We start from the raw sequence: 54,581 nt of genomic DNA, 5'->3' as shown, positions 1-54,581 counted from the left end.
ACGACGACCCGAGCATCACCGCGCCCGAGCACTCGCGCTACGACGCCTGCGTGGAAGTGCCCGACGATTTCGTGCCCGATGGCGGCTTCCAGAAGACGGTGCTGCCGGGCGGACGCTATGCCGCGCTGCGGTTCCAGGGCCTGCCCGAAGAGATCAACGACGCATGGACGCGCCTCATGCGCGACTGGCTGCCCGCGAGCGGCTTCCAGTTCGACAGCCGGCCCGCGTTCGAGTACTACGCGCCCGACATGGCCTTCGACGAGAAGACAAGCGCGTTCGAATGCGACATCTGCATTCCGATCGCGCCGCTCTGAATGAAAGGCGCGGGCCGGCAACTGGCCAGCGCGGCGCGATCAGCCCTTCGCGGGCCGGGCGCCTTCCCGCGCATAGGCTTCGATCAGCGCCGGAAAGGCGTCCATCGCAGGCAAGGTGCCGAAGCTGTGCTTCGCGGGCGTCGTGGCCCACGGCAACTTCTCGTCGGTCCAGGTTTCCGCAAAGGGCGCGACCCATTCGTGCCGGTCGAGCATGGTGGCGCGCAGGTTGACGAAATAGTCCATGCCCTCGGTGCGCGTGAACATCCAGCTCTTGCAGTGCGGGCAGAAGAAGTGGTGCGACTCCTCGCCGTGCAGTCCGCCGACGACGGGCTCGCCCGACACCACTTCGAAGCCCGGCGCGGGGATGGCCAACGACAGCGAGAACGCACTGGCGCTCATGCGCTGGCAGCCGGTGCAGTGGCAGGCCATGGCCAGCAGCGGCGGTGCGGTGATGCGCAGGCGCACCTGGCCGCAGCGGCAGCCGCCGGTCCAGGGGAGTTGCCAGTCGTTGGCGGTGTCTTGAGGGGTGTGGTTCTGGGTGCTCATTGAATGTGAATGCTTTCAGGCTGGGTCTTCAGGATGATCGCTCAAGCCGGGCCCTGCCCCACCGAAACCCGCGTCCGAAAACGGCGAGCCCGCATCCCGCCACCGCGCGACACTGCCCGCATGAGTTCTTCCGTCGCCGCCCGCATCCACGCCCTCGACTGGCCCCGCATCGATGCCGACCTCGCCGCGCGCGGCTGTGCCGTCACCGGAGCGTTGTTCACGCCCGCGGAATGCGCCGCGCTCACGGCCATGTACGACGAGGGCGCGCGCTTTCGTAGCCGCGTGGTCATGCAGCGCCACGGCTTCGGCCAGGGCGAGTACCAGTACTTCGCGAACCCGCTGCCGTCCAGGCTCGTGGCGTTTCGCGGCGCGCTGTACGAACGCCTCGCGCCGCTGGCCAATGCCTGGGCTGCGGCCATGGGCCAGCCGGCCGACTACCCGCCGGACCACGCGGCCTACCTCGCGCGCTGCCACGCGGCGGGCCAGTTGCGCCCCACCCCGCTGCTGCTGCGTTACGGCGAGGGCGACTACAACTGCCTGCACCAGGACCTGTATGGCGACCTGCAATTTCCGCTGCAGCTCACGGTGCTGCTGAGCCGGCCCGGTGAAGACTTCACGGGCGGCGAGTTCGTGCTGACCGAGCAGCGCCCGCGCATGCAGTCGCGCGCCGAGGTGGTGTCGCTCGCGCAGGGTGAGGCCGTGATCTTCGCGGTGAACCAGCGGCCCGTGGCGGGCACACGCGGCAGCTACCGCGTGACGATGCGCCACGGCGTGAGCCGCGTGCGCAGCGGACAGCGCCACACGCTGGGCCTGATCTTTCACGACGCGCGCTGAATAGAACGAACGTCCGTTCGCAATCAAGCCCTCGGGCGCAGCAACATCGCACCAAGCGTGCAAAGTTGCACACATGTACCAAATACAGGCGAAAATCCCGCGCGCATCCGGGGGATTGCCAGGATGGCCGGCGTACACGATCGGCCCCGCAACCCCCTCCGGACGCCGGACCACGACCTCGTGAGGAGGAGCCGGGGTCCGTTCCGAGTTGTCGTCAGGGAGCTGTATGTACAAGGAATCGTCCGGGCCTCCGGATGGGACGGGTCGCCCGTCTTTCGCGCACGTCACCACGCCGGTGCCACCATCCCCGTCCCCTTCCACCGCCGAGAGTCCCCCGCCCAGACGCCCGCGTCGCTTCCGGGTCGATGTCGGCTCCATCGTCAGTGCCGTGGCGCTCGCGCAGTCGCTGCTGCTGGTCACGCTGGGCTACTGGGGCTCGCAGCGGCTGGTGACGACGATCGGCACCTCGGCGCACAAGTCGAACCACGACCGCACTGAAGACAAGGTGCTGGCCTTCCTGGCCAAGGCCGAGTCGGCGGTCGGCGCGATCGGCAGCTCGCCCAGCCTCACGCCCGCGGGCGAGAACGTGGACCGCACGGCCGAGCTCCTGTGGACGCTGCTGCAGCAGTCGCCCGAACTCGACAGCGTCTACGTGGCGAACGTCGAGGGCAAGATGCTGATGGCGCTGCGCTACCCCGTGCCGGCGATCCGGCACATCGCGCGCGGCGACGGCTTCACCACCGAGACCTGGCAGTACAAGCTGCCGCTGGGCTCCGAGGCCGACGTGCAGCAGCGCTTTGCCACGCAGCGCGTGGAGGCCTACCGCAGCAACTACAACCCGACGCAGCGCAGCTGGTTCGTGCAGGCGCGCAAGACGCAGGGGCCGGTCTGGACCGTCCCCTATGTGTTCGCCGCCGCGCAGGAGCTGGGCGTGACCTACGCGCTGCCCAGCCAGCGCCGCCAGGCCGAGGGCAGCCCGCAGGCGATGGTGGTGGCGGGCGACGTGTCGCTGGGCCGGCTGTCGGAGTTCGTGCGCCTGTTCAGCCGCAACGGCAACGGCAACAGCGCGCTGCTGAGTGCCGACCACAAGGTGCTCGCGCGCAGCGACATGCCGGGCGTGCTGCACACGCTGGAAGCGCCCACGGGCGCGCTCGGCGCACTGAACGCACAGATGGTGGCCGACGGCATCGCCGGCAGCGGCAGCGACAAGGCCTTCGCTTTCAGCCACGAAGGCCGGCGCTACCTGGTGCAGGCCTCGCGCATTCCCGCCACCGGCTGGCAGCTGGTCAGCTGGGTGCCCGAAGACGTGCTGCTGGGTGGCCTGCGCCGCGCGGTGGCGTGGTCGCTGCTGCTGGCGCTGGTGTTCCTGGGGCTGGCGCTGTACATGTCGCTCAAGCTGTCGAAGCTGGTGACGGCACCGGTCGAGAACCTGTCGCGCATCGCGCACCGCATCGGCCGCCTCGAGCTCGACAACCTGCCGCGCGAGCCCAGCCGCGTGCTCGAGATCCAGCACCTGGACCAGGCGCTCGACGACTCGGCGCGCAGCCTCAAGGCCTTCAGCAAGTTCGTGCCGGTGGACGTGATCAACCAGCTGGTGGCACAGGGCCACGCGCTCGCACCCAACGGCTCGCCGCGCCAGGTGACGGTGATGTTCACCGATGTGGAAGGCTTCACGTCGATCTCCGAATCGATCGCGGCCGATGTGCTGGTGCGCCAGCTGACCGAGTACTTCAACCTCGCGGCCGCGGTGTTCGCGCGCCACGGCGGCGTGATCGACAAGTTCATCGGCGACGGCATCATGGTGCTGTGGGGCGCGCCGGCCGACCTGGAAGACGCCGAGTACAAGGCCTGCTGCGCCGCGCTCGAGCTGCACGTCGAGATGCACCAGCTCAACCGGCAGTGGGCCGAACAGGGCCTGCCCGAGTTCCGCACGCACATCGGCATTCACACGGGCGTGGTGGTGGCGGGGGTGCTGGGCTCGAACGACCGGCTGTCGTACACGGCGTTCGGCGACGTGGTGAACGTGGCCAGCCGCATCGAAGGCGCGAACCGCCAGCTGGGCACGCGCATGCTGATCTCGGAAGTCACCTACGCGGCCCTGAACGGCCGGCTGGCCACGCGGCGCATCGAAGAGCTGGTGGAGCTGCGCGGCCGGCAGACGCGCATGGTGCTCCACGAATTGCTGACCTGATCTGATCCGCGCGAGCCTGTCGCGCGGGTCGGTCGATCAGCGCGAGGGACGCGGCGGCGGCGGTGGCGTGGCCACGCGCACCAGCATCAGGTTGGCGGTGGTGCCGTTGCCCTGCGTGAGCACCGAATACTGCGTGTCGTTGATGAACAGCAGCTGCTCGCCGCGCGTGATGCGTGCCGCCACGGCGTAGCGCATGCGCGGGTCGATGCGCGCGGCATCGACGCTGAGCTCGAAGGCGAAGGGCGGCTGCTTGCCGTTGGCGGGAATGCGCTGCTCGGCGAGCACGACCGAGGGCGCGTCCATGCGCGACACGTCGAGCAGTTGCACGCGCACTTCGGCCGCGGGGTCGAGTGCGATGCGCTCGCGGTAGGCCACGGTGCCCGTCACCCGCAGCGGTGCGGCGGCGGGTTGGGCCGGCGTGCCGGGCGAGCCGCCCGCGCAAGCGCTCAGGACGGAGGCGCCGGCAACGGCGGAGAGCATGAGGAGGCTGGTGCGTCTTTTCATCGCCCCATTATGCGGAGGCCCGCTGCGCGGCGAAAGCCACATACCAGTCCAGGCTGCCGGGGTTTGCCATCGCCTCGCGGTTCACGACCTTCTCGATCGGTTGGCCCAGCAGCAGCTTCTTGATCGGCAGCTCCTGCTTCTTGCCCGACAGCGTGCGCGGAATCTCGGCCACCTGGAAGATGTCGTTGGGCACGAAGCGCGGCGACAGCGAGGTCTTGATCGCATTGTTGATGCGCGTGCGCATCGCGTCGTCTAGCGCCACGCCGGGGCGCAGCACCACGAACAGCGGCATGTAGCTGTCGCGGCCCAGGTACTCGAGGTCGACCACCATCGAGTCGAGCACCTCGGGCAGGCCTTCGACCGCGCTGTAGATTTCGCTGGTGCCCATGCGCAGGCCCTGGCGGTTGATGGTGGCGTCGCTGCGGCCGTAGATGATGCAGCCGCCGTCGCTGCCGATCTTGATCCAGTCGCCGTGGCGCCACACGCCCGGGTAGGTGTCGAAGTAGCTCGACACATAGCGCGCATTGCCTTCGTCGCCCCAGAAGTACAGCGGCATCGACGGAATGGGCTGCGTGCACACCAGCTCGCCGACCTCGCCGATGACCGGCTGGCCCTGCTCGTTCCAGGCCTCGACCGCGTGGCCGAGTTCGCGGCACTGCATCTGGCCCGGCACTTCGGGCAGCTCGCGGTTGCCGCCGACGAAGGCGCCGCAGAAGTCGGTGCCGCCCGAGATGTTGCACCACCACACCTCTTTGGAGCCCGCGTCGAGGATCTGCTGCGAGCCCCAGCGCTGCACCTCGTCGGGCAGCGGCGAGCCGGTGCTGCCGAGCGCGCGCACGCGCGACAGGTCGCCGCAGTCTTTCGCGACGAGCCCCGCCTTCATGCAGTTGGTGAAGTAGGCCGCGCCCGCGCCGAAGAAGGTGACGCGGTGCTTCGCCACGAAGCGCCACAGCACGCCCCAGTCGGGCTTGTCCTTGCTGCCCGCCGGGTTGCCGTCGTAGATGCAGATGGTGGCGCCGAAGGCCAGGCCCGAGAGCTGCGAGTTCCACATCACCCAGCCCGTGGAGCTGTACCAGTGGTAGCGCTCGCCGAAGTTGTTGGCACCGTAGCTCGCGCCCACGTCGTTGTGCAGGCCGCAGGCGTGCATGGTCAGCAGGATGCCGCCCTGCCCGTGCACGATGGGCTTGGGAAGGCCGGTGGTGCCGCTCGAATAGACGATCCAGATCGGGTGGTCGAAGGGCAGCCACTCGGGCTCGAAGGCTGCGACTTCGGCATCGTCGCGCGCGATGGCCTGCTGCCATTCGACGTCGTGCGCCACCGCGTTCGCGGCAAAGGGCGACTGCACGAGCAGCAGCTTCTGCACGCTCGGCAGCTGGCCGCGCAACTCCTGCAGCACGGTGCTGCGGTCCAGCGGCTTGCCGCCGTAGTGCACGCCGTCGACCGCGATCAGCAGCGTGGGTTCGATCTGGCGGAAGCGGTCGGCCACGGCGGCCGTGCCCATGTCGGGCGCGCACACGCTCCATACCGCGCCGATGCTGGAGCACGCGAGGAACGCCACCATGGTCTCGGGCACGTTCGGCATGTAGGCGGCCACGCGGTCGCCGCGGCGCACGCCGAGCGACTTCAGCGTGAGCGCCACCGCGGCCACCTGCCGGCGCAGTTCGGGCCACGACAGCTCGCGCACCTCGCCGCGTTCGTTGTCGCTCACGATGGCGGGCAGGCCGGCCGCATGGGCCGCGTCGGCGTGGCGCAGCACCTCGCGCGTGTAGTTGACCTGCGCACCGGGAAACCAGCGCGCACCGGGCATGCGGCGTTCGGCGAGCACCGCTGTGTGCGGCGTGGGCGAGCGCAGGCCGGCGTAGTCCCAGATGCTCTGCCAGAAGGCGTCCAGGTCGGTGACGGACCAGCGCCACAGCGCGTCGTAGCTGTCGAAGGCCAGGCCGCGCGTGTCGCGCAGCCAGTTCTGATAAAGGCGGATCTGGGGGATGTTGGGAGCGGGCATGCCACGAGCGTAGCGCCGCGAACGGCCGTGCTCAATGAGGGTTGACCTCAGGGTTTGTACGTGTGTTCAACATTTTTGTACAGCCGTTCAATACGCCCCCATGAACGCTCGCACACCGCCGGCCCGAAAACGCAGCGCCTCGCCTGCATCACGCGCCTCGACCGTCGCGCCCGAGGCCGCCCGGCCCGACCGCCGCCAGGCGATCCTGCTGGCGGCCGAGAAGCTCTTCGCACAGCACGGCTACCACGCCGTGACGATCCGCCAGATCGCCGAAGAAGCCGGCGTGCCGCTCGCGCTGGTGGGCTACTACTTCGGCCCGAAGCACGAGCTGTTCCACGCGATCTTCGAGCACTGGAGCCACAGCATCGACGAGCGGCTGGCGCGCCTCGCGGCCGTGACCATCGACCCCGACGACGCGCGCACGCTGCCGCGCATCATCGAGGCCTTCACCGCGCCCGTGCTGGCGCTGCGCGCGAGCACCGAGGGCGAGTACTACGCGCTGCTGGTGGCGCGCGAGCTGTACCACGCCACCGAGGAAGCCGACCGCGTGCTGCGCGGCTACTTCGACCCGCTGGCCGAAGCCTACATCGACGCACTGCACGTGGCGCTGCCGCACGCCACGCGCAGCCAGGTCGCATGGGGCTACCAGTTCGCGCTGGGCGCGCTGCTGCACCACCTGACCGACAGCCGCATCGAACGGCTCTCGCGCGGCGAGAACACGCGCGCCGACCCGGCCGTGGCGCCGATGCTCGTGAACTTCATCGCCGGCGGCCTGCGCGCCGCGCTGCCGAAACCGAAAGCGGCCGCCAAGGCCGCCGCCGCCAAGCCCTCACGCACGAAAAAGACCATCCCCAGGAGACCCCAGCCATGATGAAAAGACGCACCCTGCTGTCGGCGCTCGCGGCCGCATCGGCCACCGCCTCGTTGCCTGCGCGCGCCCAGCAGGCCCACCCGAAGATCGTGTTCGGCTACACGGCGGTGACCGACTTCGCCTCGGTCTTCGTGGCGGCCGAAGAGGGCTACTTCAAGAAGCGCAGCCTCGACGTGGAGCTGAAGTTCATTCCGCTGAACTCCACCATCCCGGCTGCGCTGCAGTCCGACTCGCTGCAGATCGGCGGGCCCACGCCTTCGGTGTTCTTGCAGGCCGTGGATGGCGGGCTCGACCTCGTGCTGGTGGCCGGCGGCGGCCTCACCTCGAAGACGATCACGGGCTTCGGCCTCGTGGCGCGCGCGGGCTCGGGCATCAAGAACGCGCAGGACTGCGTGGGCAAGAAGATCGGCGTGCCGGGGCTCGGCGCCTTCCTGCACGTGACCTTCCGCGCGTGGCTGAAGGACAGCGGCGTCGACTACCGCAAGGTCAACTTCATCGAGGCCGCGTTCCCGCAGCATGCCGACCTGCTGCGCGGCGGCTCGGTCGATGCGGTGGTGTCGGCCGACCCGTTCATGAGCCGCATCACCGAGAGCGGCGCGGGCTACGTGGCCTCGTACTACTCGACCTTCCTGCCCGAGAACAACCAGACCATCGTGCATGCGGCCAAGCGCGAGTGGGTGGCAAAGAACCCCGCCACCGCGCGCGCCTTCCGCGAGGCGCTGGTCGAGGCCGGCGCCTTCATCCAGCAGCCGAAGAACGACGCCAAGGTGCGCACAGCGATCGGCAAGTACATCAAGCTGCCGCCCGAGGTGCTGGCCAAGGTGCAGGTCTCGCCGCCCGGCCCGGTCGTCACCGACAAGCAGCTGGGCTACTGGACCGGGCTCATGAAGGAGCAGGACATGCTCAAGACGAACATCGACGTTGCGAAGCTGATCGCCAAGTGAGCGCGGCCGCCGATTCCTTCCTGCGCTTCGACGGCGTCACCATCCGCCTCGGCGGGCGCGAGATCCTGTCGCCCACCTCGTTCGACGTGGCGCGCGGCGAGTTCGTGTGCATCGTCGGCCCGAGCGGCTGTGGCAAGACCACGCTGCTGCGCGCAGCCAGCGGCCTCGTCACCGCCAGTGCCGGCGAGGTGCGGCGCAAGGGCGTGCCGATGACGGCGCCCTCACGCGAAGTGGCCTTCGTGTTCCAGGACTACGGCCGCGCGCTGCTGCCGTGGCGCACGGTCGAAGGCAACGTGAGCCTCGCACTTGAAGCGGCCGGCGTGCCCGCGGCCGAGCGCGCGCCGCGCATTGCCGACGTGCTCGGCAAGGTCGGGCTCGCCAAGCACGCGCACAAGTTTCCGGTGCAGCTGTCGGGCGGCATGCAGCAGCGCGCGCAGATTGCCCGCTGCCTCGCGCAGAAACCCGAGCTGATGATGATGGACGAGCCCTTCGGCGCGCTCGATGCACTCACGCGCCAGAGCCTGCAGGACGAGCTCGCGCGGCTGGTGCGCGACGACGGGCTCACGGTGCTGTTCGTCACGCACGACCTCGAAGAAGCCATCTACCTCGGCGACCGCGTGATCGCGCTGCAGGCCAACCCCGGGCCGGGGCGGCCGAGTCTGGCGCGGATGATCGACGTGAAGATCCCGCGCCCGCGCGACCAGCTGACGACCAAGGAGCATCCGGAGTACCTGCAGTTGCGGCGTGAGCTGTTCGCCTTCATCGAGCAAGGCCATGACTGAAGGCCGCCTCTTGCGCTGGTTGCGGCCGTGGGTGTTTCCCGCGCTGCTGGTCGGCGCCTTCGAGTGGTACGCGCGGCGCGCGGCGGCGTTGGGCAGCGATGCGCTGGCGCCGCCGAGCGCAGCGGCCAAGGCCTTCGTCGGCGCGGCCATGGACGGCTCGCTCTGGCAGGCCACGGGCTTCACGCTGGGCACGGCGGCGCTGGGCCTGCTGCTGGGTGCGGTGCTCGGCATTGCACTCGGGCTGGTGCTCGGGCTCTCGCGCCGTGCGGCGCAGCTGGGCGCCGTGTCCATCGAGGTGCTGCGCCCCGTGCCGTCGGTCGCGCTGATCCCGCTTGCGATGCTGGGCTTCGGTTTCGGCGTGCGCATGGAGGTGGCCATCGTCGCCTTCGCCACCTTCTGGCCGCTGCTGGTGCTGGTGCAGTCGGCGGTGCAGCAGATCGAGCCCCGGCTGCTCGAGGTGAGCCGCGTGCTCGGGCTGTCGGCGCGCGAACGTGCCTTCAAGATCGTGCTGCCGGCCATCGTGCCTCGCCTGTTCGTCGCGCTGCGCCTGGGCGTGGCGGTGGCGCTGGTGGTGGCGGTGACGGTCGAGATCGCCGCGAATCCGCACGGCATGGGCTACGCGATGATGATTGCGCAGCAGAGCTTCGACCCCGCGCTGATGCTCGCGTGGCTGGGCTGGATCGGCGTGGTGGGCTTCGCGGTCAACGCGGGCATGGTGCGCCTGCAGGCCTGGGTCGCGCGACGCATGGGGGTGCAGCCATGAACAACAACCGCAACGACCGACTGGATCTGGGGTGGCTGGGCTCCGTGGCCGTGCTGCTCGCGCTGGTCGCGCTGTGGTGGGTGGCGAGCAACGCGGGCTGGGTCAGCCGCGTGTTTTTGCCGACGCCGCAGGCCACCTTCGCGAGCCTGCTCGAAGGGCTCAATCTCTCTTCGGGCAACGATGGCAACGGCGAACTGCTCGCCTTCACGCAGGCCACGGTCGGCCGCATGGTCGAAGGCTGGCTGCTGGCGTCGCTCTTCGGCGTGCTGCTGGGCGCGGCCATCGGCGTGTCGCCCGCGGTGCGCGCGTGGGTGCAGCCGACGCTGGAGTTCATCCGCCCGCTGCCTGCGTCGGCGCTGCTGCCGCTGGCCATTTCGATCTTCGGGCTGAACCCCGGGATGGTGCTGTTCGTGGTCGCCTTCGGCGCGATGTGGCCGGTGCTGCTGGCCACGGTGCACGGCTTCGCGGCCGTGGAGCCGCGCCTGTCGGAAGTGGCGCGCTGCCTGCAGATGTCGCGCACCGCGTACATCTGGAAGATGGGCCTGCCCAACGCCATGCCCGACATCCTGGCCGGCATGCGGCTGGCGCTGACCATCGCGCTCATCGTCGCGGTGGTGGGCGAAATGATCGCCTCGCAAAGCGGCCTGGGCCAGGCCATCCTGCTGGCGGCGCGCGCCTTCCGCGCCAGCGATCTGTTCGCCGGCATCGTGCTGCTCGGGCTCATCGGCTTCGTGAGCAACGCGCTGCTGGCCTTGGCCGAAAAGCGCCTGCTGCGCTGGCAGCAGCCCTGACCGATTCGATCGATTCCTTCAAAACCTACACCCCACAAGGAGCCTCGCCATGCCACGCAAGTTCGTCGACCTGTCGATCTTTCTCGAAAACGACGTGCTGTCCGATCCGCCGGCCTTCGCGCCGAAGATCCAGTACTTCACGCACGACAACACCTTCGAGCAGATCGAGCCCTTCTTTCCGGGCCTGAAGAAAGAAGACCTGCCCGACGGCGAAGGCTGGGCCGTGGAGCTGGTGCAGCTGTCCACGCACAACGGCACGCACCTCGATGCGCCGTATCACTTCCACTCGACCATGGACAAGGCACTGGGCGAGAAGAAGCCCGCCATCGCCATCCACGACGTGCCGCTCGAATGGTGCTTCCAGCCCGGCGTGAAGCTCGACTTTCGCCACTTCGCCGACGGCTACGTGGTCACGGCGGCCGACGTCGAAGCGGAGCTGAAGCGCATCAATCACACGCTGAACCCGCTGGAGATCGTGGTGGTCAATACGCGCGCCGGTTCGCGCTACGGCAACCCCGACTACGTGTCGGCCGGCGCGGGCATGGGCTACGAAGCCACCATGTACCTGCTGGAACGCGGCGTGCGCCTCACGGGCACCGACGCGTGGAGCTGGGACGCGCCCTTCGTGCACACCGCCAAGAAGTACGGCGAGACGCACGACGCCTCGCTGATCTGGGAAGGCCACAAGGCCGGGCGCGACATCGGCTACTGCCACATCGAGAAGCTGCACAACCTCGAGGTGCTGCCGCCCACGGGCTTTTTCATCAGCTGCTTCCCGCACAAGATCCGCGGCGCCTCGGCGGGCTGGACGCGCGCGGTGGCGATCTTCGACGACGCGCTGATGGCGTCGGTCTGAACATGATCGAACTCAACCACACGCACGACGTTGGCGCCCGCAGCTGGGTCGCATCGGCCAACGTCGCGGGCAGCGACTTTCCGATCCAGAACCTGCCGTATGCGATGTTCCGTCGCACAGGCCGCCCCGAGCCGTTTCGCGGTGGCGTGGCGATCGGCGATCAGGTGCTCGACCTCGCGGCGCTGGCCGCCGGATCGCATGTCGACGGCCTCGCGCTCGATGCGGCGCGCGCCGCTGCTTTGCCCGCGTTCAACGACTTCTTCGCGCTCGGCCCCTCCGCCTGGCAGGCGCTGCGCCATGCGGTTTTCGCGTTGCTGCACAGCGATGCAACGGCCGCAACGGCGGACGACCTGCGCGGCTGCCTCGTGCCACAGGCCGAGGTCGAATACACCGTGCCCGCGCGCATCGGCGACTACACCGACTTCTACACCTCGATCGACCACGCGCTGAACATCAGCCGCCTGATGAACCCCGACGGCGACGTCACGCCCAACTTCCGCTGGGTGCCGACCGCGTACCACGGGCGCGTGTCGACCATCGGCGTGAGCGGCCAGCGCTTTCACCGGCCGATGGGCCAGGCCATGGCGCCCGGCGCGAAAGCGCCGACGTACCAGGCTTGCGCGCGGCTCGACTACGAGCTGGAGCTGGGCGTGTGGATCGGCCAGGGCAATGCGCAGGGCGAGGCGATTCCGCTCGAACGCGCGGAGGAACACATCTTCGGCCTCTGCCTGCTCAACGACTGGTCGGCGCGCGACATCCAGTTCTGGGAGATGGCGCCGCTCGGGCCCTTCCTCGCGAAGAACTTCGCCACCACGATCTCGCCGTGGATCGTGACGATGGAAGCGCTGGCGCCCTACCGTCAGGCGTGGACGCGGCCCGCGAACGACCCGCAACCGCTGCCGTACCTGGAAGGCACCGCGAACCGCGGAGGCGGCGCGCTCGACATCCGGCTCGAGGTGTGGCTCGAAAGCGAAAAGGCGCGCCAGCAGAAGACCGGGCCGTCGCGCCTGTCGGGAACGAGCTTCCGGCATCAGTACTGGAGCATTGCGCAGATGGTGGCGCACCACACGGTGGGCGGCTGCAGCCTGAACCCGGGCGACCTGTTCGGCAGCGGCACCATCTCGGGCCCCGGCGAAGGCGAGGCCGGCGCGATCATCGAGCTGACCCGCGCGGCGCAAAGCCCGGTGACGCTGGCCAACGGCGAAACGCGCGGATTCCTGGAAGACGGGGATGCGGTGCTGCTGCGCGGCTGGTGCGAGAAGCCCGGCCATGCGCGCATCGGTTTCGGCGAGAGCCGGGGGACCGTGCTGCCGGCGCGAGGTTGAAAGCGACGCGCCAATGAAAAAGGCCACCTGGTGAGGTGGCCTTTTTCATGCGATTTGGAGCGGGAAAAGAGTCTCGAACTCTCGACCTCAACCTTGGCAAGGTTGCGCTCTACCAACTGAGCTATTCCCGCGTGAGCCTCAGATTATAGGGTGGTTTGAGGCGGTTTGCCATCTTCCCCCGAAAAAATTTGAAATCAGGCGCCGAACACCAGCGCGCGGTGCATCGACACCCCGGCGAACAGCCCGTCGGCCGAGGCCAGCGTGGCGTTGGAAAAAGCCATCGCCACATCGCCCGCCGCGTACACACCGGGCACCGTGGTCGTCTTCATCGCATCGACGCGCAGCACCGGGCCCGTGGGGCCGTCGTCGAACGCGCAGCCCAGCTGCTCGGCCAGCGGACTGGCCGGCCGCGTGTGCGGCGCCACGAACAACGCCTCGATCGGCACGCGCCGGCCGTCGTCCAGGCGCACGGCCGCCAGATCCGTCCCCTGCCCTTCGAGGCCGGCGATGCACCCGGGCTCCACGGCCACGCCGCGTGATTGCAGCCGGGCGCGTGCCTCGGCATCTGGCCCTTCCTCACCATTCAGGAAGAGCGTGGTCGGGCCCCACTCGGCGATCAGCAGCGCGTGATCCGGCGGATGCGCACTGTGAAAGAGCACGCCCAGCGGACGGTCGCCGAACTCGTAGCCGTGGCAATAGGGACAGTGCAGCACGCTTTGGCCCCAGCGCTCGCCGAGGCCCGCGATGTCCGGCAGGCCGTCCTGCACGCCGAAGGCCAGCAGCAGCTTGCGCGTCGAGAGCTGTTCCCCGCTGTTCAATGAAACCGTGAAGCCCTCCGCGCCATCGGCCATTGCCGCAGTCACCGTGCCTTCGACGAAGGTGACGGACGGATAGGCGAGCAGCTTCTCGCGCGCGTCGGCAATCATCTGCAGCGGCGGCATGCCGTCCTGCCCGAAGAAGCCGTGCGAGGCCGCGGCGAAGCGGTTGCGCGGGGCGCCCGCGTCGACCACGCAGACCTTCCTGCGTGCGCGCGCCAGTTGCATGGCGGCGGAGAGGCCGGCAAAGCTGCCGCCCACGATGAGTGCGTCATGACGCATGTGCGATGTCCTTCGCGGTGAAGCCGCCACCCGTCATGCGGCGATGAAAGTCTCTGGAAAGATCGGCCAGCGTGATCCCGTTGAGCCGCCGCAGCAGCAGCGCCTCGGCCTCCTGGCAGGCGCCGTCGAGCGCCGCGTTCACTGCCTGCTCGACGATGCAGCCCGGGCTCTCGGTGCGGTTGCCCATGGCCAGCAGCGCAGGCGCGCCGACGGCGTTGTGGATGTCGCCCAGCGTCACCGAGCCCAGCGAACACGACAGCACCCAGCCGCCGCCATGCCCCTTGGCCGAGCTGACGAAGCCGGCCTGCCGCAGCCCCGCCATGAGCCTTCGCACGACCACGGGGTTCGTCTGCATCGCCGCGGCGAGCGCCTCGGAGGTGATGGGGGCGTCCAGCTCGGCCATGTGCAGCAGCACGTGGAGCACGCCGGAAAGCTTGCTGTCTCGTTTCATGCAACATTATGAGTTGCATGTTTTCGATGACGTGGCGCATCGCTCCAAGAAACCCCGGATCGGGCGGGGATTTGCAAACGCCGCCCTAACGCACGGGCCCCCGATTCCGCCGACGGCCGATTCCCACAGCGTCGAGCGAACGCGCCGCACATGGCGACAACCTGCCGGCCCGTCATGGTTGCCCCCGAATCGATCGAACCCCGGTCGGTTCTGCAAACCGTGACTCAGCAACGAAAGGAACTGTCACTCATGACTACACATGCAACCAACCGCATCTTCATCGGCGCCATGCTGGCGGGCCTGCTGGCCCTCGGCGGGACGGCCCAGGCGCAAGGCGTCGGGGTCGGCGTGGGGGTCAACGCCGATGTGAAGGCCTCGGGCAGCACCGGCGCGACGCCACAAGGCGGCGCAGCAGGTGCACGCGCGCAGACCGGTGCGTCGGCCGATGCCAACGCGGACACCTCCACCTCCGGCGCGACCGGCGGCGTGGGCAATGCCGTCGGTGGCGTGCTCGGCACGGCCACGGGTGCGGTCGGCGGTGCCACCGGCGCCGTGGGCGGCGCGACGCAAGCCGTCGGCGGTGTGACCAACACCGTGGGCAGCACCGTGAACAGCGCGACCGGTGCCGCGGGCGCCGTGGGCGGCGCCGTGAAACCGGCCACGGCCGGCGCCAAGGCGAGCGGCAAGGCCCAGGGCTCGGGCGCGGTCGACCTGCACAAGAAGTAAGCAGGTCCAAGCTGCAGCGGCCGGACGCGGCTGTTGCAGCGCATCGCTCCGCAAGTAATCAAGCCCGCAGCGCTAAAGCGTTGCGGGCTTGTGTCGTTCAGAGGTCGAGGGCAGGCAGCTTGAAGAGGCTGGTGACTTCGGTGTCGAGCACCACCAGCGCGCGCTGGTTGAACAGCCGCCAGCGCCAACGCAGGATACCAAGCGTGGGGCGCTTTTCAGAACGGCGCACCTCGATCACATCGGCCACGAGCCGCAGCGCATCGCCGGGTCGCACGGGGTTCGGCCAGCGCACGTGCTCGAGCCCGGGCGACGCGAACGATTCGGAACCGGCCAGCGCCGCCTCGACCACCAGCCGCATCGCGATCGAGCAGGTGTGCCAGCCGCTCGCGATGAGCCCGCCGAACGGGCTGCCGGCGGCGGCCTCGGCGTCGGTGTGGAACCACTGCGGGTCGTAGGCCCGCGCGAACTGCACGAGTTCGGCTTCGGTGAGCACATAGGGCCCGGCCTCGATGACCTGGCCTGCGTGGAAGTCGGCGAACTGCATCCGCCGCAGCTTAGTACGTTTCGAGGTGCAGACGACCTTCGCGCTTGAGTTGCGCGCCGACGGTGTCCCAGTCGAGCCCCGCTTCCTTCGCCACGTCGCGCAGTGCGAGCACCACGCCCTCTTCCATGCTCTTGAGGCCGCACACATAGAAGTGGCTAGCGCCGTCCTTGAGCAGCGCGGCCAGGTCGGCGGCGCGTTCGCGCATCAGGTCCTGCACGTAGCGCTTGGGCTGGCCCGGCGTGCGCGAGAACGCGAAGTTGATGTCGATGAAGTCTTTCGGCAGCGATTGCAGCGGGCCAAAGTACGGCAGCTCCTGCTGCGTGCGCGCGCCGAAGAACAGCATGAGCTTGCCGCCTTCGAACTTGCCGCTCTTGCGCAGGCGCCGGCGCCATTCGGTCATGGCGCGCATGGGCGCGCTGCCGGTGCCGGTGCAGATCATCACGATGTGCGACTTGGGGTGGTTCGGCATCAGGAACGATGCGCCGAAGGGCCCCACCACCTGCACCGTGTCGCCCACCTTGAGGTCGCACACGTAGTTGGAGCACACGCCGCGCACCGGGTCGCCTTCGTGGTCCTCTGTGACGCGCTTCACGGTGAGCGAGACGTTGTTGTAGCCGGGCCGCTCGCCGTTGCGCGGGCTGGCCACCGAGTACTGGCGCGCATGGTGGCGCTTGCCGATGGCGTCGACGCCCGGCGGCACGATGCCGATCGACTGGCCTTCGAGCACGGGGAACGGCACCACGCCGAAGTCGAGCACGATGTGGTGCGTCTCGCTGTCGAAGCCGGCCTCGGTGCAGTTGAAGTTGCCCACCACCGTGGCGGTGGTCGGCGTCTTCGGCGGAAAGAGGTTGGTGTAGGCGTGCGCGGCCGACCAGGGCGGCACGCTGGCGCCGTACTGCGCGGAGTTGAAGGCGGGCTCGGTGCCCTGCACGGCGGCCTGGGCCTGCGTCTGGGCGGGCACTTCCGCGGCCTCGGCCGCAGCGCCGGACACGCCCGCGGCTTCGAGTTCTTCGGGCGACAGCTCGGCGGGGAGTTCTTCCCACGTGAGCTGCTCTTCGATGGTGTACGCGCGCACCAGCGGCATGGTGCGCCAGTTGTCGATCGAGCCCGTGGGGCACGGCGAGATGCAGGCCATGCAGCCATTGCAGACGTCCGCACGCACGACGTAGTTGTTGTCGTCGTGCGTGATCGCGTTCACGGGGCAGGTCGCCTCGCAGGTGTTGCAGCGGATGCAGATCTCGGGGTCGATCAGGTGCTGCTTGATGACCCCGGCTTCAACGACCATGTCCATGTTGTTCTCCATGCCCTCGCCGTGGGGACGAGGGCTTCATATCCAGACGCTCAGCCGAAACGCACGTATTCAAAGTCCACCGGCTGGCGGTTGATGCCCATCACCGGCGGCGAGATCCAGCCTGCGAACTTGCCCGGCTCGATCACGCGGCCCATCAACGATGCCACGAAAGCGAAGTCTTCGGAACTCGGCAGCCATTCGTCGCGCTTGGCGGCCCATTCGATGTCGTTCACCACACGGCCCTCGGGCGACATCTTGATGCCGGCGAGTGCGCCGATCTGGCGGTTGAAGGCCTTGTGCGGCACGACCAGGCGGGTGGGAATGCCGGCCTTCTCGAGCACCTTGTTCCAGCGGCCGACGCCGGCCACCGAGTCCTTGATGAAGTCGTCGCGCAGCACTTCGTTCAGGGCGTTGAGCATCGGCACGTCCTTCTCGACGAGCTGGCCGTCCTTCACCTCGAGCACCTTGTAGGTCTGGCCCTTGAGCACGTGGTCGTCGTCGCGCTTGCCTTCTTCGTAGCGGCCCTTCAGGCCCGAGCTGTAGAAGATGGCGGCGTTGCTCGACTGGTCGGCACCGAACAGGTCGATGGTCACCGAGTAGTGGAAGTTCAGGTAGCGCTGGATGGTGCCCAGGTCGATGCAGCCGGCGGCGCGGATCTTCTGCGCGTCGTCGGTCTTGAGCTCGTTCATCACCTGCGCGGTGCGCGCGATGACGCGCGACACGCCGCTCTCGCCCACGAACATGTGGTGGGCCTCTTCGGTCAGCATGAACTTCGTGGTGCGCGCCAGCGGGTCGAACGCGCTCTCGGCCAGCGCGGCCAGCTGGAACTTGCCGTCGCGGTCGGTGAAGTAGGTGAACATGAAGAACGCGAGCCAGTCGGGCGTCTTCTCGTTGAAGGCGCCCAGGATGCGCGGGTTGTTGGCGTCGCCCGAGGTGCGCTGCAGCAGCGCGTCGGCCTCTTCGCGGCCGTCGCGGCCGAAGTGCTTCTGCAGCAGGTAGACCATGGCCCACAGGTGGCGGCCTTCTTCGACGTTGATCTGGAACAGGTTGCGCAGGTCGTACATCGACGGCGCGGTGAGGCCCAGGTGGCGCTGCTGCTCGACCGACGCGGGCTCGGTGTCGCCCTGCGTGACGATGATGCGGCGCAGGTTGGCGCGGTGTTCGCCGGGCACGTCCTGCCAGACCTTCTCGCCCTTGTGGTCGCCGAAGTGCACTTCGCGGTTGGCGTCGCCCGGGTTCAGGAAGATGCCCCAGCGGTAGTCGCGCATCTTTACGTGGCCGAACTGCGCCCAGCCCTGCGGGTCGACGCTCACGGCGGTGCGCAGGTACACCTCGTGGTTGGTCGAGCCCTCGGGGCCCACGTCGTCCCACCAGTTAATGAAGTTGGGCTGCCAGCCTTCGAGCGCGCGCTGCAGCGTGCGGTCTTCGCCGAGGTTGACGTTGTTGGGGATCTTCTCGCTGTAGTTGATCGTGCTCATCGTTGTTCCTTGGGTTGTGCGGACTGCTCTGTGCTCAAACGCGGTTCAGGTCGAAGCCGGCTTTTTGACCGGTGCCGTAGACCTTCAAGGCGCCCTTCTCGCCGACGGCGTTGGGGCGGTTGAAGATCCAGTTCTGCCAGGCCGTGAGGCGGCCGAAGATGCGGGTGGCCATGTTCTCCTTGCTGGCGAAGCGCAGGTTGGCTTCGAGGCCGGTGAGTGCGTCGGGCGACATGGCGGCGCGCTCTTCGATGGCAATGCGGATCTCGTCGTCCCAGTCGATGTCGTCGGGTGCGGCGGTGACGAGGCCGAGCTTCACGGCTTCGTCGGCGTCGAGCGCCTGGCCGGCGGCGGCGCGCGCGGCTTCGAGCGGTGCGGCCTCTTCGTAGAAGCGGCGCTGCAGGCGGCTCTGGTCGTTCACCATCGGGAAGAAGCCGAAGTTGAATTCGTTGAGCGTGAGCTTCGGCGCGCGCGCGGCGTCGTCGGGCAGCGCGAGCATGTAGGTGCGGTCGGCCGCAAAGGCCAGCTCGGCCAGCGTGCCGGCGAAGCATGAGCCGGCCTCGACCAGCGCGAACAGGCTGCGCGACGACACATCCAGACGCGCCAGCGTGCGGCGCAGCGCGCCGATGGTTTCGCGCACCAGCCAGTGGTCCTTGTTCGCGAACATCACGGCATCCGATGCGAGCACGGCGGCAGCGTCGCCCTCGGTCTTGAGCAGCCAGGTGCCGACGTCGAGTTCGTTGGTGCGCAGGTTGAGGATGGCGTCGTCGAGCTCGCGGCACACGGCCAGCGGCCACCAGGCGGCGCCCGCGGCTTCGATGGCGGCGATGTCGGCCGGCTGCGCGCCGGTGGGCGCCTTCACGGTGATCGTCGCGGTGCGCTTGCTGCGATCGATCTGCACATTGACGTTGGCATACGCGATGCCATCGGCGCTGTCGGTGCGCTCGACGCGGGTCAGGGCCACGCCCTTGGCACCGGCGGGGCGGTCGCTGCCGGCGGCGAGTTGGGTGGCGCGTTCCTGCACGGCGGCGGGGAACTGTGCGGGCTTGGCCACGGCATCGACCAGGCGCCAGTCGACCGCGCGCTGGCCACGCACGCCTTCGACGCTGGTGCAGAAGATGTCGGCGAGGTCGTGGCGCACGTGGCGCTTGTCGGTCACGCGGGTCAGGCCGCCGGTGCCGGGCAGCACGCCGAGCAGCGGCACTTCGGGCAGCGAGACGGAAGAAGATCGGTCGTCGACCAGCAGGATCTCGTCGCAGGCCAGCGCCAGCTCGTAGCCGCCGCCGGCGCAGGCGCCGTTCACGGCCGCGAGGAACTTCAGGCCCGAGTGCCTGGAGGTGTCTTCCACGCCGTTGCGCGTCTCGTTGGTGAACTTGCAGAAGTTCACCTTCCAGGCGTGGCTGGAAACGCCGAGCATGAAGATGTTGGCGCCGGAGCAGAAGATGCGGTCCTTGCCGCTGGTGACGATCACGCTGCGCACTTCGGGGTGCTCGAAGCGGATGCGGTTGAGCGCGTCGTTCAGCTCGATGTCCACGCCCAGGTCGTAGCTGTTGAGCTTGAGCTTGTAGCCGGGGCGAATGCCGCCGTCTTCCGCGATGTCGAGCGTGAGGCGCGCAATGGCGCCGTCGAAGCTCAGCGACCAGTGGCGGTACTGGGCGGGTTCGATGCGGTAGTCGACGCGCTGGGGCGCCTGGAGCGTGGTGTCGGTCATGCGGAAGTCTCCTGTGGGGCTGTGTTCAGAAAACCGTGAACAGGAATAATAATGCACTTCCTTGTTCCGATGACATGCATCATGCTGCATGCAAACAGGCAAGTCAATGCCTGTTGTGCTTTTTTTCAGATTTCAGTGATGGGCGGGTCGCACGACGGTCAGGGGGTGTGCGCAGGACACCGGGTACTTCCCTCCGCGAATGTCCCCCGGGCTTCGCCCTCCTCCTTGATTTCGCTGCGGGAAGCACCCAGTGCCCTGCGCACGGGGCACGCGGTCGGGCCACGGCCGATCAACCACCGCTCTGAAAACGCTCACGCCGATGGGGTGCCTTGCGCAGCGAAATCAAGGAGGAGGGGCGAAGCCCCGGGGGACATTCGCGGAGCAAGGTACCCCGTCGGCGGGAGCGTCGCCCTGAACAGCGAACGCCCCAACGCCAGCAAGCGAAAACTCAGGCCAACCCCATCGACTGCCGGGCAACCGCGCGCAGCGCCTGAAAGCTCTGCGGCAACGTCTTCCCACTGGTATCGACCGACAGATCGGCCTTCGAATAGAAGGCGGCGCGCCCATTCAGGATGCGGCGCAGGTCTTCCATGGCTTCCTTGCTGGCGGCCATCGGGCGGGTGTCGCCCTGCGCGGCCACGCGGCCCATGTGCTCCTCGGGCGCGGCCTGCAGCCACACGGTGGTGCAGTGGGCGAGCAGCTCGTTGAACGTGGCCGGGTCGGACACGATGCCGCCGGGCGTGGCAATGACCACCTCGCTGTAGATCTGCACCGCCTCTTCCAGCGCGCGGCGCTCGTAGCGGCGGTAGGCGTTGGTGCCGTACAGGTCGTGGATTTCGCGCACGCTGCAACCCGCCAGCTTCTCGATCTCGCGGCTCAGTTCGATGAACGGAATCTCCAGGTCTTCGGCCAGCATCTGCCCCAGCGTCGACTTGCCCGCGCCGCGCAGCCCCACGAGCGCGATGCGCCGGTGCCGCGCCGGGTCGACCGAGGCCGTGCCCAGCATCTCGCCGAGCGCCACGCGCACGCGGCGCAGGTCGGCCTCGCTGCGGTGCTCCAGCAGTTCGCGGATCAGCAGCCACTCGGGCGAACTGGTCGTCACGTCGCCCACCAGCTCGGCCAGCGAGCAGTGCAGCGCCCCGGCCACCTGCTGCAGCACCAGGATCGATGCGTTGCCGATGCCGTATTCCAGGTTCGCCAGGTGGCGCTCCGACACGTCGGCCGACAGGGCCACCGCCTTGCGCGTGAGGCCGCGCTGCGCGCGCAGGTTGCGCACGCGGTCGCCCAGTGCCACCAGCAGTGGGTTCTTGGCCTCCCCGGCCACGGCGGCGCCGTGGTTGTTGCCGGTGCCGCCCTCGGGCGCGGTGGCCAGCACCGCGTCTACATGCTCGTTCATGCCATTCCTCGTTCTTCGCCGGGATTGTGCGCGCTCAGGGTAAACACCATGGATGCACTATATTGCTTGACACCTGTTGTCTCGCTGCTTATTGTTCGATCACACGCAAGATACTGCACACGCAGACTTCCTGCAAGAAGACGATAGTTCATCCGTTCGAGGCCCACGATGTCCGACACCCCCACGCCCGCCACCGGCAAGGCGGCATTTCACCAGCTGATCGCCGACCTGACCGCCGAGATCGCCGGCCAGCCGCTGGACGCCACGCTCGACCAGTGGCTCAACGCCACCCACGGCGCCGGCAGCGCCCGTTTTGCACAACTGCGCCAGGCCTGCATCGGCGGCGTCGCCGAAGGCTGGCTGTGCGATCGCGAAGGCGGCGGCATCAAGTACGGCCGCGTCTTCAAGGCCGAGGACGCGCTGCACCGCTTCTCGGTCGACGTGGTCGACATGCAGGACCTCGCCGGCCCGCACCACACGCACCCCAACGGCGAGATCGACCTGATCATGCCGCTGGACGACACCCCCGCCGCCACCTTCGACGGCCGGCCCGCGGGCTGGTGCGTCTACGGGCCCGGCACCGCACACCGCCCGACCGTGGCCCAGGGCCGCGCGCTCGTCCTGTACCTCCTGCCCGAAGGGCAGATCAAGTTCACTTCATGACCGACCTTCTCGCCAACCACGTCGCCGGCCGCTGGCAAAGCGGCACGGGCGCCGGCACGCCCCTGTTCGACCCGGTGCTCGGCACCGAACTCGCGCGCGTCGACGCCACCGGCCTCGACCTGCCCGAAGCCTTCGCCTTTGCGCGTGAGCAAGGCGGCCGCGCGCTGCGCGCCCTCACCTACCGCCAGCGCGCCGGCCTGCTCGCCGCGCTCGTGAAGGTGCTGCAGGCCAACCGCGACGCGTACTACGAGATCGCCACCGCGAACTGCGGCACGGTGAAGAACGACTCGGCCGTCGACATCGACGGCGCGATCTTCACGCTCGGCCAGTACGCGAAGTGGGGCGATGCGCTCGGCGACGTGCGCGCGCTGCGCGACGGCGAGGCCGTGAAGCTCGGCAAGGAGCCCGTGTTCCAGTCGCAGCACCTGCAGGTGCCGACGCACGGCGTGGCGCTGTTCATCAACGCCTTCAACTTCCCCTCGTGGGGCCTGTGGGAAAAGGCCGCGCCCGCGCTGCTGTCGGGCGTGCCCGTGATCGTGAAGCCCGCCACGGCCACCGCCTGGCTCACGCAGCGCATGGTGAAAGACGTGGTCGATGCGGGCGTGCTGCCGGCCGGCGCGCTGTCGGTCATCTGCGGCAGCTCGGCCGGCCTGATGGACCAGCTCCAGCCCTTCGACGTGGTCTCGTTCACCGGCTCGGCCGAGACGGCCGCCGTGATCCGTTCGCACCCGGCCGTGGCCGAGCGCTCGGTGCGCGTGAACATCGAGGCCGACAGCCTCAACAGCGCCCTGCTGCTGCCCGGCGCCGCGCCCGGCAGCGAGGCCTTCAACCTGCTCGTGCGCGAAGTGGTGCGCGAGATGACGGTCAAGTCGGGCCAGAAGTGCACCGCCATCCGCCGCATCCTGGTGCCGGCCGAGGTGTACGACGCCGCCGCCGAAGCCATCGGAGCCAAACTCGCAGGCGTGACCGTCGGCAACCCGCGCAACGAGAACGTGCGCATGGGTTCGCTCGTGAGCCGCGCACAGCTGAACGCGGTGCGCGACGGCCTCGACGCACTGGCCGCGCAGACCACCGTGCTGCACGACAGCAGCAACAAGCCCCTCATCGACGCCGACCCCGCCGTGGCCGCCTGCATCGGCCCCGTGCTGCTGGGCGCGCGCGACGCCGACGCGGCGCAGCGCGTGCACGACGTGGAAGTGTTCGGCCCGGTCGCCACGCTGCTGCCCTACAACGACCTGGCACACGGCATCGCGCTCGCGCACCGTGGGCAGGGTTCGCTCGTCACTTCGCTGTACGGCAGCGACGACGCCGCGCTGGCGCAGGCCGCGCTGTCGGTCGCGCCGAGCCACGGCCGCGTGCACGTCATCACGCCCGAGGTGGCGCAGGCCCACACCGGCCACGGCAACGTGATGCCGATGTCGCTGCACGGCGGCCCCGGCCGCGCGGGCGGTGGCGCCGAACTGGGCGGCCTGCGCGCGCTCGATTTCTATCACCGCAGGAGCGCGGTGCAGGCGAGCCCCGGCGTGCTCGCCGCCCTCGGCCTCTAGCGCCACGCACAGGCCCCAAGGAGACACACGATGAACAGCAGCCTGCCCGCACGATTCAACTTTGCCGAACACCTGTTCGCCCTCAACCGCGGCCGCGCCGAACGCACCGCCTACATCGACGACCGCGGCACGCTGGGCTACGGCCAGCTCGAAGACCGCGCGCGCCGCCTGGCCGCCGCGCTGAAGGCCGCAGGCATCCGCCGCGAAGAGCGCGTGCTGCTGCTCATGCTCGACGGCAACGACTGGCCCGTGAGTTTCCTGGGCTGCCTCTACGCGGGCATCGTGCCCGTGGCCGTGAACACGCTGCTCACGCCCGACGACTACGCCTACATGCTCGACCACAGCCGTGCGCAGGCGGTGCTGGTGTCGGGCGCGCTGCTGCCGACCTTGCAAGATGCGATGGCGCGCGGCGGCCATGAAGTGCAGACGCTGTTCGTGTCGCAACCGACGGGCCCGCTGCCCGAAGGCGCGCAGGAGTTCGAGGCCGCGCTCGCCGCCGCCGAGCCCCTGCCCGCACCGGCACCCACCGCGTCGGACGATCCCGGCTTCTGGCTCTATTCCTCCGGCTCCACCGGCAAGCCCAAGGGCACGGTGCACACGCACGCCAACCTGTGGTGGACCGCCGAGCTCTACGGCAAGCCCGTGCTCGGCCTCACCGAAGGCGACGTGTGCTTCTCGGCCGCCAAGATGTACTTCGCGTACGGCCTGGGCAATGCGCTGACCTTCCCGCTGTCGGTGGGCGCCACCGTGGTGCTGATGGCCGAGCGCCCCACGCCCGACGCCACCTTCCGCCGCTGGACCGAGCACAAGCCCACCGTGTTCTTCGGCGCGCCCACCGGCTTCGCGGGCATGCTCGCCTCGCCGAAGCTGCCGGCGCGCGAAGCCGTGGCGCTGCGCATGTGCTCGTCCGCCGGCGAAGCACTGCCGGGCGAGATCGCACAGCGTTTCAAGGCGCACTTCGGCTGCGAGATCATCGACGGCATCGGCTCGACCGAGATGCTGCACATCTTCATCTCCAACCGCCCCGGCGACGTGCGCTACGGCACCACGGGCAAGCCGGTGGACGGCTACGAGGTCGAGCTGCGCGGCGAAGACGGCCGCCCCGTGCCCAACGGCGAGGTGGGCGACCTGTACATCCGCGGCCCGAGCTCGGCGCTCATGTACTGGTGCAACCGCGAGAAGTCGCGCGACACCTTCCAGGGCGGCTGGACCAAGAGCGGCGACAAGTACACGCGCGACGCCGACGGCTACTTCACGTACGCCGGGCGCAGCGACGACATGCTCAAGGTCAGCGGCATCTACGTCTCGCCCTTCGAGGTCGAGGCCACGCTGATGCAGCATCCGGCCGTGCTCGAGGCCGCCGTCATCGGCAAGGACGACGCCGACGGGCTCACGAAGACCAAGGCCTTCGTGGTGCTGAAAGACGGCGCCGCGGCCACCGAGGACGAGCTCAAGGCCTTCGTGAAGGAGCGCCTGGCGCCCTACAAGTACCCGCGCTTTCTGGAGTTCGTGAGCGAGCTGCCGAAGACGGCCACCGGCAAGATCCAGCGCTTCCGGCTGCGCGAACGCGAGAAGCAGGCATGAGCACGCCGACGGTTGCCACCGACTTCGCCACCATCGACTGGCGCGGGCGCACCGTGCGCATCGAGTGCCAGTGGATCGCCCCCGAGCGCGGCGCCGGCGCCCCGCTCATCGTGTTCCTGCACGAGGGCCTGGGCTCCGTCGCGATGTGGAAGGACTTCCCCGCCCAGGTCTGCGAGGCCGCCGGCGCGCGCGGGCTCGTGTTCTCGCGCCCCGGTTACGGGCGCTCCACGCCGCGCGCCGAGGACGAGATCTGGGACGTCGACTTCATGCACCGCCAGGCGCACGAGGTGCTGCCCGCGCTGTTCGCCGCGCTGAAGCTCGGCGACGAAAAACCCTGGCTCTTCGGCCACAGCGACGGCGGCTCGATCTCGCTGCTGTACGCCTCGCGCTTTTCGGACAGGGTCGCGGGCCTCGTGGTGCTCGCGCCGCACATCTTCGTGGAAGACAAGACCGTCGCGAACATCGAGATCGCGCGCACCGCCTACCGCAGCACCGACCTGCCCGCCAAGCTCGGCCGCTACCACGACAGCGCCGACTCGGCCTTCTGGGGCTGGAACCGCATCTGGCTGCACCCGCCCTTTCGCGACTGGAACATCGAGGCCGAGCTGGCCACCATCCGCTGCCCCGTGCTCGCGGTGCAGGGCATCGACGACGAGTACGGCACGCTCGCGCAGATCCGCGACATCACACCGCGCGTTGGTGGGATTTGCGAGCTGCTCGAAATCCCTGAATGCGGGCATTCCCCGCATCGCGATCAGCCGGATCGTGTCATCGTCGCGACCGCTTCTTTCATCACCAACAACAGGAGACAGACACCATGACGAACCTTCGCACCGCGCGCCTGGCGCTCACGGCCATCGCCTTCGCCGCCCTGGCCTCCGCGGCCGGCGCACAAGGCACCGGCAAGCTCAAGGTCGGCCTCATGCTGCCCTACAGCGGCACCTACACCGCCCTGGGCGTGGCCATTGAAAACGGCTTCAAGCTCTACGTGGAACAGCAAGGCGGCAAGCTGGCCGGCCGCGAGATCGAATACTTCAAGGTCGACGACGAGTCCGACCCGGCCAAGGCCACCGACAACGTCAACAAGCTCATCAAGCGCGACAACGTCGACGTGATCGTCGGCACCGTGCACTCGGGCGTGGCGATGGCCATGGCCAAGGCCGCCAAGGAAAGCGGCACCGTGCTCATCGTGCCGAACGCCGGCGCCGACGCGGTGACGGGCCCGATGTGCGCGCCCAACATCTTCCGCAGCTCGTTCAGCAACTGGCAGCCGGCCTACGCCATGGGCGAAGTGGCGGCCAAGCAGCAGGGCAAGAAGAAGGTCATGACCATCACCTGGAAGTACGCGGCCGGCGAAGAGTCGGTCAACGGCTTCAAGGAAGGCTTCGAGAAGAACGGCGGCAAGGTCGACAAGCAGCTCACGCTGCCCTTCCCCAACGTGGAGTTCCAGGCGCTGCTGACCGAGATCGCGGCGGCCAAGCCCGATGCGGTGTACGCCTTCTTCGCGGGCGGCGGCGCGGTGAAGTTCGTCAAGGACTACCAGGCCGCCGGCCTGAACAAGACCATCCCGCTGTACGGCCCCGGCTTCCTGACCGACGGCACGCTCGACGCGCAGGGCGAGTCGGCGCAAGGCATGCTCACCACGCTGCACTACGCCGACGGCCTGAACACGCCGCGCGACAACGCCTTCCGCGTGGCGTATGCCAAGTCGTTCAAGCTGCAGCCCGACGTGTACGCGGTGCAGGGCTACGACGCCGCGCAGATGCTGGGCGTGGGCCTGAATGCCACCAAGGGCGACATCTCGAAGAAGGCCGAGTTCACGGGCGCGATCGAGAAGGCGAAGATCGACAGCCCGCGCGGCACCTTCACGGTGAGCAAGTCGCACAACCCGGTGCAGGACATCTACCTGCGCAAGGTCGAGGGCAAGGAAAACAAGCTGGTGAGCACCGCGATCAAGGGTCTCTCCGATCCGGCTCGCGGCTGCCGGATGTAAGCAGGGCCACGGGCCTTCGGTTCTCTCTCGTTCCCTCGCGGCCCCCGATCAAGTTCACGGGGCTGCGAGCCGCCTTGCGGCAACCACACTCAACTGGGATCTCACGGTGGATTTCGGAACCTTTCTCGTGCAGTGCCTGAACTCCGTTCAGTACGGCCTGCTGCTCTTTCTCGTGGCCTCGGGGCTGACGCTGATCTTCGGGATCATGGGCGTCATCAACCTCGCCCACGGGAGCTTCTACATGATCGGCGCCTACATGGCGTTCTCGCTGGCGCCGCTGTTCGGCGACCAGTTCCTGCTGATGCTGGTGGCCGGCGTGGTGCTGGCCGCGATCTTCGGCTACGTGCTGGAGTGGGCCTTCTTCAGCTACCTCTACCAGCGCGACCACCTGCAGCAGGTGCTCATGACCTACGGGCTCATCCTGGTGTTCGAGGAACTGCGCTCCATCTTCGTGGGCAACGACGTGCACGGCGTGAAGGTGCCCGCGTGGCTGGACGGCAGCTTCGCGCTGGGCAACGTCATGAGCTACCCGTGGTATCGCCTGTTTGCCTCGGCCGCCTGCATCGTGCTGGCCGTGGGCCTGTACTACGTGGTGAACCGCACGCGCCTGGGCATGATGATCCGCGCCGGCGCGAGCAACCGCGACATGGTGCGCGGCCTGGGCATCGACGTGAAACGGCTGTACCGCATCGTGTTCGCGGCAGGCGTGGCGCTGGCGGCGCTGGCCGGCATGATCGCCGCGCCGATGTCCTCGGTGTACCCCAACATGGGTGCGAGCGTGCTCATCATCTGCTTCGTGCTGGTGGTGATCGGCGGCATCGGCTCGATCACGGGGGCGCTCGTCGCCTCGCTGCTGGTGGGCTTCGTCGACACCTTCGGCAAGGTGTTCTTCGCCGACCTGGCGGGCATCGGCATCTACCTGCTGATGGCCATCGTGCTGATCTGGAAGCCCGAAGGCTTGATGGGGAGGCGGCCATGAGCCCGGTGGTTGCATCCGCACCTTCGTCGCCGCGGCGTGGTGCCTTCATCGTGCCCGTGCTGTGCGCCATCGCGCTCGGCGTGGCCGGCCCGCTGCTGGGCAACTACGCGTCGGACTTCATCGTCAAGGTGATGATCCTGTCGATCTTCGCGCTCAGCCTGGAGCTGCTGGTGGGCATGACCGGGCTCGTGAGCCTGGGCCATGCGGCCTTCTACGGCATCGGCGCCTACGTCACCGTGCTGGCCTCGGGCAACGAGGGCGGCAACTTCGCAGTGCTGCTGGTGCTGTCGATGGGCGCGGCGGCGCTGTATGCGCTGTTCGTCGGCGCGCTGAGCCTGCGCACGCGCGGCGTGTACTTCATCATGGTCACGCTGGCCTTTGCGCAGATGGCCTTCTTCGTGTTTCACGACACCAAGGTCGGCGGCGGCAGCGACGGCATCTACCTGTACGTGCGCCCGGCCCTCGGCGCGCTCGACATGGAGAACCGCACGGTGCTGTTCTACGTGGTGCTGGCGGCGCTGGTGTTCACCTACGGCCTGCTGGCGCTCATCCGCCGCTCGCGCTTCGGTGCCGCGCTCGCGGGCATCCGCGTGAACGAGCAGCGCATGCGCGCGGCGGGCTTCGCGGTGTACGGCTACAAGCTCGCGGCCTTCGTGCTCGCGGGCGCGCTGGCCGGGCTCGCGGGCTTTCTGCTGGCCTCGCGCGACGGCGTGGTCAACCCCGAGCTGATGGCCTGGCACAACTCGGGCGAGGTGCTGCTGATGGTGATCCTGGGCGGCCTGGGCCACCTGCGCGGTGCGGTGATCGGCGCCGTGGCCTTCACGCTGCTGAAGGAAATCTTCTCCACCCACGCCGTGATGGGCCCGCTGGCCGACCACTGGCAGCTCACGCTGGGCATTGCCATCATCGTGTTCGTGGCGCTGCTGCCCAAGGGCCTGATCGGCCTGGTGCAGCGCCTGTCGCCGAAGGGGGGCGCATGACCGCCGCACTGCTGTCCGTGGACAAGCTCACGCGCCGCTTCGGCGGCCTCACGGCCGTCAACGCCGTCACGCTCGACCTGCACATCGGCGAGGTGCATGCGGTGATCGGCACCAACGGCGCCGGCAAGTCGACGCTCATCAACATGCTCTCGGGCGAGATCGAGGCCTCCGAAGGCCGCATCGCGCTGGACGGCGTCGACATCACCGCGCGCGCGCAATCGCGCCGCGCCCGCGACGGCGTGGGCCGCAGCTACCAGCGCACCACCATCTTCCCGGAGTTCACGGTGCACGAGAACTGCCGCCTCGCCGCGCAGGCCGCCACGGCAAAACCGTGGGCGATCTGGCAGTCGTCGCAGCGCTGCGCCACCAGCAACGCCTCGGCCGACGCCGCGCTCGAAGCGGCGGGCCTCACGGCCGAAGCCCGGCGCGTCGCCGGCACGCTGAGCCACGGCGCGCAGCGCCAGCTCGAAGTGGCCATGTGCCTGGCCACCCACCCGCGCGTGCTGCTGCTGGATGAACCGCTCGCCGGCATGGGCGCGGAAGAGACCGACCGCATGCTCACGCTGCTCGCGCGGCTGAAGGCCACGCACGCCATCCTGCTGGTGGAGCACGACATGGACGCCGTGTTCCGCATCGCCGACCGCATCACGGTGATGGTGAACGGCACTGTCATCGCCACGGGCAACCCACAAGAAATTCGCGAGAACCCCGAGGTCCGCACGGCCTACCTCGGCGAGGAGCAACACTGATGCTGATCGTTCGCGACCTCAACACCTACTACGGCAACAGCCACATCCTGCGCGGCGTGCACGCCGGCATTCCCGCGGCGACCTCCGTCGGCCTGCTCGGGCGCAACGGCATGGGCAAGACCACGCTCATCCGCACGATCATGGGCTACGTGCGCCCGGCCTCCGGCGAGGTGCAGGTCGACGGCCGCACCGTCACCGGCCTGCCGCCCGAGAAGATGGCGCGCCTGGGCATCGGCTACGTGCCCGAGGGGCGCGGCATCTTTCCGAACCTGTCGGTGCGCGAGAACCTCGTGATGAGCGAACGCGCCGGCGTCGACGGCCAGCGCGCCTGGACCTTCGACCGCGTGATGGCCACCTTCCCGCGCCTGTCGGAACGGCTCACGCACGGCGGCCAGCAGCTGTCGGGCGGCGAGCAGCAGATGCTCTCCATCGGCCGCGCGCTCATGACCAACCCGCGCCTCTTGATCCTCGACGAAGCCACCGAAGGCCTCGCCCCGCTGATCGTGGCCGAGATCTGGCGCGTGATCAGCGAAATCCGTGCGACGGGCATCGCCACGCTGATCGTCGACCGCGACTACCGCAAGGTGCTCGCGCACACCGACCTCGCGGTGGTGATGGAGAAGGGACAGATCGTGCGGCATGGGGCGTCGGCCGACCTGCTGGCCGAGCCGCAGGTGCTGGAGGAACTGCTGGGCGTGTGAGCACGCGTGGCGGGCGTCACCCGGTCCGCTGCGCCATCAGGAAATCGATGAACACCCGCATGCGCAGCGGCACGTGGCGCCCGTCCGGGTACAGCAGCGTGTAGGGCCGCGAACGGCCCGCGAAGGGCTTCAGCACCTCGACGAGCGAGCCGTCCGCCAGTTCCTTCTCCACGACGAAGCGGTAGGTCTGGAACAACCCGGCGCCGCTTTTCGCGAGCGTGACGCCGCCGAGCACGTCGTCGGAACAGCTGTAGGCGCTGTCCGCGAAGACTTCGCGGTCCTTGCCGTTCTCCTTGAAGAGCCACGAAATGCGGCGGCCGCTGCTGGGCAGCTCGAACTGGATGCACTCGTGCGCGGCGAGGTCGTCCAGCGTGCGCGGCGTGCCGGCCTTCCTCAGGTATTTGCGCGTGACGACCACGACCAGGTCCGCATCCTCGAGGTGCCGCGCAATCAGCGTGGAGTCGGGCTGGGCCCGCACGCGCACGGCCATGTCGTAGCCCTCTTCCACGAAATCGATGTTGCGGTTGCTCAGGTGCACGTGCAGCCGGATGTCGGGAAAGCGTTCGCGAAACGCCGGCAGCAAGGGCAGGATGCGGTGGTGGCCGTAGGTGGTCGGCACGCTGATGCGCAGCGTGCCCGAAGGCAGCGCCTGCTGGCCCATCACCTCGCGCTCGGCCTCGGCGAGCTGCGCCAGCGCCTGTCGGCACTGTGCAAAGTAGGAGCGGCCCGCGTCGGTGAGCCGCACGCTGCGCGTGGTGCGCACGAAAAGCCGCAATCCCAGCCGCTTCTCGAGCCGGGAGATCGATCGGCTCACGGCCGCCGGCGTCACACCGGCAGCAAGTGCCGCAGAGGTGAAGCCGCCGCTCTCCGCAGCGAGGCAGAACAACTCGATGCTGCCCAGGAGGATGTCGCCGAACTGCCGCTGCATGGATTCATTACCTCACGTATCAAGTGAAGTGCGAGTCTAGTGATTTATCTATTGATGCGTCATCAATACAGTTCTCCCCACGTCATCAACTTCCCTGGAGAACCGACATGCAGGACAACTCTTCCCTCACCGTGGTCATCACCGGTGCCTCGAGCGGCATCGGCCTGGGCCTTGCGCAGGCGTACCTCGCGCGCGGCTTCAACGTGGTCGCGAATGCGCGCACCGAAGAGCGGCTCGCAGCCGCCGCGAAGCAGCTCGGCAACCCGGCGCGCCTTCTCGGCGTCGCGGGCGACATCGGCCGCCGCGACACCGCGCAGCAGCTCGTCGACCGCGCCGTGGAGCGCTTCGGCCAGGTCGACGTGCTCGTCAACAACGCGGGCATCTTCAACGCGAAGCCTTTCGTCGACTACACCGAAGACGACCTCGAGCACATGGTGGCCACCAACCTCAAGGGCTTCGTCTACGCCTCGCAGGCCGCGGCAAAGCACATGGTTGCGCGCCGCCAGGGACACATCGTCAACATCACCGCGAGCATCGCGCTGCAGCCGAACCAGCAGGTGCCGGCTGTGTTGCCGGTGCTGATCAAGGGCGGCATCAATGCCGCGACGCGCGCGCTGGCGCTCGAACTCGCACCGCACAACGTCAAGGTGAATGCGGTGGCACCCGGCATCGTGGACACGCCGCTGTACACGCCCGAGCAGCACGGCTTCCTCAACGGCCTGGCGCCCGCTGGCCGCATCGCGACCGTGCAGGAGATCGCCGATGCGGTGCTCTACCTCACGAGCGCCGATTTCACGACCGGCGTCGTGCTGCCCGTGGATGGCGGCATGAGCACCGGCAAGTGGTAATCACCTCAGTCATTCACCCAAGGAGCACACCATGCCTTTCATCAACCTGAAGATCACCCGCGACGGCGTCACGCGCGAACAGAAAACCCAGGTCATTGCCGAGTTCACGGAAACGCTCGAACGGGTGCTGAAGAAGCCGCCGGAATGGACGCACATCGTGATCGAGGAGATCGACACCGACGACTGGGGCTTCGCGGGCCTGACGACCACCGAGTACCGCAAGCGGCTGGCCGACCGTGCGAAGCCGCCGCAGTGAAGGAATGGCGCCGGATCGGGCCACATTGCCCTCGATGTGAGGGGGAGTAACACGTCCGTTCCACCGGGTTTCACCTCTGTCCTGCGACAGCGCGACAGCCGAATCATGTCCGGCTGCGCAGCCCCTCCCCGTGCCGCGCCCACCCACGCACGAGGCTGCGCATGACGTCCCTGCAATCGCGCCACATCGACAACGTCTATTCGATCGCCACCGGCACGGCGCTGCGGGCCGATCCGGCGGCGAGCCTGGTGCACAAGTCGTGGGCGCGCTGCGTGCGCGACCATGGGCTCGATCCGTCGCGGCCGACGCCCGCGCGCATCCTGCCGGCGCAGGAGGTGCGCGTGCACCAGCAGCAGCTCGAGCACTTCCTGCGCGCCGCGCGCGCGGGCATGGAAGACATCTACCGCCGCGTGGCCGAGCTGGGCTACATGGTGCTGCTGACCGATGCCGAGGGCATCACGGTCGACTACATCGGCAACCCGGCCTGGGACGACCAGCTGCGCCGCGCCGGCCTGTACCTGGGCGCCGACTGGAACGAGGCGCACGCCGGCACCTGCGGCGTGGGCACCTGCCTCATCGAGCGCCAGCCGATGACCTGCCACCAGACCGAGCACTTCGACGCCACGCACATCGCGCTCACCTGCACGACGGCGCCGCTGTTCGACCACAGCGGCAAGCTCACGGCGATCCTCGACGTGTCGGCGCTGCGCTCGCCCGAGGCGCGCGAGAGCCAGCACCTGGTGCGGCACCTGGTGTCGATCTACGCGCGGATGATCGAGGATGCCGACTTCCTGCGGCACTTTCGCGGCCACTGGATCCTGCGGCTGGGCAGTGCCTTCGGGCTGGTCGACGTGGCGGGCGAAGTCATGCTGGCCTTCGACGAAGGCGGCACGGTGGTGGGCGCCAACGGGGGCGCGCGCGAGGTCTTCCTGGGGCGCCAGCCACCGCTGCTGGGCGGCGCGGTGTCGGAGCTCCTGCACCTGCCGATGGATGCGATCTGGCGCCTGGGCAACGGCGGCGCGTCGGCCCTGCCCTTTGCGCACACCGTGCTGCTGCCCGGCGGCGGCGAGTACCACGCCTCGCTGATCGCGCCGCGCCTGCGGCGCTCGCCGGTCACCGCGCCCTCATCGCCAGCGCCCCAGCCTTCGGACCGCCTGCCGCCGCTCGAACGCATCGCGGGCGACGACGACCCCGCGATGCAGCAACTGATCGCGCAGGCGCGCCGCCTGGTGGACCGCGGCATCCATGTGCTGGTCGAGGGCGAGACCGGCAGCGGCAAGGAGGTGCTGGCGCGCGCGCTGCACGGCGCGAGCCGGCGCGCGGCGCTGCCCTTCGTGGCGGTGAACTGCGCGGCCATTCCCGATTCGCTGATCGAGAGCGAGCTCTTCGGCTACACGCCCGGCAGCTTCACGGGCGGTCGCGCCAAGGGCATGAAGGGGCTGATCGCGCAGGCCGACCGCGGCACGCTGTTTCTCGACGAGATCGGCGACATGCCGATGGCACTGCAGACGCGGCTGCTGCGCGTGCTGTCCGAAGGCGAGGTGCTGCCGCTGGGCGCGGAGTCGCCGCAGCGCGTGGACCTTGCGGTGGTGGCGGCCACGCACCGCGACCTGTCGGCGCTGGTCGCGGCCGGGCGCTTTCGCGAAGACCTGTACTACCGCCTGTGCGGCGCGGTGCTGAAGCTGCCGCCGCTGCGCGCGCGGCGCGACCGGCGCTACCTGATCGAGGCGATGTTCCATGAGGAGGCGGCGGCGATGGGCTCGGCGGCGCGGCTGTCGGAGGCGGCGATGCAGCGGCTGATGGCGCACGACTGGCCGGGCAACCTGCGCGAGTTGCGCAATGTGCTGCGGCTGGCGCTGGCGCTCTGCACGGGCGCGAGCATCACGCCCGAAGAGCTGCGCCTGGCGCCGCATCGTCCGTCGCTCGACCGCTGTGACACATCACCCACGCCGGCAGACGACGACGACAGCGCCGCCGACGCCACGCGCCTGCTCGACGCGCTGCAACGCCACCGCTGGCACGTGGCGCGGGCCGCACAGGCGCTCGGCATCAGCCGCGCCACCGCGTACCGCCACATGAAGCGCTTCGGCATCGTGGCGCCGCAGCGCGGCTAACGCCTCAGGATTCGCTCGATCGCGCGCACGGCCGTGCCCAGGCCGTCTTCCGCGCGCATGCGTTCGCCCAGCGCCCCGGCCCGTGCGCGCACCTGCGGGTCGTGCGCGAAGGCGATCCCGCGCGCCAGGTCGTCGGCGCTGAACCGAGCACCCGCCACGGCGGGCGGCGCGACACCCGCCTGCGCGAGGTGATGCGCCCAGAACGCCTGGTCGCCCGCGAAGGGCACGACCACCGACGGCACGCCCGCGCGCGCGGCCGAGTGGCTGGTGCCCGAGCCGCCGTGGTGCACCACCAGCGCCATCTGCGGAAACAGCCAGTCGTGCGGGGTGTCGCCGATGACGAGGAAGTTCGGCGGCAGCTGCCCCACTTCGAGGCCGCTCCATCCGGGATGCAGCACCGCGCGCCGACCGGCCATGCCATCGACGAGGGCCGCGAGCAGCCGCGCCTTGTCGAAGCCCGTCATGCTGCCGAAGCCGATGTAGACGGGCGCCTCGCCGGCCGCGAGAAAGTCGCGCAGCGCCGCCGGCGGCTGCCAGTCGGGCGCGGGCGCGAGCCACTGGCCGCACACGGCGGCGTTGGCGGGCCAGTCGGTGGGGCGCGGCAGCAGGCTCGGCGAGTAGCCGTAGAGCGCGGGGTGCGTGGTCCACAGGCGGCGGCGCGGCGGCAGGCCGCAGACCTCGGCGCGCGCGGCATTCACGGCCGGGCGGAAGGCGCGCCAGAGCAGCCCGTTGACGAGGTGGTGGCTCGCGCGGTTCAAGAAGCGCGGCACGCGGGCGGGCGGCAAGAAGGGCGAGGCGAAGGCGGCCGTCGGCGTGAGCGGGAACATGCCCGCGCCGATGGCCGGCACGCCCAGCGCCTCGGCCGCCGACAGGCCCACGAAGGCCGCGAGCCCCGCGCAGACGATCGCGTCGCAGCCCTGCGCGGCCTCCACGGTCTGGCGCAGCCAGGGCGTGGCGTTGGCATTGGCGATGTCCGCGAGCGCCTTCGCGGCGGCAGCCGGTTTGTCGCCCTGCGCGATGACGCCGCCGAGCGCCTGCCGGATGTCGCCGGCCAGCGCCTGCGAGCGCACGCCGAGCCGTTCGGCCGCGCCGAGCGTGGTCGCGTCCGCCAGCAGCACCGACGCATGGCCCGCGTCGTCCAGCGCGCGGCACAGCGCGGCGAGCGGGCGGGCGTCGCCCTCGGTGCCGTAGGTGAGCACGGCGAGTTTCATGGGGCGCGCCTCCTTGCAGCAGGTGGCTTCGGGGCCGTGCGCGCGCCGCCGACGAAGAGCTCGACGATCACCGCGAACTCGTCGCGCAGCACGAGGCCGGGCAGCGTGAGCCAGCGCATCAGCGCGCCGAAGTACAGGTGGTGCAGCAGGCTCGCGAGGTGCGCGGCCGAGACGTCGGTGCGCAGCGTGCCGGCCTGCTGGGCGGCGGCGATGAGCGCCTCGAACAGCCCCGACAGGTCGCGCGGCGTGCTGCGGTCGCCGCCGCCGAGTTCGCTTTCGATGTTGAGAAAGCGAAAGCGGAAGTAGTCGAGCAGGTAGGCCCGGTAGCGCTCGGACCATTCGGCCGAGGCGTCGAGCAGGCCGGTGAGCTGCGCCGTGAAACCGGCCTTCGGGTCGATGGCCTCGTGCAGGCGCTGCGCATCGACCACGAGTTCGAGGTGCACCCAGTGCGCCAGGATCGCTTCCTTGGTCGGAAAGTGGTTGTAGAGCGTGCCCTTGGCCACGTCGGACTGCTGCGCGATCTGCTCCATCGTCGTCGCGTCGTAGCCCTGGGTTTCGAACAGGCGCATGGCGGTGGCGGCGACGTGGTCGAGCGTCTGGGTGCGGCGGCGCTCGCGGCGGCCTGGGGGGTCTGGTTCGATCACGGTTCGGGGCCCTTGAATTTGAACGTCGTCCAATTTTATACGTCGTTCAAATTCTCATGCATCGTCTCAGTCTCGGTGAGACAGCGACAGGCGCCTGCGACAAAACCGCCGCCAACCCCTTGATTCTTCGTCGCCCTCCGCACGGCACGAAAGCTGCGCCACGACTCCCGCGTGCGCCTTGCCGCGCCGCGATTCGATTCGTTCAACGACACAACGGAGACATGCAATGACAGACCCGACCACCGGCCCCACCCGGGCCGCCGCCCAATGGCTGGCCGACTTCGCCGCCGCGCTCGCACGCGGCGACATCGATGCGGCCGTCTCGCTGTTCGAGGCCGACAGCTACTGGCGCGACCTCGTCGCCTTCACCTGGAACCTCCGCACGCAGGAAGGCGCGGGCGCCATCCGCGCGATGCTGCAGGCGCGCCTGGCCGACACGCAGCCCACGGCCTTCGCGCTCGAAGGCGAGGCGACCGAGGCCGACGGCGTGGTCGACGCGTGGTTCGGCTTCGAGACGCGCGTGGCGCGCGGACGCGGCCACCTTCGCTTGCGTTCACATGACGGCGGTGGCAAGGCCTGGACGCTGCTCACCACCATGACCGAGCTGAAGGGCTTCGAGGAAAAGACCGGCGACAACCGCATCAAGGGCGCGGAGCACGGCGTGCACAAAGGCCGCAAGAACTGGCTCGAGAAGCGCCGCGACGAAGAGGCCGCGCTGGGCTACACCGAGCAGCCCGAGGTGGTGATCATCGGCGGCGGCCAGGGCGGCATCGCGCTGGGGGCGCGGCTGCGGCGGCTGGGCGTGCCGACGATCATCGTGGAGCGCAACGCCAAGGCCGGCGACTCCTGGCGCAAGCGCTACAAGTCGCTGTGCCTGCACGACCCGGTCTGGTACGACCACCTGCCCTACATGCCCTTCCCCGACGACTGGCCGGTGTTCGCGCCCAAGGACAAGATCGGCGACTGGCTCGAGATGTACACGAAGATCATGGAGCTCAACTACTGGAGCTCCACGAACGCGACCAAGGCGCGCTTCGACGAGGCCACGCAGCGCTGGGAGGTGCAGGTGGAGCGCGAAGGCAAGCCCGTGACGCTGCGCCCGAAGCAGCTGGTCTTCGCGCTCGGCGTGTCGGGCTACCCGAACGTGCCGAAGGTGGCGGGCGCCGAGAACTTCCTGGGCGACCAGCACCACTCCAGCCAGCACCCGGGGCCCGAGGCCTACGCGGGCAAGAAGTGCGTGGTGCTGGGCTCGAACAACTCGGCGCACGACATCTGCGCCGCGCTGTGGGAGCACGGCGCCGACGTGACGATGGTGCAGCGCTCGTCCACCCACATCGCGCCCTCGCAGTCGCTCATGGAGCTGGCGCTCGGCGGGCTGTATTCCGAGCAGGCGGTGAAGAGCGGCATCGACCACCACAAGGGCGACCTGATCTTCGCCTCGGTGCCCTACAAGATCATGCACACCTTCCACATCCCGGTGTACGAGGAGATGAAGAAGCGCGACGCCGACCTGTATGCGCGGCTGGAGAAGGCCGGCTTCCTGCTCGACTTCGGCGTGGACGGCTCGGGCCTGTTCATGAAGTACCTGCGGCGCGGCTCGGGCTACTACATCGACGTGGGCGCCTCGGAGCTGGTGGCCAACGGCAGCATCCACCTCAAGAGCGGCGTGAACATCGAGCGCGTGAACGAACGCTCGGTCACGCTCACCGACGGCACCGAGCTGCCGGCCGACCTGCTGGTGTACGCCACGGGCTACGGCTCGATGAACGGCTGGCTGGCCGACCTGATCTCGCCCGAGACCGCCGACAAGGTCGGCAAGTGCTGGGGCCTGGGCTCCGACACGCCGAAGGACCCGGGTCCGTGGGAGGGCGAGCTGCGCAACATGTGGAAGCCGACGCAGGTGCCCCAGCTGTGGTTCCACGGCGGCAACCTGCACCAGTCGCGCCACTACTCGCAGTTTTTGGCGCTGCAGCTGAAGGCGCGCATGGAAGGGATCGACACGCCGGTGTACGAGCTGGCGGCGTCGCACCACAAGCGCTGAGCGGCTCAGGCTTCCTCTCCCCTCGGGGAGAGGGAGTCGCTCACTCCTGGATGAAGCGGCGCAAGCCTTCGAGGTCCGTCACGGTGATGCCGCCGTACTCGATGTGCAAGAACCCGGCCTCCTTCAGCCGGTTCAGCGCCGCGTTGCAGCGCTGGCGCGACACGCCCGACAGGTTCGCGATCTCTTCCTGCGAGGTCTGCAGGTGCGGCTCGCTGCCCGGATGCAGCCAGGGGTGAAACAGGCCGGCCAGCGCGCGCGCCACCTGGCTGTCGGCGTCGAGCAGCCGGTGCGCGGCGTAGCTGCCCATGAACCAGTGCAGCCGCTCGTTGATCTGCTGCAGCAGGAAGTGATCGAAGCCGCGCTGCGTGCGGTGCAGCCACTCGAAGGTCTCCAGCGGCAGCTGCGCCACGCGGCTGGGCCGCAGCGCGATGATGTCGGCCGAGCGCGGCACGGCGCGCAGCAGCGTGCCCTCGCCGAACCAGCTGCCCACCGACAGTCCGCCCAGCGTGACCGAGCGGCCGTCGCTGGAGGTGATCGACCACTTGAGCAGCCCTTCGAGCGTGCCGTACCAGTGCAGTGGCGTGTCGCCGCGCCGGCACAGCGCGGCGCCGGCGGCCACCTCAACCTCGCGCATCTCGTCGAGCACGCGCTCGCCCGCGCCCACGTCGAGCAGCGGAAACCAGGCCGAGCCCTGCAGCAGCTGGGGAATGGTCAGGGAGGCCGCGGGGATCGCCGGCTTGGTCGGGGGCATGCTGTCTTTTTTGTTTACTGCGCGCCCTTGAGCTGCTGCAGCTCGGCCTGCGCCTCGTGCAGCTTCTTCTCGCGGTCGGCGATCTTGCTGGCACGTCCCTTCTCCTGGGCCGCGCGCAGGTCGCGCTCGCGCTCGGCCACCTTGCGCTCCTGGGCGCGGATGCGCTTCTGGTGCTCGGCCGCCAGCTTGGCGTCGGTGCAATTGCGGTTCACTTCGGCCAGTGCCGTCTCGAGCCCGCGCACGCGCTGCTTCTGGCCCTTGGACTTGGCCATCTCGATGTCGCGGCCGATGGCCTCGCGCTTGGCGTCGCAGGTGGCGGGGCCGGCGGGTTGCGCGGCAGCGCCGAGGGCGGTGAACGCGGCCGCGGCGGCCAGCACGAGGGGCAGAAATTTCATGGAGAGGTTCCTTGTGTGCGCAACGGCGCAGGGGCGACTTTAGCGGCTGGCGCCGCGTAAACCCTGCCCCTGAATGTCGTCGCGATGACTGAGTACGAACGCATCACAAAAAATAATGGCGCGCCCCCCTGACTGACTGACCGAACGACCGACCCCAGGAGCCCCGAGCATGTCGAAGCGCAAAGTGATCGTGACCATCGCCCCCACCGGCGGCATGGCGCACAAGTCGCAGAACCCCCACCTCCCCACCCAGCCCGCCGAGATCGCCGCCGACGTGCTGCGCTGCTGGAACGCCGGCGCCAGCGTGGTGGCGATCCACGCGCGCCGCCCCGACGACGGCGCCACCTGCAACGCCGAGGTGTACCGCGACATCAACAGCCGCATCCGCGCGCTCGGCAGCGACATCGTGCTGAACAACTCCACCGGCGGCGGCGTGCACGGCGACATGGTGAAGCCGCTGGCGGGCGATCGCTGGGAGATCGCGTGGGAAGAGCGCATCAAGGGCATGGACGCCGGTGCCGAGATGTGCACGCTGGACGCCACCACGCTCAACCTGAGCTTCGAAGGCAAGCAGATCCTGATGGACACGCCGATCACGCGCGGGCGCGAGCTGGCCGCCGGCATGAAGGCGCGCGGCATCAAGCCCGAGTGGGAGGTGTTCAGCCCCACGCACATCCTGCAGGACACGACCACGCTGATCGAGGAAGGCCACGACGACGAGCCCTACTTCATCAACCTGGTGATGAACGTGCACCGCAACTTCCAGAACGCGATGCCGTACTCGCCGCGCAACCTGCAGATGATGGTCGACACGCTGCCCAAGGGCGCCATCTTCGGCGTGAGCGGCATCGGCATGTCGCAGCTCGAAGCCAACGTGGCGGCGCTGCTGCTGGGCGGCCACGCGCGCGTGGGGCTGGAAGACAACCTCTACTTCCGCCACGGCGAGCTGGCCACCAACGTGCAGCTCACCGAGCGCATCGTGCGCGTGATCCGCGAGCTCGACATGGAAGTGGCCACGCCGGCCGAGGCGCGCCAGATCATGGGCCTGCCGCGCGTGGGCGGCCCGCGGCCCGAGTTCGCGCTGGGCTGAAGACGCACGAGAACAACGAACGGAGACACGCACATGAACATTCCCCGCACCGCCCTGGCTCTCGCACTCGGCGCCCTCTTCTCATCGAGCGCCTTCGCCCAGGTGTCCGACGACACCATCCGCATCGGCTTCATCAGCGACATGTCGGGCCTGTACCGCGACTACGACGGCCCGGCCGGCGCCGAGGCGATCCGCATGGCCATCGCCGACATGGGCGGCGCCATCGACGGCAAGAAGATCGAGCTGGTCACGGCCGACCACCAGAACAAGCCCGACATCGCCGCCGCCAAGGCGCGCGAATGGTTCGACGTGAACAAGGTCGACATGCTGATCGGCGGCGTGAACTCGGGCGCGGCCATTGCCATGGCCGGCGTGGCGGCCGACAAGAAGAAGCCGTACTTCGTGGTGGGCTCGGGCGCGTCCAGCCTCACCAACGAGTACTGCTCGCCCTACACCGTGCACTACGCCTACGACACGGTGGCCATGGCGCGCGGCACCGCGAGCGCGGTGGTCAAGGCCGGCGGCAAGAGCTGGTACTTCGTGGCGGCCGACTACGCCTTCGGCGCGGCGCTGCAAGGCGACGCCACCAAGACCGTGCAGGCCAGCGGCGGCACGGTGGCGGGTTCGGTGAAGCACCCGCTGGGCGCGAGCGACTTCTCGTCGTTCATGCTGCAGGCACAGAGCTCGAAGGCGCAGGTGCTGGCCCTGGCCAACGCGGGCGGCGACACGGTGAACGCCATCAAGTCGGCGGCGGAGTTCGGCATCAGCAAGAACATGAAACTCGCCGGCATGATCATCACCATCAACGACGTGCACGCGCTGGGCCTGAAGGCCTCGCAGGGCATGTACCTCACCGACAGCTGGTACTGGAACCAGAGCCCCGAGTCGCGCACCTGGGCGCGGCGCTTCTTCGACAAGCACAAGCGCATGCCCTCCTCCTTCCATGCCGGCGACTACTCGGCCGCGCTGCAGTACCTGCAGGCCGTGAAGGCCGCGGGCAGCGACGACGCCGACAAGGTGATGGCGCAGCTGCGCAAGACCAAGTTCAACGACATGTTCGTCAAGGGCGGCTGGCTGCGCGACGACGGCCTCATGGTGCACGACATGCACCTCATGCAGGTGAAGACGCCAGCCGAGTCGAAGGAGCCGTGGGACTATTACAAGGTGATCGAGAACATCCCCGGCGAAGCCGCGTGGACCACCAAGACGGAGAGCCGCTGCGCGCGGTGGAAATCGGCATGAACCTCACCACCGACGTGAAGCGCGTCGCCGTCGTCGGCACCGGCGTGATCGGCGCCAGCTGGGCCGCGCACTTCCTCGCGCACGGGCTCGACGTGAACGCGACCGACCCCTCGCCCGGCGCCGAAGACCGGCTGCGCGCCGCCGTGGCGCAGCACTGGCCGACGCTGGAGCGCTTCGGCCTCGCCGAGGGCGCCTCGGTCGATCGCCTGCGCTTTCACGACAGCCTGGAAGACGCGGTGGCCGTGGCCGACTTCGTGCAGGAGAACGGCCCCGAGCGCATGGACTTCAAGATCGACCTGTTCCGCCGCATGGACGCCGCCGCGCCGCCCGAGACCATCCTCGCGTCGAGCTCGTCGGGCCTGGCGATCAGCGGCGTGCAGTCGGGCTGCGCGCACCCGCAGCGCGTGGTGCTGGGGCACCCGTTCAATCCGCCGCACCTGATTCCGCTGGTCGAGGTGATCGGCGGCGAGCAGACCTCGCCCGACACCATCGCCCGCGCGATGGCCTTCTATGCCGCCATCGGCAAGCGGCCGATCCACGTGAAGCGCGAGGTGAAAGGCCACATCGCGAACCGGCTGCAGGCCGCGCTGTGGCGCGAGGCGTTTCATCTCGTCAACGAAGGCGTGGCCAGCGTGGCCGACATCGACACCGCCATCGCGCACGGCCCCGGCCTGCGCTGGGCCGTGATGGGGCCGTTCATGAACCTGCACCTCTCGGGCGGTGCGGGCGGCATCGAGCATTTACTCGCGCACCTGGGCGGGCCCATCGAAGACTGGTGGAAGGACCTGGGCGCGCCGTCGATGACGGCCGAGCTGAAGCAGCAAGTGGTGCAAGGCGTGGACGACGCCCTGGGCACACGCCACACCGCCGACCTCGAAGCCGCGCGCGACACCCTGCTGTTGAACCTGATTCGCGCCAAGGCCGAGACGGGTACGCTGGATTGACATGACCGACTTCCTTCTCGACGACACCCTGGTCGCACCGCCCCGCACGGTGCGCATCGACTTCGACGACGGCTCGTTCGTGCTGCGCTCGCCGACGGCGCTGCAGCCGTATGCGCGCTGCATCGGCGAATGGATCGAGCGCTGGGCGCGCGAGACGCCCGATGCGCTGGCGTTTGCCGAACGCGATGACAGCGGCGAAGGCTGGCGCAAGCTCGACTACCGCGCACTGCGCGCCGCCGTCGGCGCGGTGGCGCAAGGCCTGCTCGACCTGGACCTGCCGCCGGGCCGACCGGTCGTGATCCTCTCGGACAACGCGATCGACCACGCCGTGCTGATGCTCGCGACAATGCACATCGGCCGCACGGCCTGTTCGCTGTCGAGCGCCTACTCGCGCATGACCAAAGACCCGTCGCGGCTGCACGGCATGTTGAAGGCGCTGCAGCCCGGGCTGATCTACGCCTCCGACGCGAAGGTGTACGGCGCATCGCTCGCAGGTAGCGGCATCGAGGCAGTTACCGTGTTCAGTCGCAACGCCGAAGCGCATCCCGGCGCGATGCCCTTCGACCGGTTGCGCGCGACGAAGGAAACGCCCGCCGTCATGCAGGCCTTCGCCGCCGTGGGCCCCGACACGCACGCCAAGTACCTGCTGACCTCCGGTTCCACCGGCCAGCCCAAGGTGGTGATCAACACGCACCGCATGCTGTGCGCCAACCAGCAGATGATGGCGCAGACCTGGCGCTTCCTGTCGCAGGAGAAGCCGGTGCTGGTCGACTGGCTGCCGTGGAGCCACACCTTCGGCGCGAACCACAACCTGCACATGGTGCTGTGCCACGGCGGCGCGCTCTACATCGACGAGGGTCGGCCCGCGCCGGGCCTCATCGAGAAGACGGTGCGCAACCTGCGCGAGGTGAAGCCCACGTTGCTGTTCAACGTGCCGCGCGGCTTCGACATGCTGCTGCCGTTCCTCGAAGCCGACGACGCGCTCGCCACCGAAGTGCTCTCGCGGCTGCGCCTGGCCTTCTACGCAGCGGCCGCGCTCGCGCCTTCGACCTGGCAGCGCCTCGAAGCCGTGGCCCGGCGCGTGCGGCCCGCGCGCCCGCTGTGGCTCACGACCTCGTGGGGCGCCACCGAGACCTCACCCGCCATCACCTCCGCGCACTGGCAGCTCGACGGCGCCGGCTGCATCGGCGCGCCGCTGCCGGGGCTGGAGCTGAAGTTCGTGCCCAACGGCGAGAAGCTGGAGATGCGCGTCAAGGGCGTCTCGGTGTTCCCCGGCTACCGCGACGCACCGCGCGAGACCACCGCGGCCTTCGACGCCGAGGGCTACTACCGCATCGGCGACGCCGGCTTTCTGGCGAACCCCGGCGACCCGACGCGGGGCGTGATCTTCAACGGCCGTGTGGCGGAAGACTTCAAGCTCTCGACCGGCACCTGGGTGTCGGTGGGCACGCTGCGCGTGAAGCTGGTGTCGCTGCTGGCGCCGCATGTCCAGGACATCGTGCTCACGGGCCACGACCGCGACGCGATCGGCATGCTGGTGTTCGCCAGCCCGCAAGGCGCGGCGCTCGCGCCCGAAGCCCTGGCCGCGCGCATCGCCGGGGTGCTGCGCGCCCTGCGCGACGAAGGCGCGGGCTCGTCGCAGTGCCCGGCCTGCGCGCTGGTGCTGGCCGAACCGCCCAGCCTCGATGCGGGCGAGATCACCGACAAGGGCTACATCAACCAGCGCGCCGTGCTCACGCGGCGCGCGGCCGAGGTGGCGCGGCTGCATGCGCTGGCGGAAGGCGATGCGGACGTGATCCGCGCCACCTGAACGCGGCGGGGTTGGAGAACCCGGGAATGTTTTCTACGATGGCCGGGCCACCCGCCATTTCAACTTCCCGGAGACGCCGCCCATGTCCACCCCACCCTGCGTGACCTTCGAAGCGGACGGCCCCGTCTGCACGCTCACGCTGAACCGGCCCGACAAACGCAACGCCGTAGACGGCGTGGTCGCCGCCGCATTGCGCGCGGCCTTCGAACGCTTCGAGGCCGACGACGCGCTGCGCGTGGCCGTGCTGACGGGCGCGGGCGGCCATTTCTGCGCGGGTGCCGACCTGGGCGCGGTGGGCGACCCGGCGCGCCGCAACGAGCTCGACCCCGACGGCGGCGGCGCCGGCCCGATGGGCCCGACGCGCATGGCGCTGTCCAAGCCGCTGATCGCGGCGGTGAACGGCTACGCAGTGGCGGGCGGGCTCGAGCTGGCGCTGCTGGCCGACCTGCGCGTGGCCGACGACGACGCGGTGTTCGGCGTGTTCTGCCGCCGCTGGGGCGTGCCGCTGATCGACGGCGGCACCGTGCGGCTGCCGCGCCTCGTGGGCATGGGGCGCGCGCTCGACCTGATCCTCACGGGCCGGCCGGTGTCCGCCGCCGAGGCGCTGGCGATGGGCCTGGTGAACCGCACCACGCCGCCGGGCGGCGCGCTCGCTGTCGCGCAGGAACTGGCGCAGCAGATCGCCGCCTTTCCGCAGCAATGCATGCTGGCCGACCGCCGCTCCGCCTTCGAACAGTGGGACCTGCCGCTGGCCGAGGCGCTGCGCCGCGAAGGCGCGCAGGGCGTGCCGATCGTCGCGGCCGAAGGCGAAGCCGGCGCCGCACGCTTTGCCGGCGGTGCGGGCCGGCACGGCACCTTCAAGGGCTAGTTCAGGCGCGCCGCCGCAGCGCGGTGCGCAGCGCCTTCGCAAAGCGCGGGTCGGCCATGGCGCCCACGTTGAAGCGCGACCAGCGCGAGACCTGCGTCGAGTCGACGCTGAAGATGCGCCCCGGCGCCATCACGATCTTGCGCGGCAGCAGCTCCTTCGCGAAGGCCAGCGAGTCGTCCACGCCGGGCAGCGCGGCCCAGATGTAGAGCGACTGCGGGCTGCGCGCGAAGACCTCGGCGTCCACGGCGTCGAACAGCTTCAGCGCGTCGCGCGTGGCCTCGCCCAGCCGCTGCTGCAGCCGCTTGAGGTGCCGCTGGTAATGGCCCTCGCTCAGGATCACGTCGACCGTGCGCTCGCTGTACTCCGAGCTGCTCACGTGGATCAGCGCCTTCAGGTCGGCCAGGTCGCTCGCCAGGTCCGCCCCGCAGGCAATGAAGCCCACGCGCAGCGCGGCCGAGAACGACTTGGAAAAGCTGCCGATGTAGATCGTGCGCTCGAGCTGGTCGAGCGCCGAGAGCCGCGGCAGCGCCGTGGGCTTGAAGTCGGCCAGCGGGTCGTTCTCGACGATCAGCAGGTCGTACTTCTGCGCCAGCTGCAGCACGCGGAAGGCCTTGGCCGGCGAGATGTCGGAGCCCGTGGGGTTGTGCGCCAGCGACTGCGTGAAGAACAGGCGCGGCCGCTCGGCGATGAGCAGCTGCTCCAGCACCTCGAGGTCGGGCCCGTCGGCCAGGCGCGGCACCGCGAGCATCTGCGCACCCGCGAGCTTGAGCTTGCCGAACAGCGGGTAGTAGCCCGGGTCGTCGACCAGCACCTTGCCGCCGGGCGGCACGAAATAACGGATGACGATGTCCATCGCCTCGTTGGCGCCGTGCGTGAGCACGATCTGCCGCGGCTCGGCGCCGATGCCGAAGTCCGCGAGCTTGCGCACGAGGTGGTCGCGCAGCGGCGCGTAGCCGAAGCGGCTGCCGTAGCGGAACAGCGCGCCGAGCCCCGTGCGCACGACCTTCGGGTGGTACTTGTCCAGCCGCACATCGGCCAGCCATTCGACGGGCGGAAAGCCGTCGCCCACGGCCACTGCATCGGGCTGCGTCTTGAGCTGCTCGCGCATGAGCCACACGATGTCCATCGCACGGCCGAGGCTGCCCGCGTCGTCCTCGGCGGGTTTGGGCGTGGCCGTGGCCTGCGCGAGCACGTAGTAGCCCGACCCGCGCCGCGGCTCGACGAGGCCGCGCGACACCAGCAGTTCGAAGGCGGCCACCACGGTGTTCTTGGCATAGCCGTGCAGCTGTGCGAGTTCGCGCAGCGAGGGCAGCTTGTCGCCGGCCTTGTAGGCGCCGCTCGCGATCTGGCGCGCAAGGGTGTCGGCGAGCGAATCGGCGATCGTGGTCATGGGTTTGGACTGTGACACAGCGAGGCGTGGCGGCGCACCACTGTCCGCACTGTCCCGCCAAACTGTGCCTTCCGCGGGCGGTACAGCCGGCCTAAATTGCCTGCTCCCGAATTCACCTTCCGAAGAGACACGCACCGATGGCCGCCGATTCCCGCATTCCCAATTTCCGCGCACTCACGCCCGCCCAACGCCTGGCCCACATCGCACAGGCCGCCGCGCTCACCGACGACGAGGTGGCGCTGCTCGCGCAGCCCGGCGCGCTGGGCGTGGAGCGCGCCAACGGCATGGTCGAGAACGTGATCGGCACCTTCGAGCTGCCGCTGGGCGTGGCCGGCAACTTCACCGTGAACGGGCGCGACTACCTGGTGCCGATGGCGGTCGAGGAGCCCTCGGTGGTCGCAGCCGCCTCCTTCATGGCCAAGCTGGCGCGTGAAGGCGGCGGCTTCGAGGCCTCGAGCACCGGCCCGCTGATGCGGGCGCAGGTGCAGGTGATCGGCATCACCGACCCGTACGGTGCGCGGCTGGCGCTGCTGCGTGCGCGCGACGAGATCCTGGCCGTGGCGAACAGCCGCGACAAGGTGCTGATCGGCCTGGGCGGCGGCTGCCGCGACATCGAGGTGCATGTGTTCGGCGACACGCCGCGCGGCGCGATGGTGGTGATGCACCTGATCGTCGACGTGCGCGACGCGATGGGCGCGAACACGGTCAACACGATGGCCGAGGCGGTGTCGCCGCTGGTCGAGAAGCTCACGGGCGGCACGGTGCGCCTGCGCATCCTGTCGAACCTGGCGGACCTGCGGCTGGCGCGTGCGCGCGTGCGGCTTGCGCCCGCCGTGCTGGCCACGCGCGAGCGCAGCGGCGAAGAGGTGGTCGAGGGCGTGATCGATGCGTACACCTTCGCGGCCATCGACCCCTACCGCGCGGCGACGCACAACAAGGGGATCATGAACGGCATCGACCCGGTGATCGTCGCGACCGGCAACGACTGGCGCGCGGTGGAAGCCGGCGCGCATGCGTACGCCTGCCGCAGCGGGCGCTACACCTCGCTCACCACGTGGGAGAAGGACGCGGGCGGCGCGCTGGTCGGCACCATCGAGATGCCGATGCCGGTGGGCCTCGTTGGCGGCGCCACGAAGACGCACCCGCTCGCGCGGCTCGCGCTGAAGATCCTCGATGTGAAGTCGGCGCAGGAGCTCGGCGAAGTCGCGGTGGCCGTGGGCCTCGCGCAGAACCTCGGCGCGTTGCGCGCGCTCGCCACCGAAGGCATCCAGCGCGGCCACATGGCGCTGCACGCCCGCAACATCGCGCTGGTCGCGGGCGCCACCGGCGACGAGATCGACGCCATCGCCAAACAGATGGCCGCGGAGCACGACGTGCGCACCGACCGCGCCGTGGCGCTGCTCGACGCGCTGCGCAAGAAGTAAGCAACGCGGGAGCCTCCCGCACCACGGTCCGCGGCCGACACCGCGGCGGTCGCGCACGCGGCCGTCACACAACCACAGACGGAGACAACTCGAATGAACGCAGACAGTGCAACGCCCGCCCGCTGGCGGCTGGTGGAGATATGGGGCGACACGGCCGACCTGGGCCACCTCGCGTGGTCGATCGCGATCGGCGTCGCCGTGAGCCTCACGGGCTACCTCGTGGCGAGCCGCGTGCTCGCGAGCGTGGTGAGCACGCCTGAATTGGCGCGCGCCTACGCGATGCTCGCGGGCCTCGGCGGCTGCGTGGTCTCGGGCGTGATCTGCGCGAAGCTCTTCACGCCCAAGCGCGAAGTGGTCGAAGGCACCGCCGCCGATCCGCGCTGGCGCGAGGAGGTGCTGGCCGAGCTGGCCGCCGAGCACGGCGACCTGGGCTCGGTGGACGACCTGCCGCCGGTGGTGGTGCGCGAGATGAAGGAGCTCGAGATCTACGAGCTGTTCGCGTCGTACAAGCCCCAGGCCGCCAAGGCCGCCGAAGGAGCCGCCTCGTGATCGACGCTGCCCTGTTCAACCAGATCCTCGTCGCCACCGGCATGGGCCTCGTGGGCGCCATCGTGTTCGCGGCCATCGGCCTCGTCTCGGGCACCGACGAAACCACCACGCTCGCGCCGCTCACCCTGCTGGTGGTGCTGCTCGGCGTGCCGCCCGAAGGCGTGTTCACCTTCTTCCTGGCCGCCGCCGTGGCCAAGCACATGACGCACGCGGTGCCCACGGCGCTGCTGGGCATTCCGGGCGACACCATGGCCACGCCACTGCTGCAGGACGCGAACGTGCTGCGCAACCTGGGCGTGCCGCACATCGCGCTGCGCAAGATGGTGTCGGGCGCGATCATCGCGGCCTTTCTCGCGGTGCCGCTGGCCGTGCTGTTCGCGGTGCTGCTGGCGCCGTACGGCGCGGCCATCACCAAGGCGGCGCCGTGGATCTTCGTGGTGGCGGCCGTGGCCATTGCCTACTTCTCGAGCGGACGCTGGGCCTCGGTGGCCACACTGGTGCCGTTCGTGATGGTGATCGTGGCGCTGCAGGCGCTCACGGGCAAGTACGGCGTGAAGCTCAGCATCAGCTACTTCCTGGGCATTGCCATCGGGCCGCTGGTGGCCGACCTGTTCTCGGTGATCTCGCCGGCGGCGCGTGCGCGCATGAAGCGCGACAAGGTCCGCACCTTCTCGCTCGCACCCGACGTGAAGGGCTGGTCGGGCTACTTCCCGAACCCGTTCAAGGTGCTCGACCGCGGCCAGGTGAAGTGGACCTTCGCGACCGCCGCGATCTCCAGCGCCACCTTCGTGTTCAGCCCCGTCGCGATGACGGTGGTGCTGGGCGAGCTGGTGGGCTCGCGCATCAAGCACGCGTACCACCGCCTCACCACCACGCTGGCCGCGCGCAACGGCGTGACCGAGGCGACCTACATCGCCGAAGCATTGATCCCGCTGATCGCCATCGGCCTGCCGCTGAGCCCCGTGGCCGCAGGCCCGGCTGCGCCGCTGTTCAATGCGCCGCCGGTGTTCACGATCGACTCGGCCACGGGCCAGACCCACAACCTGCACAACCTGCTGAACCACTGGGAGTTCCTCGGCTACGGCATGCTGGCCGTGGTGCTCGCGGCGCTGGTGGCCTATCCGTTCACGATGAACTTCGCGCGCCGTGCGGCGCTGTTCGTCTCGCGCAAGGTGAGCCACGAGGCAATCATCGCGACCTTCGTCGGGTTGATCGTGGTGATCAGCGTGTGGGAAGGCCAACTGCTCGGGCTGCTGGTGATCCTCACGATGGGCCTGCTGGGCGGCCTGCTGTCGCGTGCCATCGGCTTCAACACGGGCGTGCAGTTCATGGGCTACTACACGGCGGTGCTGACGGTGCCGGCGGTGATCAAGGCGTTCTCCTGATGGCTTGATACGCTGTTCAGGGCGACGCTCCCGCCGACGGGGAGCCTTGCTCCGCGAATGTCCTCCGGGCTTCGCCCTCCCCCTTGATTTCGCTGCGCAAGGCACCCCATCGACGTGAGCGTGATCCAGTGCCGTCGTTGATCGGGCAGCACAACGACAGCGCCCAGTGTGCCCAGGACACTGGGTGCTTCCCGCAGCGAAATCAAGGAGGAGGGGCGAAGCCCCGGGGGACATTCGCGGAGGGAAGTACCCGGTGGCCTGGGCACACGCCCTGAACCAACAGCAGCCAGTCAGCGCTGCGATGCAGGCGGCTTCGGCGCCGTCTTCTTCTTCGCCGGCTCATCCCCACCGAACAGCTTCTCCACCTGCTGCCCCACGCGCGCCCCGATCGCCGTGCCCACCCCCGGCAGCACCGCACTGCCGACCGCCGCCCCCGCGAGCGCGCCGCCGGTCATCGACACCTCGGGCTCGGCCACGCTGCCGCCGATTTTCAGCGGCACGCCGACCACGCCATCGACCAGGTCCACCGCCATCTCGCCCGACATCTGCCGGTTGAACAGCCGCAGGTTGCCGCTCGCGGTGAGCACGCCCGAGCGCGCCTTGAGGTTCGTGTAGCGCATCACGATGCCGTCTTCGGTGCCCTGGGTGTCGAGCGTGCCGGTGAGCTCGTCCAGCGCCGTGGTGCCGCCGCGGCTGATGCCGACGGTGGTCACGGCCTTGGCGAGGTCGATCCGGGTCAGGGTGGCGGGCTGCACCGAGAAGGTGGTGCGCGTGTGCAGGCCGCGGATCAGCGCGCCCACCTCGCGGGCCTCGGCCACCAGCGAGGTGTGGCCCGAGACCTTGCCCGCCACCGCCGAGCGGCGCCCGAAGGCCTGCACCAGCCCCTCGATGTCAACCTGCCGCGGATCGAGCTCAGCCGACACGCGCAAGCCCCGCCCTTCAGGCAGCACCTCGAGCCGCGATTCACCGTTCCACGTGCCGCCCCCGGCGTCGATGCGGGTGCGCCAGCGGTCTTCCGTGCCCTCGCGGTCCAGCCGCAGGCGCACGGGCGATGCGGCGCCGGCGCGCTCCAGACGCAGCTCGCGAGGGCGCCAGTTGTCGTCGAAGGTCACCTCGCCGTCGTAGGCCAGCGCGATGTCGCGGCGGTCGATCCAGACCACGTCGCGCCAGCGCACGCGCTCCACCGGCACGGGCGCCAGGGTCCAGGGCGCGGGCAGCGGCACGATGCGCTCGCTTTCCTGCGGCTCGGGGCCTTTGTCCCGGAAGGCACGCACCGAGGCGCGCGGCAGCACCAGGCTCTCGAGCGCGATCTCGTCGATGGCCACCTCGCGGCGCAGCAGCAACGGCCACAGGTGCAGCCGCACGCTCACGCGGCGCAGGGTGATGGGCTGGGGCTGGTCGGTCGCCAGCTCGGACAGCGCCAGCACGGGCACCGGCCACAGCGACCAGTGGGCGCCACCCACGGTCAGCTCGACGCCGTAGCGCTGCGAGAAGCCGGCGGCGATGCGGGCCGCCACCTCCTCGTCGTCGGGCAGGCGCGCGGCCACCACGAGCGCCAGCGCGCCGATGCCCAGCAGCAGCACCGCCGCCGAGCCCAGGAGCCACCGCCGCACCGAAGGGAAGGTCATCGGGCCAAGGTAGCACGCAAAGGCGACTGCGGTTGTCAGCCGTCGTCGCTATAGTGCCCTCGCACCCCCTGTATCGGAGACCCCTGCATGCGTATCTGGAAGAAAGAGATCTCGGTCGAATCGCTGACCGCCAACCACGTGGGCACGGCCGTGGCCGCCCTGGGCATCGAATTCCTGGAGGTGGGCGACGATTTCATCCGCGCCCGCGTGCCGGTGGACGAGCGCACCCGCCAGCCCTACGGCATCCTGCACGGCGGCGTGTCGGTGGTGCTGGCCGAGACGCTGGGCTCCTGCGGCGCGCACTACTCGGCCCCCGAGGGCGACCGCGCCGTGGGCCTGGACATCAATGCCAACCACATCCGCTCGGCCACCAGCGGCTGGGTCACCGGCACGGCGCGGCCGGTGCACCGCGGGCGCACCACGCAGGTCTGGCAGATCGACCTGACCAACGAGGCGGGCGAGCTGACCTGCGTCTCGCGCATCACCATGGCGGTGCTGCAGCCGCGCTGAGCGCGGGCGCGCCTTCCGGGCGCTTCTTTTCTTTCTTCTCCCGCTGGTACGCCTCTTGCGGGTGGCACCCGTGTTCAGCACGGGGTGGATCGACCACAATCTCGCCCCAGGGAGCGCGTCGACCCCCCAAACACACACCAACCGAGGAGAAGAAAACACATGTTCAACTGGACTGAAAAGCCGGTGTCCACACTGGCCAACGGCGCCGTCATTGCGCCCGACGAGCGGCTGCCCTGGCTGCAGACCGGCGCGATGGGCATCCAGCACGTGATCGCCATGTTCGGCGCCACGGTGCTGGCGCCGATCCTGATGGGCTTCAACCCCAACATCGCGATCCTGATGAGCGGCATCGGCACGCTCATCTTCTACCTCGTGACGGGCGGCAAGGTGCCCAGCTACCTGGGCTCGAGCTTCGCCTTCATCGGCGTGGTGATCGCGGCCAGCGGCTATGCCGGCAAGGGGGCCAACGCCAACATCGCGGTGGCGCTGGGCGGCATCGTGGCCTGCGGGGTGGTCTACATCCTGATCGGGGCCATCGTGCAGGCCGTGGGCACGGGCTGGATCGAGCGCTTCATGCCGCCCGTGGTCACGGGCGCCGTGGTGGCAGTCATCGGGCTGAACCTGGCGGGCATTCCCATCAAGAACATGGCGGCCAGCAACTTCGATTCGTGGATGCAGGCCGTGACCTTCCTGTGCGTGGGCCTGGTGGCGGTGTTCACGCGCGGCATGGTGCAGCGCCTGCTGATCCTCATCGGCCTGATCCTGGCCACGCTGGTGTACGCCGCGCTCACCAACGGCATGGGCCTGGGCAAGCCGGTCGACCTGAGCGGCATCGCCAACGCGGCCTGGTTCGGCCTGCCGACCTTCACGGCGCCGGTGTTCACGGCCAACGCGATGCTGCTGATCGCGCCCGTGGCGATCATCCTGGTGGCGGAAAACCTCGGCCACCTGAAGGCGGTGACAGCTATGACGGGCCGCAACCTCGACCCGTACATGGGCCGCGCCTTCATCGGCGACGGCATCGCCACGGTGGTGAGCGGCGCCGCCGGCGGCACGGGCGTGACCACCTACGCCGAGAACATCGGCGTGATGGCGGCCACGCGCATCTACTCGACGGCGGTGTTCGTGGTGGCGGCCTTCATTGCGCTCATCCTGGGCTTCAGCCCCAAGTTCGGCGCGCTGATCCAGGCCATTCCGCTGCCGGTGATGGGCGGCGTGAGCATCGTGGTGTTCGGCCTGATCGCCATTGCCGGCGCCAAGATCTGGGTCGACAACAAGGTCGATTTCTCGCAGAACAAGAACCTGATCGTGGCCGCCATCACGCTGATCATCGGCACCGGCGACTTCACGCTGAAGTTCGGCGACTTCGCGCTCGGCGGCATCGGAACCGCCACTTTCGGGGCCATCATCCTCTACGCCCTGCTGGGCCGTTCGCGCAACGCCTGAGCGCAGACAAAGTGAAACCTCGTGCAATAACTGTTGTGCGGGGTCAGTGAACACGGCGCCGGTCACCGGGCTTTGGCCGGCGCCCGTTAGACTCCAACGCTTTTCGCACCGACGTTCACACACGTTTTCCAATGGCCGATGTTTCCGCCGCTCGTACCAAGGCGGTTTTCGAATTCAAGAGCGCCACACTGCCGCTGATCGCAGTGATCCTCAAGACAGCCGACCTCGACGTGCTGGCCGAGGCGCTCGACGCCCAGTTGGCGGATTCGCCCGACTTCTTCGAGCAGGAGCCGGTGGTGATCGACCTCTCGCTGCTGCAGGAACAGGCGGCCGAGGGCGGCACCGACGCCCCCGAAATCGACTTTGCCGCCCTGCGCAGCCTGCTGGCGCGCCACCAGACCCAGCCGATCGCCGTGCGCGGCGGCAGCCCCGAGCAGCACGCCGCGGCACGTGAAGCCGGCCTGTCGGTGGCCGCCATGCCCGCGGCCCCCGCGCCC

52 protein-coding genes and 1 tRNA gene (1 of these 53 running past the window's edge) are annotated in these 54,581 nt (G+C 69.3%); 35 read left to right on the top strand and 18 right to left on the bottom strand.

The genetic code is table 11. The features are described from left to right. A protein-coding gene (locus AC3WQR_RS14825) for an AraC family transcriptional regulator (RefSeq protein WP_492742506.1) crosses the window boundary here: on the top strand, nucleotides 1-314 show its final stretch. Its footprint begins 616 nt before the window's first position; the window shows 314 of its 930 coding nt (coding positions 617-930); its start codon lies beyond the left edge, outside the window; the stop codon is at nucleotides 312-314. Between the two features lie 39 nt (nucleotides 315-353). Here the strand turns inward: AC3WQR_RS14825 and AC3WQR_RS14820 are convergent, their stop codons facing one another. Continuing rightward, the gene (locus AC3WQR_RS14820; RefSeq protein ID WP_492742505.1) at nucleotides 354-860 is read right to left on the bottom strand and encodes a GFA family protein; all 507 of its coding nucleotides are present in this window, start codon (nucleotides 858-860) and stop codon (nucleotides 354-356) included. A 120-nt stretch (nucleotides 861-980) separates the two neighbouring features. On the opposite strand from AC3WQR_RS14820, the gene AC3WQR_RS14815 reads away from it, so the two are divergent. Next, on the top strand, nucleotides 981-1,694 hold the full coding sequence (locus AC3WQR_RS14815) for a 2OG-Fe(II) oxygenase (protein WP_492742504.1): 714 nt from the start codon (nucleotides 981-983) through the stop codon (nucleotides 1,692-1,694). Between the two features lie 226 nt (nucleotides 1,695-1,920). Beyond that, on the top strand, nucleotides 1,921-3,885 hold the full coding sequence (locus tag AC3WQR_RS14810) for an adenylate/guanylate cyclase domain-containing protein (protein ID WP_492738623.1): 1,965 nt from the start codon (nucleotides 1,921-1,923) through the stop codon (nucleotides 3,883-3,885). 36 nt (nucleotides 3,886-3,921) lie between these two features. On the opposite strand, the gene AC3WQR_RS14805 is transcribed toward AC3WQR_RS14810, so the two are convergent. Further along, nucleotides 3,922-4,389 (bottom strand): YbaY family lipoprotein, encoded by a 468-nt coding sequence (locus tag AC3WQR_RS14805; RefSeq protein ID WP_070061382.1) that lies wholly within the window; start codon nucleotides 4,387-4,389, stop codon nucleotides 3,922-3,924. Between the two features lie 7 nt (nucleotides 4,390-4,396). Then, nucleotides 4,397-6,391 (bottom strand): acetoacetate--CoA ligase, encoded by a 1,995-nt coding sequence (locus AC3WQR_RS14800; protein WP_492742503.1) that lies wholly within the window; start codon nucleotides 6,389-6,391, stop codon nucleotides 4,397-4,399. 100 nt (nucleotides 6,392-6,491) lie between these two features. On the opposite strand from AC3WQR_RS14800, the gene AC3WQR_RS14795 reads away from it, so the two are divergent. The 7 genes from AC3WQR_RS14795 to fahA are packed head-to-tail and all read left to right on the top strand — an operon-like array spanning nucleotide 6,492 to nucleotide 12,723. Beyond that, nucleotides 6,492-7,262, top strand: coding sequence for a TetR/AcrR family transcriptional regulator (locus AC3WQR_RS14795; protein ID WP_492742502.1), 771 nt, complete (start codon nucleotides 6,492-6,494; stop codon nucleotides 7,260-7,262). After that, nucleotides 7,259-8,206, top strand: a complete 948-nt coding sequence (locus AC3WQR_RS14790; RefSeq protein WP_492742501.1) for an ABC transporter substrate-binding protein — start codon at nucleotides 7,259-7,261, stop codon at nucleotides 8,204-8,206. Before AC3WQR_RS14795 ends, AC3WQR_RS14790 begins: the two co-directional genes overlap by 4 nt. Next, nucleotides 8,203-8,988 (top strand): ABC transporter ATP-binding protein, encoded by a 786-nt coding sequence (locus AC3WQR_RS14785; RefSeq protein ID WP_139703481.1) that lies wholly within the window; start codon nucleotides 8,203-8,205, stop codon nucleotides 8,986-8,988. The genes AC3WQR_RS14790 and AC3WQR_RS14785 overlap by 4 nt, the downstream gene beginning before the upstream one ends. Then, a complete protein-coding gene (locus AC3WQR_RS14780) occupies nucleotides 8,981-9,751 on the top strand; it encodes an ABC transporter permease (protein ID WP_307582603.1) in 771 nt (256 codons plus the stop codon). Before AC3WQR_RS14785 ends, AC3WQR_RS14780 begins: the two co-directional genes overlap by 8 nt. Beyond that, on the top strand, nucleotides 9,748-10,542 hold the full coding sequence (locus AC3WQR_RS14775) for an ABC transporter permease (RefSeq protein WP_492742500.1): 795 nt from the start codon (nucleotides 9,748-9,750) through the stop codon (nucleotides 10,540-10,542). The genes AC3WQR_RS14780 and AC3WQR_RS14775 overlap by 4 nt, the downstream gene beginning before the upstream one ends. A 49-nt stretch (nucleotides 10,543-10,591) precedes the next feature. After that, a complete protein-coding gene (locus AC3WQR_RS14770; protein WP_492742499.1) occupies nucleotides 10,592-11,398 on the top strand; it encodes a cyclase family protein in 807 nt (268 codons plus the stop codon). Nucleotides 11,399-11,400: 2 nt separating this feature from the next. After that, complete coding sequence (gene fahA / locus AC3WQR_RS14765) at nucleotides 11,401-12,723, top strand: fumarylacetoacetase (RefSeq protein WP_492742498.1); 1,323 nt, start codon at nucleotides 11,401-11,403, stop codon at nucleotides 12,721-12,723. A gap of 55 nt (nucleotides 12,724-12,778) precedes the next feature. On the opposite strand, the gene AC3WQR_RS14760 is transcribed toward fahA, so the two are convergent. The 3 genes from AC3WQR_RS14760 to AC3WQR_RS14750 all read right to left on the bottom strand — a co-directional run bounded on the left by AC3WQR_RS14760 (nucleotide 12,779) and on the right by AC3WQR_RS14750 (nucleotide 14,271). Then, nucleotides 12,779-12,854, bottom strand: a tRNA-Gly gene (locus tag AC3WQR_RS14760). A gap of 63 nt (nucleotides 12,855-12,917) precedes the next feature. Beyond that, a complete protein-coding gene (locus tag AC3WQR_RS14755) occupies nucleotides 12,918-13,820 on the bottom strand; it encodes an NAD(P)/FAD-dependent oxidoreductase (protein ID WP_492742497.1) in 903 nt (300 codons plus the stop codon). Continuing rightward, complete coding sequence (locus AC3WQR_RS14750) at nucleotides 13,810-14,271, bottom strand: Rrf2 family transcriptional regulator (protein WP_492742496.1); 462 nt, start codon at nucleotides 14,269-14,271, stop codon at nucleotides 13,810-13,812. The genes AC3WQR_RS14755 and AC3WQR_RS14750 overlap by 11 nt, the downstream gene beginning before the upstream one ends. Nucleotides 14,272-14,520: 249 nt before the next feature. Between AC3WQR_RS14750 and AC3WQR_RS14745 the strand changes: the two genes are divergently transcribed. After that, nucleotides 14,521-14,997 (top strand): hypothetical protein, encoded by a 477-nt coding sequence (locus AC3WQR_RS14745; RefSeq protein ID WP_062470328.1) that lies wholly within the window; start codon nucleotides 14,521-14,523, stop codon nucleotides 14,995-14,997. 97 nt (nucleotides 14,998-15,094) lie between these two features. Here the strand turns inward: AC3WQR_RS14745 and AC3WQR_RS14740 are convergent, their stop codons facing one another. From AC3WQR_RS14740 to AC3WQR_RS14720, 5 genes are all read right to left on the bottom strand, one after another. After that, nucleotides 15,095-15,541, bottom strand: a complete 447-nt coding sequence (locus tag AC3WQR_RS14740) for a MaoC family dehydratase (protein ID WP_492742495.1) — start codon at nucleotides 15,539-15,541, stop codon at nucleotides 15,095-15,097. Between the two features lie 10 nt (nucleotides 15,542-15,551). Beyond that, complete coding sequence (boxA, locus tag AC3WQR_RS14735) at nucleotides 15,552-16,832, bottom strand: benzoyl-CoA 2,3-epoxidase subunit BoxA (protein WP_062470507.1); 1,281 nt, start codon at nucleotides 16,830-16,832, stop codon at nucleotides 15,552-15,554. Between the two features lie 50 nt (nucleotides 16,833-16,882). After that, on the bottom strand, nucleotides 16,883-18,310 hold the full coding sequence (boxB, locus tag AC3WQR_RS14730) for a benzoyl-CoA 2,3-epoxidase subunit BoxB (RefSeq protein ID WP_062470322.1): 1,428 nt from the start codon (nucleotides 18,308-18,310) through the stop codon (nucleotides 16,883-16,885). A 34-nt stretch (nucleotides 18,311-18,344) separates the two neighbouring features. Beyond that, the gene (boxC, locus tag AC3WQR_RS14725; RefSeq protein ID WP_492742494.1) at nucleotides 18,345-20,018 is read right to left on the bottom strand and encodes a 2,3-epoxybenzoyl-CoA dihydrolase; all 1,674 of its coding nucleotides are present in this window, start codon (nucleotides 20,016-20,018) and stop codon (nucleotides 18,345-18,347) included. Nucleotides 20,019-20,466: 448 nt separating this feature from the next. Then, on the bottom strand, nucleotides 20,467-21,414 hold the full coding sequence (locus AC3WQR_RS14720; RefSeq protein ID WP_095743079.1) for a helix-turn-helix transcriptional regulator: 948 nt from the start codon (nucleotides 21,412-21,414) through the stop codon (nucleotides 20,467-20,469). Between the two features lie 168 nt (nucleotides 21,415-21,582). Here AC3WQR_RS14720 and AC3WQR_RS14715 point away from each other — a divergent pair, with 168 nt between their 5' ends. The 9 genes from AC3WQR_RS14715 (at nucleotide 21,583) to AC3WQR_RS14675 (ending at nucleotide 30,610) form a co-directional block, all read left to right on the top strand. Beyond that, nucleotides 21,583-22,077, top strand: coding sequence for a 4-hydroxylaminobenzoate lyase (locus AC3WQR_RS14715; protein WP_095743078.1), 495 nt, complete (start codon nucleotides 21,583-21,585; stop codon nucleotides 22,075-22,077). Beyond that, a complete protein-coding gene (locus tag AC3WQR_RS14710) occupies nucleotides 22,074-23,624 on the top strand; it encodes a 3,4-dehydroadipyl-CoA semialdehyde dehydrogenase (protein WP_492742493.1) in 1,551 nt (516 codons plus the stop codon). Before AC3WQR_RS14715 ends, AC3WQR_RS14710 begins: the two co-directional genes overlap by 4 nt. A gap of 30 nt (nucleotides 23,625-23,654) precedes the next feature. Continuing rightward, nucleotides 23,655-25,208: a benzoate-CoA ligase family protein gene (locus AC3WQR_RS14705; RefSeq protein ID WP_492742492.1), complete on the top strand. Its 1,554-nt coding sequence runs from the start codon at nucleotides 23,655-23,657 to the stop codon at nucleotides 25,206-25,208. Next, nucleotides 25,205-26,029, top strand: a complete 825-nt coding sequence (locus AC3WQR_RS14700) for an alpha/beta fold hydrolase (RefSeq protein ID WP_492742491.1) — start codon at nucleotides 25,205-25,207, stop codon at nucleotides 26,027-26,029. Before AC3WQR_RS14705 ends, AC3WQR_RS14700 begins: the two co-directional genes overlap by 4 nt. Further along, nucleotides 26,026-27,201: an ABC transporter substrate-binding protein gene (locus tag AC3WQR_RS14695; RefSeq protein ID WP_307582577.1), complete on the top strand. Its 1,176-nt coding sequence runs from the start codon at nucleotides 26,026-26,028 to the stop codon at nucleotides 27,199-27,201. The genes AC3WQR_RS14700 and AC3WQR_RS14695 overlap by 4 nt, the downstream gene beginning before the upstream one ends. 106 nt (nucleotides 27,202-27,307) lie before the next feature. Next, the gene (locus AC3WQR_RS14690; protein WP_062470301.1) at nucleotides 27,308-28,180 is read left to right on the top strand and encodes a branched-chain amino acid ABC transporter permease; all 873 of its coding nucleotides are present in this window, start codon (nucleotides 27,308-27,310) and stop codon (nucleotides 28,178-28,180) included. Next, nucleotides 28,177-29,160 carry a branched-chain amino acid ABC transporter permease gene (locus AC3WQR_RS14685; RefSeq protein WP_095743074.1) on the top strand — a complete coding sequence of 328 codons (984 nt, stop codon included), beginning with the start codon at nucleotides 28,177-28,179 and terminating at the stop codon, nucleotides 29,158-29,160. Before AC3WQR_RS14690 ends, AC3WQR_RS14685 begins: the two co-directional genes overlap by 4 nt. Continuing rightward, a complete protein-coding gene (locus tag AC3WQR_RS14680) occupies nucleotides 29,157-29,909 on the top strand; it encodes an ABC transporter ATP-binding protein (RefSeq protein WP_062470295.1) in 753 nt (250 codons plus the stop codon). Before AC3WQR_RS14685 ends, AC3WQR_RS14680 begins: the two co-directional genes overlap by 4 nt. After that, nucleotides 29,909-30,610, top strand: a complete 702-nt coding sequence (locus AC3WQR_RS14675; protein ID WP_492742490.1) for an ABC transporter ATP-binding protein — start codon at nucleotides 29,909-29,911, stop codon at nucleotides 30,608-30,610. The genes AC3WQR_RS14680 and AC3WQR_RS14675 overlap by 1 nt, the downstream gene beginning before the upstream one ends. A gap of 16 nt (nucleotides 30,611-30,626) precedes the next feature. Here AC3WQR_RS14675 and AC3WQR_RS14670 read toward each other — a convergent pair whose 3' ends face one another. Then, nucleotides 30,627-31,538 (bottom strand): LysR family transcriptional regulator, encoded by a 912-nt coding sequence (locus AC3WQR_RS14670; RefSeq protein WP_492742489.1) that lies wholly within the window; start codon nucleotides 31,536-31,538, stop codon nucleotides 30,627-30,629. Between the two features lie 107 nt (nucleotides 31,539-31,645). On the opposite strand from AC3WQR_RS14670, the gene AC3WQR_RS14665 reads away from it, so the two are divergent. The 3 genes from AC3WQR_RS14665 (at nucleotide 31,646) to AC3WQR_RS14655 (ending at nucleotide 34,756) form a co-directional block, all read left to right on the top strand. Then, nucleotides 31,646-32,386: an SDR family NAD(P)-dependent oxidoreductase gene (locus AC3WQR_RS14665; protein ID WP_492742488.1), complete on the top strand. Its 741-nt coding sequence runs from the start codon at nucleotides 31,646-31,648 to the stop codon at nucleotides 32,384-32,386. Nucleotides 32,387-32,417: 31 nt separating this feature from the next. Then, the gene (locus AC3WQR_RS14660; protein WP_139703453.1) at nucleotides 32,418-32,642 is read left to right on the top strand and encodes a tautomerase family protein; all 225 of its coding nucleotides are present in this window, start codon (nucleotides 32,418-32,420) and stop codon (nucleotides 32,640-32,642) included. A gap of 161 nt (nucleotides 32,643-32,803) precedes the next feature. After that, nucleotides 32,804-34,756, top strand: coding sequence for a sigma-54-dependent Fis family transcriptional regulator (locus tag AC3WQR_RS14655; protein ID WP_492742487.1), 1,953 nt, complete (start codon nucleotides 32,804-32,806; stop codon nucleotides 34,754-34,756). Here the strand turns inward: AC3WQR_RS14655 and AC3WQR_RS14650 are convergent. Together AC3WQR_RS14650 and AC3WQR_RS14645 are read right to left on the bottom strand one after the other, a co-directional pair. Further along, nucleotides 34,753-35,967: a glycosyltransferase gene (locus tag AC3WQR_RS14650; RefSeq protein ID WP_492742486.1), complete on the bottom strand. Its 1,215-nt coding sequence runs from the start codon at nucleotides 35,965-35,967 to the stop codon at nucleotides 34,753-34,755. The two genes, AC3WQR_RS14655 and AC3WQR_RS14650, sit on opposite strands and share 4 nt — an antisense overlap. Then, nucleotides 35,964-36,611: a TetR/AcrR family transcriptional regulator gene (locus AC3WQR_RS14645; RefSeq protein ID WP_492742485.1), complete on the bottom strand. Its 648-nt coding sequence runs from the start codon at nucleotides 36,609-36,611 to the stop codon at nucleotides 35,964-35,966. Before AC3WQR_RS14645 ends, AC3WQR_RS14650 begins: the two co-directional genes overlap by 4 nt. A 226-nt stretch (nucleotides 36,612-36,837) precedes the next feature. Between AC3WQR_RS14645 and AC3WQR_RS14640 the strand changes: the two genes are divergently transcribed. Continuing rightward, the gene (locus AC3WQR_RS14640) at nucleotides 36,838-38,652 is read left to right on the top strand and encodes an NAD(P)-binding domain-containing protein (RefSeq protein ID WP_492699753.1); all 1,815 of its coding nucleotides are present in this window, start codon (nucleotides 36,838-36,840) and stop codon (nucleotides 38,650-38,652) included. A 40-nt stretch (nucleotides 38,653-38,692) separates the two neighbouring features. Here the strand turns inward: AC3WQR_RS14640 and AC3WQR_RS14635 are convergent, their stop codons facing one another. Beyond that, nucleotides 38,693-39,403 carry a Crp/Fnr family transcriptional regulator gene (locus tag AC3WQR_RS14635; protein ID WP_070061409.1) on the bottom strand — a complete coding sequence of 237 codons (711 nt, stop codon included), beginning with the start codon at nucleotides 39,401-39,403 and terminating at the stop codon, nucleotides 38,693-38,695. 14 nt (nucleotides 39,404-39,417) lie between these two features. Beyond that, nucleotides 39,418-39,798, bottom strand: coding sequence for a DUF1090 domain-containing protein (locus AC3WQR_RS14630; RefSeq protein WP_159279033.1), 381 nt, complete (start codon nucleotides 39,796-39,798; stop codon nucleotides 39,418-39,420). 169 nt (nucleotides 39,799-39,967) lie between these two features. Here AC3WQR_RS14630 and AC3WQR_RS14625 point away from each other — a divergent pair, with 169 nt between their 5' ends. The 5 genes from AC3WQR_RS14625 (at nucleotide 39,968) to AC3WQR_RS14605 (ending at nucleotide 45,752) form a co-directional block, all read left to right on the top strand. Next, nucleotides 39,968-40,888: a beta-keto acid cleavage family enzyme gene (locus AC3WQR_RS14625; protein ID WP_369645773.1), complete on the top strand. Its 921-nt coding sequence runs from the start codon at nucleotides 39,968-39,970 to the stop codon at nucleotides 40,886-40,888. Between the two features lie 33 nt (nucleotides 40,889-40,921). Next, a complete protein-coding gene (locus AC3WQR_RS14620; RefSeq protein ID WP_492742484.1) occupies nucleotides 40,922-42,130 on the top strand; it encodes an ABC transporter substrate-binding protein in 1,209 nt (402 codons plus the stop codon). Then, nucleotides 42,127-43,074 (top strand): 3-hydroxyacyl-CoA dehydrogenase NAD-binding domain-containing protein, encoded by a 948-nt coding sequence (locus tag AC3WQR_RS14615; RefSeq protein WP_492742483.1) that lies wholly within the window; start codon nucleotides 42,127-42,129, stop codon nucleotides 43,072-43,074. Before AC3WQR_RS14620 ends, AC3WQR_RS14615 begins: the two co-directional genes overlap by 4 nt. 1 nt (nucleotide 43,075) lies before the next feature. Beyond that, nucleotides 43,076-44,884 (top strand): feruloyl-CoA synthase, encoded by a 1,809-nt coding sequence (locus AC3WQR_RS14610; protein WP_492742482.1) that lies wholly within the window; start codon nucleotides 43,076-43,078, stop codon nucleotides 44,882-44,884. A gap of 82 nt (nucleotides 44,885-44,966) precedes the next feature. Then, nucleotides 44,967-45,752, top strand: coding sequence for a crotonase/enoyl-CoA hydratase family protein (locus AC3WQR_RS14605; RefSeq protein ID WP_492742481.1), 786 nt, complete (start codon nucleotides 44,967-44,969; stop codon nucleotides 45,750-45,752). A gap of 1 nt (nucleotide 45,753) precedes the next feature. On the opposite strand, the gene AC3WQR_RS14600 is transcribed toward AC3WQR_RS14605, so the two are convergent. After that, nucleotides 45,754-47,142, bottom strand: coding sequence for an aminotransferase-like domain-containing protein (locus tag AC3WQR_RS14600; protein ID WP_062481803.1), 1,389 nt, complete (start codon nucleotides 47,140-47,142; stop codon nucleotides 45,754-45,756). Nucleotides 47,143-47,279: 137 nt separating this feature from the next. Here AC3WQR_RS14600 and AC3WQR_RS14595 point away from each other — a divergent pair, with 137 nt between their 5' ends. From AC3WQR_RS14595 to AC3WQR_RS14585, 3 genes are all read left to right on the top strand, one after another. Beyond that, on the top strand, nucleotides 47,280-48,566 hold the full coding sequence (locus AC3WQR_RS14595; protein WP_492742480.1) for a hydroxymethylglutaryl-CoA reductase, degradative: 1,287 nt from the start codon (nucleotides 47,280-47,282) through the stop codon (nucleotides 48,564-48,566). A gap of 93 nt (nucleotides 48,567-48,659) precedes the next feature. After that, a complete protein-coding gene (locus tag AC3WQR_RS14590; protein ID WP_095743059.1) occupies nucleotides 48,660-49,115 on the top strand; it encodes a hypothetical protein in 456 nt (151 codons plus the stop codon). A 41-nt stretch (nucleotides 49,116-49,156) separates the two neighbouring features. Then, nucleotides 49,157-50,500: a tripartite tricarboxylate transporter permease gene (locus AC3WQR_RS14585; protein ID WP_139140391.1), complete on the top strand. Its 1,344-nt coding sequence runs from the start codon at nucleotides 49,157-49,159 to the stop codon at nucleotides 50,498-50,500. A gap of 290 nt (nucleotides 50,501-50,790) precedes the next feature. Here AC3WQR_RS14585 and AC3WQR_RS14580 read toward each other — a convergent pair whose 3' ends face one another. Next, nucleotides 50,791-52,128: an AsmA family protein gene (locus AC3WQR_RS14580; RefSeq protein ID WP_492742479.1), complete on the bottom strand. Its 1,338-nt coding sequence runs from the start codon at nucleotides 52,126-52,128 to the stop codon at nucleotides 50,791-50,793. Nucleotides 52,129-52,215: 87 nt separating this feature from the next. Between AC3WQR_RS14580 and AC3WQR_RS14575 the strand changes: the two genes are divergently transcribed. From AC3WQR_RS14575 to AC3WQR_RS14565, 3 genes are all read left to right on the top strand, one after another. Next, on the top strand, nucleotides 52,216-52,638 hold the full coding sequence (locus AC3WQR_RS14575; RefSeq protein ID WP_062481810.1) for a hotdog fold thioesterase: 423 nt from the start codon (nucleotides 52,216-52,218) through the stop codon (nucleotides 52,636-52,638). Between the two features lie 159 nt (nucleotides 52,639-52,797). Further along, complete coding sequence (locus tag AC3WQR_RS14570; RefSeq protein WP_070061419.1) at nucleotides 52,798-54,084, top strand: solute carrier family 23 protein; 1,287 nt, start codon at nucleotides 52,798-52,800, stop codon at nucleotides 54,082-54,084. 131 nt (nucleotides 54,085-54,215) lie between these two features. Continuing rightward, nucleotides 54,216-54,581 (top strand): septum site-determining protein MinC (locus AC3WQR_RS14565; protein ID WP_492742478.1); only part of this gene is annotated, 366 nt, incomplete at its 3' end.

This window comes from Variovorax sp. FW305-3-2-15-B-LB1 (assembly GCF_058787635.1).
The sequence above is the reverse complement of the archived record's forward strand: the minus strand, read 5'-3'. Positions and strand labels throughout refer to the sequence as shown.

What these genes read in the sequence shown, in the direction of transcription:
- AC3WQR_RS14615 (WP_492742483.1), top strand. Translation starts at nt 42,127, where the DNA reads ATGAACCTCACCACCGACGTGAAGCGCGTCGCCGTCGTCGGCACCGGC.
- AC3WQR_RS14660 (WP_139703453.1), top strand. Translation starts at nt 32,418, where the DNA reads ATGCCTTTCATCAACCTGAAGATCACCCGCGACGGCGTCACGCGCGAA.
- AC3WQR_RS14600 (WP_062481803.1), bottom strand. Translation starts at nt 47,142, where the DNA reads ATGACCACGATCGCCGATTCGCTCGCCGACACCCTTGCGCGCCAGATC.
- AC3WQR_RS14745 (WP_062470328.1), top strand. Translation starts at nt 14,521, where the DNA reads ATGACTACACATGCAACCAACCGCATCTTCATCGGCGCCATGCTGGCG.
- AC3WQR_RS14665 (WP_492742488.1), top strand. Translation starts at nt 31,646, where the DNA reads ATGCAGGACAACTCTTCCCTCACCGTGGTCATCACCGGTGCCTCGAGC.
- AC3WQR_RS14680 (WP_062470295.1), top strand. Translation starts at nt 29,157, where the DNA reads ATGACCGCCGCACTGCTGTCCGTGGACAAGCTCACGCGCCGCTTCGGC.
- AC3WQR_RS14715 (WP_095743078.1), top strand. Translation starts at nt 21,583, where the DNA reads ATGTCCGACACCCCCACGCCCGCCACCGGCAAGGCGGCATTTCACCAG.
- AC3WQR_RS14740 (WP_492742495.1), bottom strand. Translation starts at nt 15,541, where the DNA reads ATGCAGTTCGCCGACTTCCACGCAGGCCAGGTCATCGAGGCCGGGCCC.
- AC3WQR_RS14820 (WP_492742505.1), bottom strand. Translation starts at nt 860, where the DNA reads ATGAGCACCCAGAACCACACCCCTCAAGACACCGCCAACGACTGGCAA.
- AC3WQR_RS14815 (WP_492742504.1), top strand. Translation starts at nt 981, where the DNA reads ATGAGTTCTTCCGTCGCCGCCCGCATCCACGCCCTCGACTGGCCCCGC.
- fahA (WP_492742498.1), top strand. Translation starts at nt 11,401, where the DNA reads ATGATCGAACTCAACCACACGCACGACGTTGGCGCCCGCAGCTGGGTC.
- AC3WQR_RS14700 (WP_492742491.1), top strand. Translation starts at nt 25,205, where the DNA reads ATGAGCACGCCGACGGTTGCCACCGACTTCGCCACCATCGACTGGCGC.
- AC3WQR_RS14655 (WP_492742487.1), top strand. Translation starts at nt 32,804, where the DNA reads ATGACGTCCCTGCAATCGCGCCACATCGACAACGTCTATTCGATCGCC.
- AC3WQR_RS14630 (WP_159279033.1), bottom strand. Translation starts at nt 39,798, where the DNA reads ATGAAATTTCTGCCCCTCGTGCTGGCCGCCGCGGCCGCGTTCACCGCC.
- AC3WQR_RS14720 (WP_095743079.1), bottom strand. Translation starts at nt 21,414, where the DNA reads ATGAACGAGCATGTAGACGCGGTGCTGGCCACCGCGCCCGAGGGCGGC.
- AC3WQR_RS14780 (WP_307582603.1), top strand. Translation starts at nt 8,981, where the DNA reads ATGACTGAAGGCCGCCTCTTGCGCTGGTTGCGGCCGTGGGTGTTTCCC.
- boxB (WP_062470322.1), bottom strand. Translation starts at nt 18,310, where the DNA reads ATGAGCACGATCAACTACAGCGAGAAGATCCCCAACAACGTCAACCTC.
- AC3WQR_RS14755 (WP_492742497.1), bottom strand. Translation starts at nt 13,820, where the DNA reads ATGCGTCATGACGCACTCATCGTGGGCGGCAGCTTTGCCGGCCTCTCC.
- AC3WQR_RS14605 (WP_492742481.1), top strand. Translation starts at nt 44,967, where the DNA reads ATGTCCACCCCACCCTGCGTGACCTTCGAAGCGGACGGCCCCGTCTGC.
- AC3WQR_RS14625 (WP_369645773.1), top strand. Translation starts at nt 39,968, where the DNA reads ATGTCGAAGCGCAAAGTGATCGTGACCATCGCCCCCACCGGCGGCATG.
- AC3WQR_RS14800 (WP_492742503.1), bottom strand. Translation starts at nt 6,391, where the DNA reads ATGCCCGCTCCCAACATCCCCCAGATCCGCCTTTATCAGAACTGGCTG.
- AC3WQR_RS14685 (WP_095743074.1), top strand. Translation starts at nt 28,177, where the DNA reads ATGAGCCCGGTGGTTGCATCCGCACCTTCGTCGCCGCGGCGTGGTGCC.
- AC3WQR_RS14580 (WP_492742479.1), bottom strand. Translation starts at nt 52,128, where the DNA reads ATGACCTTCCCTTCGGTGCGGCGGTGGCTCCTGGGCTCGGCGGCGGTG.
- AC3WQR_RS14750 (WP_492742496.1), bottom strand. Translation starts at nt 14,271, where the DNA reads ATGAAACGAGACAGCAAGCTTTCCGGCGTGCTCCACGTGCTGCTGCAC.
- AC3WQR_RS14650 (WP_492742486.1), bottom strand. Translation starts at nt 35,967, where the DNA reads ATGAAACTCGCCGTGCTCACCTACGGCACCGAGGGCGACGCCCGCCCG.
- AC3WQR_RS14640 (WP_492699753.1), top strand. Translation starts at nt 36,838, where the DNA reads ATGACAGACCCGACCACCGGCCCCACCCGGGCCGCCGCCCAATGGCTG.
- AC3WQR_RS14795 (WP_492742502.1), top strand. Translation starts at nt 6,492, where the DNA reads ATGAACGCTCGCACACCGCCGGCCCGAAAACGCAGCGCCTCGCCTGCA.
- AC3WQR_RS14610 (WP_492742482.1), top strand. Translation starts at nt 43,076, where the DNA reads ATGACCGACTTCCTTCTCGACGACACCCTGGTCGCACCGCCCCGCACG.
- AC3WQR_RS14675 (WP_492742490.1), top strand. Translation starts at nt 29,909, where the DNA reads ATGCTGATCGTTCGCGACCTCAACACCTACTACGGCAACAGCCACATC.
- AC3WQR_RS14595 (WP_492742480.1), top strand. Translation starts at nt 47,280, where the DNA reads ATGGCCGCCGATTCCCGCATTCCCAATTTCCGCGCACTCACGCCCGCC.
- AC3WQR_RS14570 (WP_070061419.1), top strand. Translation starts at nt 52,798, where the DNA reads ATGTTCAACTGGACTGAAAAGCCGGTGTCCACACTGGCCAACGGCGCC.
- boxC (WP_492742494.1), bottom strand. Translation starts at nt 20,018, where the DNA reads ATGACCGACACCACGCTCCAGGCGCCCCAGCGCGTCGACTACCGCATC.
- AC3WQR_RS14670 (WP_492742489.1), bottom strand. Translation starts at nt 31,538, where the DNA reads ATGCAGCGGCAGTTCGGCGACATCCTCCTGGGCAGCATCGAGTTGTTC.
- AC3WQR_RS14775 (WP_492742500.1), top strand. Translation starts at nt 9,748, where the DNA reads ATGAACAACAACCGCAACGACCGACTGGATCTGGGGTGGCTGGGCTCC.
- AC3WQR_RS14770 (WP_492742499.1), top strand. Translation starts at nt 10,592, where the DNA reads ATGCCACGCAAGTTCGTCGACCTGTCGATCTTTCTCGAAAACGACGTG.
- boxA (WP_062470507.1), bottom strand. Translation starts at nt 16,832, where the DNA reads ATGGACATGGTCGTTGAAGCCGGGGTCATCAAGCAGCACCTGATCGAC.
- AC3WQR_RS14790 (WP_492742501.1), top strand. Translation starts at nt 7,259, where the DNA reads ATGATGAAAAGACGCACCCTGCTGTCGGCGCTCGCGGCCGCATCGGCC.
- AC3WQR_RS14575 (WP_062481810.1), top strand. Translation starts at nt 52,216, where the DNA reads ATGCGTATCTGGAAGAAAGAGATCTCGGTCGAATCGCTGACCGCCAAC.
- AC3WQR_RS14705 (WP_492742492.1), top strand. Translation starts at nt 23,655, where the DNA reads ATGAACAGCAGCCTGCCCGCACGATTCAACTTTGCCGAACACCTGTTC.
- AC3WQR_RS14585 (WP_139140391.1), top strand. Translation starts at nt 49,157, where the DNA reads ATGGGCCTCGTGGGCGCCATCGTGTTCGCGGCCATCGGCCTCGTCTCG.
- AC3WQR_RS14805 (WP_070061382.1), bottom strand. Translation starts at nt 4,389, where the DNA reads ATGAAAAGACGCACCAGCCTCCTCATGCTCTCCGCCGTTGCCGGCGCC.
- AC3WQR_RS14695 (WP_307582577.1), top strand. Translation starts at nt 26,026, where the DNA reads ATGACGAACCTTCGCACCGCGCGCCTGGCGCTCACGGCCATCGCCTTC.
- AC3WQR_RS14635 (WP_070061409.1), bottom strand. Translation starts at nt 39,403, where the DNA reads ATGCCCCCGACCAAGCCGGCGATCCCCGCGGCCTCCCTGACCATTCCC.
- AC3WQR_RS14710 (WP_492742493.1), top strand. Translation starts at nt 22,074, where the DNA reads ATGACCGACCTTCTCGCCAACCACGTCGCCGGCCGCTGGCAAAGCGGC.
- AC3WQR_RS14810 (WP_492738623.1), top strand. Translation starts at nt 1,921, where the DNA reads ATGTACAAGGAATCGTCCGGGCCTCCGGATGGGACGGGTCGCCCGTCT.
- AC3WQR_RS14590 (WP_095743059.1), top strand. Translation starts at nt 48,660, where the DNA reads ATGAACGCAGACAGTGCAACGCCCGCCCGCTGGCGGCTGGTGGAGATA.
- AC3WQR_RS14620 (WP_492742484.1), top strand. Translation starts at nt 40,922, where the DNA reads ATGAACATTCCCCGCACCGCCCTGGCTCTCGCACTCGGCGCCCTCTTC.